The organism is Streptomyces sp. NPDC014991 (assembly GCF_043080665.1).
Classification (GTDB): Bacteria; Actinomycetota; Actinomycetes; order Streptomycetales; family Streptomycetaceae; genus Streptomyces.
The window spans coordinates 1-55,390 of the sequence record NZ_JBIBVY010000020.1 but is presented as its reverse complement, the minus strand read 5'-3'; the positions used below and the strand labels follow the sequence as shown (position 1 = coordinate 55,390).

58 protein-coding genes and 1 pseudogene (1 of these 59 cut by a window edge) are annotated in these 55,390 nt (G+C 71.5%); 36 read left to right on the top strand and 23 right to left on the bottom strand.

Annotated features, from left to right (window positions below):
• Positions 1-296 carry the 5' end (the start) of an aerial mycelium formation protein gene (locus ACF1BE_RS27145; protein ID WP_392201632.1) on the bottom strand. It extends 325 nt beyond the left edge of the window, so only the first 296 of its 621 coding nucleotides appear in the window; its start codon is at positions 294-296; its stop codon lies beyond the left edge, outside the window.
• A 169-nt stretch (positions 297-465) separates the two neighbouring features.
• On the opposite strand from ACF1BE_RS27145, the gene dtd reads away from it, so the two are divergent.
• Entirely contained in the window at positions 466-891 is a 426-nt protein-coding gene (dtd, locus tag ACF1BE_RS27140; RefSeq protein WP_392201631.1) for a D-aminoacyl-tRNA deacylase, read from the top strand.
• A 240-nt stretch (positions 892-1,131) separates the two neighbouring features.
• Entirely contained in the window at positions 1,132-2,223 is a 1,092-nt protein-coding gene (locus ACF1BE_RS27135) for a hypothetical protein (RefSeq protein ID WP_392201630.1), read from the top strand.
• A gap of 149 nt (positions 2,224-2,372) precedes the next feature.
• Here the strand turns inward: ACF1BE_RS27135 and ACF1BE_RS27130 are convergent, their stop codons facing one another.
• From ACF1BE_RS27130 to ACF1BE_RS27120, 3 genes are all read right to left on the bottom strand, one after another.
• On the bottom strand, positions 2,373-3,338 hold the full coding sequence (locus ACF1BE_RS27130) for a YgfZ/GcvT domain-containing protein (protein WP_392201629.1): 966 nt from the start codon (positions 3,336-3,338) through the stop codon (positions 2,373-2,375).
• A gap of 9 nt (positions 3,339-3,347) precedes the next feature.
• Positions 3,348-3,785 carry a Fur family transcriptional regulator gene (locus ACF1BE_RS27125; protein WP_392201628.1) on the bottom strand — a complete coding sequence of 146 codons (438 nt, stop codon included), beginning with the start codon at positions 3,783-3,785 and terminating at the stop codon, positions 3,348-3,350.
• A gap of 102 nt (positions 3,786-3,887) precedes the next feature.
• A complete protein-coding gene (locus ACF1BE_RS27120; RefSeq protein ID WP_392201627.1) occupies positions 3,888-4,463 on the bottom strand; it encodes an FABP family protein in 576 nt (191 codons plus the stop codon).
• A gap of 310 nt (positions 4,464-4,773) precedes the next feature.
• On the opposite strand from ACF1BE_RS27120, the gene ACF1BE_RS27115 reads away from it, so the two are divergent.
• Complete coding sequence (locus ACF1BE_RS27115) at positions 4,774-5,136, top strand: DsrE family protein (RefSeq protein ID WP_121788104.1); 363 nt, start codon at positions 4,774-4,776, stop codon at positions 5,134-5,136.
• Between the two features lie 19 nt (positions 5,137-5,155).
• Here ACF1BE_RS27115 and ACF1BE_RS27110 read toward each other — a convergent pair whose 3' ends face one another.
• Complete coding sequence (locus ACF1BE_RS27110) at positions 5,156-5,419, bottom strand: DUF3099 domain-containing protein (protein ID WP_392201626.1); 264 nt, start codon at positions 5,417-5,419, stop codon at positions 5,156-5,158.
• A gap of 130 nt (positions 5,420-5,549) precedes the next feature.
• On the opposite strand from ACF1BE_RS27110, the gene ACF1BE_RS27105 reads away from it, so the two are divergent.
• The 4 genes from ACF1BE_RS27105 to ACF1BE_RS27090 all read left to right on the top strand — a co-directional run bounded on the left by ACF1BE_RS27105 (position 5,550) and on the right by ACF1BE_RS27090 (position 7,887).
• Positions 5,550-6,287, top strand: a complete 738-nt coding sequence (locus ACF1BE_RS27105) for a DUF2993 domain-containing protein (protein WP_392201716.1) — start codon at positions 5,550-5,552, stop codon at positions 6,285-6,287.
• 215 nt (positions 6,288-6,502) lie between these two features.
• Entirely contained in the window at positions 6,503-6,583 is an 81-nt protein-coding gene (locus ACF1BE_RS27100; RefSeq protein WP_351055874.1) for an Ms5788A family Cys-rich leader peptide, read from the top strand.
• A gap of 125 nt (positions 6,584-6,708) precedes the next feature.
• Positions 6,709-7,554, top strand: a complete 846-nt coding sequence (locus tag ACF1BE_RS27095) for a sulfurtransferase (protein ID WP_392201625.1) — start codon at positions 6,709-6,711, stop codon at positions 7,552-7,554.
• Positions 7,555-7,599: 45 nt separating this feature from the next.
• Entirely contained in the window at positions 7,600-7,887 is a 288-nt protein-coding gene (locus tag ACF1BE_RS27090) for a DUF1416 domain-containing protein (RefSeq protein WP_030318169.1), read from the top strand.
• 96 nt (positions 7,888-7,983) lie between these two features.
• Here the strand turns inward: ACF1BE_RS27090 and ACF1BE_RS27085 are convergent, their stop codons facing one another.
• Positions 7,984-8,277 (bottom strand): hypothetical protein, encoded by a 294-nt coding sequence (locus ACF1BE_RS27085; protein ID WP_392201624.1) that lies wholly within the window; start codon positions 8,275-8,277, stop codon positions 7,984-7,986.
• A complete protein-coding gene (locus ACF1BE_RS27080; RefSeq protein ID WP_392201623.1) occupies positions 8,274-8,675 on the bottom strand; it encodes a hypothetical protein in 402 nt (133 codons plus the stop codon). The genes ACF1BE_RS27085 and ACF1BE_RS27080 overlap by 4 nt, the downstream gene beginning before the upstream one ends.
• Positions 8,676-8,841: 166 nt before the next feature.
• Here ACF1BE_RS27080 and ACF1BE_RS27075 point away from each other — a divergent pair, with 166 nt between their 5' ends.
• Both ACF1BE_RS27075 and ACF1BE_RS27070 read left to right on the top strand, forming a co-directional pair.
• Positions 8,842-9,681, top strand: a complete 840-nt coding sequence (locus ACF1BE_RS27075) for a helix-turn-helix transcriptional regulator (protein ID WP_392201622.1) — start codon at positions 8,842-8,844, stop codon at positions 9,679-9,681.
• A complete protein-coding gene (locus ACF1BE_RS27070; RefSeq protein ID WP_392201621.1) occupies positions 9,663-9,947 on the top strand; it encodes a DUF397 domain-containing protein in 285 nt (94 codons plus the stop codon). Before ACF1BE_RS27075 ends, ACF1BE_RS27070 begins: the two co-directional genes overlap by 19 nt.
• A gap of 98 nt (positions 9,948-10,045) precedes the next feature.
• Here ACF1BE_RS27070 and ACF1BE_RS27065 read toward each other — a convergent pair whose 3' ends face one another.
• The 5 genes and pseudogenes from ACF1BE_RS27065 to ACF1BE_RS27045 form a co-directional block, all read right to left on the bottom strand.
• Positions 10,046-11,296, bottom strand: a complete 1,251-nt coding sequence (locus ACF1BE_RS27065; RefSeq protein ID WP_392201620.1) for an esterase/lipase family protein — start codon at positions 11,294-11,296, stop codon at positions 10,046-10,048.
• Between the two features lie 136 nt (positions 11,297-11,432).
• Positions 11,433-11,764 (bottom strand): annotated as a pseudogene (locus tag ACF1BE_RS27060) (SgcJ/EcaC family oxidoreductase).
• A gap of 65 nt (positions 11,765-11,829) precedes the next feature.
• Positions 11,830-13,035, bottom strand: coding sequence for a hypothetical protein (locus tag ACF1BE_RS27055; RefSeq protein ID WP_392201619.1), 1,206 nt, complete (start codon positions 13,033-13,035; stop codon positions 11,830-11,832).
• Entirely contained in the window at positions 13,032-13,292 is a 261-nt protein-coding gene (locus ACF1BE_RS27050) for a MoaD/ThiS family protein (protein ID WP_392201618.1), read from the bottom strand. Before ACF1BE_RS27050 ends, ACF1BE_RS27055 begins: the two co-directional genes overlap by 4 nt.
• A 56-nt stretch (positions 13,293-13,348) precedes the next feature.
• Entirely contained in the window at positions 13,349-14,200 is an 852-nt protein-coding gene (locus tag ACF1BE_RS27045; protein ID WP_392201617.1) for an alpha/beta hydrolase family protein, read from the bottom strand.
• Positions 14,201-14,382: 182 nt separating this feature from the next.
• Here ACF1BE_RS27045 and ACF1BE_RS27040 point away from each other — a divergent pair, with 182 nt between their 5' ends.
• The 7 genes from ACF1BE_RS27040 to ACF1BE_RS27010 all read left to right on the top strand — a co-directional run bounded on the left by ACF1BE_RS27040 (position 14,383) and on the right by ACF1BE_RS27010 (position 22,213).
• Positions 14,383-15,180, top strand: a complete 798-nt coding sequence (locus ACF1BE_RS27040; protein ID WP_392201616.1) for a response regulator transcription factor — start codon at positions 14,383-14,385, stop codon at positions 15,178-15,180.
• A 94-nt stretch (positions 15,181-15,274) separates the two neighbouring features.
• Entirely contained in the window at positions 15,275-16,300 is a 1,026-nt protein-coding gene (locus ACF1BE_RS27035; RefSeq protein ID WP_392201615.1) for a LacI family DNA-binding transcriptional regulator, read from the top strand.
• Positions 16,301-16,431: 131 nt separating this feature from the next.
• Positions 16,432-17,469 carry a S1C family serine protease gene (locus tag ACF1BE_RS27030; RefSeq protein ID WP_392201614.1) on the top strand — a complete coding sequence of 346 codons (1,038 nt, stop codon included), beginning with the start codon at positions 16,432-16,434 and terminating at the stop codon, positions 17,467-17,469.
• 58 nt (positions 17,470-17,527) lie between these two features.
• On the top strand, positions 17,528-17,764 hold the full coding sequence (locus tag ACF1BE_RS27025) for a hypothetical protein (protein ID WP_392201613.1): 237 nt from the start codon (positions 17,528-17,530) through the stop codon (positions 17,762-17,764).
• 90 nt (positions 17,765-17,854) lie between these two features.
• Positions 17,855-18,589, top strand: a complete 735-nt coding sequence (locus tag ACF1BE_RS27020) for a response regulator transcription factor (protein WP_392201612.1) — start codon at positions 17,855-17,857, stop codon at positions 18,587-18,589.
• On the top strand, positions 18,586-20,037 hold the full coding sequence (locus tag ACF1BE_RS27015) for an ATP-binding protein (RefSeq protein ID WP_392201611.1): 1,452 nt from the start codon (positions 18,586-18,588) through the stop codon (positions 20,035-20,037). The genes ACF1BE_RS27020 and ACF1BE_RS27015 overlap by 4 nt, the downstream gene beginning before the upstream one ends.
• Before the next feature lie 106 nt (positions 20,038-20,143).
• Positions 20,144-22,213 carry a pectinesterase family protein gene (locus ACF1BE_RS27010; protein ID WP_392201610.1) on the top strand — a complete coding sequence of 690 codons (2,070 nt, stop codon included), beginning with the start codon at positions 20,144-20,146 and terminating at the stop codon, positions 22,211-22,213.
• A gap of 77 nt (positions 22,214-22,290) precedes the next feature.
• On the opposite strand, the gene ACF1BE_RS27005 is transcribed toward ACF1BE_RS27010, so the two are convergent.
• Positions 22,291-24,075 carry a bifunctional metallophosphatase/5'-nucleotidase gene (locus tag ACF1BE_RS27005; protein WP_392201609.1) on the bottom strand — a complete coding sequence of 595 codons (1,785 nt, stop codon included), beginning with the start codon at positions 24,073-24,075 and terminating at the stop codon, positions 22,291-22,293.
• A gap of 130 nt (positions 24,076-24,205) precedes the next feature.
• Between ACF1BE_RS27005 and mshD the strand changes: the two genes are divergently transcribed.
• From mshD to ACF1BE_RS26970, 7 genes are all read left to right on the top strand, one after another.
• Complete coding sequence (gene mshD, locus ACF1BE_RS27000) at positions 24,206-25,132, top strand: mycothiol synthase (protein ID WP_392201608.1); 927 nt, start codon at positions 24,206-24,208, stop codon at positions 25,130-25,132.
• Between the two features lie 132 nt (positions 25,133-25,264).
• Complete coding sequence (locus ACF1BE_RS26995) at positions 25,265-25,651, top strand: GntR family transcriptional regulator (RefSeq protein ID WP_392201607.1); 387 nt, start codon at positions 25,265-25,267, stop codon at positions 25,649-25,651.
• Complete coding sequence (locus ACF1BE_RS26990) at positions 25,648-26,529, top strand: ABC transporter ATP-binding protein (protein WP_392201606.1); 882 nt, start codon at positions 25,648-25,650, stop codon at positions 26,527-26,529. The genes ACF1BE_RS26995 and ACF1BE_RS26990 overlap by 4 nt, the downstream gene beginning before the upstream one ends.
• Positions 26,526-27,551: an ABC transporter permease gene (locus ACF1BE_RS26985; protein WP_392201605.1), complete on the top strand. Its 1,026-nt coding sequence runs from the start codon at positions 26,526-26,528 to the stop codon at positions 27,549-27,551. The genes ACF1BE_RS26990 and ACF1BE_RS26985 overlap by 4 nt, the downstream gene beginning before the upstream one ends.
• On the top strand, positions 27,548-28,300 hold the full coding sequence (locus tag ACF1BE_RS26980; protein WP_392201604.1) for a hypothetical protein: 753 nt from the start codon (positions 27,548-27,550) through the stop codon (positions 28,298-28,300). Before ACF1BE_RS26985 ends, ACF1BE_RS26980 begins: the two co-directional genes overlap by 4 nt.
• Positions 28,301-28,458: 158 nt before the next feature.
• Positions 28,459-30,813, top strand: coding sequence for an RNA degradosome polyphosphate kinase (locus ACF1BE_RS26975; protein WP_392201603.1), 2,355 nt, complete (start codon positions 28,459-28,461; stop codon positions 30,811-30,813).
• A complete protein-coding gene (locus ACF1BE_RS26970; protein WP_392201602.1) occupies positions 30,794-31,903 on the top strand; it encodes a CHAD domain-containing protein in 1,110 nt (369 codons plus the stop codon). Before ACF1BE_RS26975 ends, ACF1BE_RS26970 begins: the two co-directional genes overlap by 20 nt.
• Before the next feature lie 552 nt (positions 31,904-32,455).
• On the opposite strand, the gene ACF1BE_RS26965 is transcribed toward ACF1BE_RS26970, so the two are convergent.
• Complete coding sequence (locus ACF1BE_RS26965) at positions 32,456-32,641, bottom strand: hypothetical protein (protein ID WP_392201601.1); 186 nt, start codon at positions 32,639-32,641, stop codon at positions 32,456-32,458.
• A 198-nt stretch (positions 32,642-32,839) separates the two neighbouring features.
• On the opposite strand from ACF1BE_RS26965, the gene ACF1BE_RS26960 reads away from it, so the two are divergent.
• Entirely contained in the window at positions 32,840-33,718 is an 879-nt protein-coding gene (locus ACF1BE_RS26960) for a hypothetical protein (protein WP_392201600.1), read from the top strand.
• Positions 33,719-33,819: 101 nt separating this feature from the next.
• Positions 33,820-33,981, top strand: a complete 162-nt coding sequence (locus tag ACF1BE_RS26955; protein ID WP_356818184.1) for a hypothetical protein — start codon at positions 33,820-33,822, stop codon at positions 33,979-33,981.
• A gap of 26 nt (positions 33,982-34,007) precedes the next feature.
• Here ACF1BE_RS26955 and ACF1BE_RS26950 read toward each other — a convergent pair whose 3' ends face one another.
• Complete coding sequence (locus ACF1BE_RS26950) at positions 34,008-34,313, bottom strand: metal-sensitive transcriptional regulator (protein ID WP_392201599.1); 306 nt, start codon at positions 34,311-34,313, stop codon at positions 34,008-34,010.
• A gap of 215 nt (positions 34,314-34,528) precedes the next feature.
• On the opposite strand from ACF1BE_RS26950, the gene ACF1BE_RS26945 reads away from it, so the two are divergent.
• Positions 34,529-35,149, top strand: coding sequence for a DUF47 domain-containing protein (locus ACF1BE_RS26945; protein WP_121788071.1), 621 nt, complete (start codon positions 34,529-34,531; stop codon positions 35,147-35,149).
• A 7-nt stretch (positions 35,150-35,156) separates the two neighbouring features.
• Positions 35,157-36,155 carry an inorganic phosphate transporter gene (locus tag ACF1BE_RS26940; protein ID WP_121788070.1) on the top strand — a complete coding sequence of 333 codons (999 nt, stop codon included), beginning with the start codon at positions 35,157-35,159 and terminating at the stop codon, positions 36,153-36,155.
• A gap of 96 nt (positions 36,156-36,251) precedes the next feature.
• Here ACF1BE_RS26940 and pstB read toward each other — a convergent pair whose 3' ends face one another.
• From pstB to pstS, 4 genes are all read right to left on the bottom strand, one after another.
• Positions 36,252-37,028, bottom strand: coding sequence for a phosphate ABC transporter ATP-binding protein PstB (gene pstB, locus ACF1BE_RS26935; RefSeq protein WP_392201598.1), 777 nt, complete (start codon positions 37,026-37,028; stop codon positions 36,252-36,254).
• Positions 37,029-37,102: 74 nt separating this feature from the next.
• Positions 37,103-38,149: a phosphate ABC transporter permease PstA gene (gene pstA, locus ACF1BE_RS26930; RefSeq protein WP_392201597.1), complete on the bottom strand. Its 1,047-nt coding sequence runs from the start codon at positions 38,147-38,149 to the stop codon at positions 37,103-37,105.
• Positions 38,146-39,150 (bottom strand): phosphate ABC transporter permease subunit PstC, encoded by a 1,005-nt coding sequence (gene pstC, locus ACF1BE_RS26925; protein ID WP_392201596.1) that lies wholly within the window; start codon positions 39,148-39,150, stop codon positions 38,146-38,148. The genes pstA and pstC overlap by 4 nt, the downstream gene beginning before the upstream one ends.
• Positions 39,151-39,265: 115 nt before the next feature.
• Positions 39,266-40,396 carry a phosphate ABC transporter substrate-binding protein PstS gene (gene pstS, locus ACF1BE_RS26920; protein WP_392201595.1) on the bottom strand — a complete coding sequence of 377 codons (1,131 nt, stop codon included), beginning with the start codon at positions 40,394-40,396 and terminating at the stop codon, positions 39,266-39,268.
• 333 nt (positions 40,397-40,729) lie between these two features.
• Between pstS and ACF1BE_RS26915 the strand changes: the two genes are divergently transcribed.
• A complete protein-coding gene (locus tag ACF1BE_RS26915; protein ID WP_392201594.1) occupies positions 40,730-42,301 on the top strand; it encodes an FAD-binding oxidoreductase in 1,572 nt (523 codons plus the stop codon).
• Between the two features lie 336 nt (positions 42,302-42,637).
• On the opposite strand, the gene ACF1BE_RS26910 is transcribed toward ACF1BE_RS26915, so the two are convergent.
• The 3 genes from ACF1BE_RS26910 to ACF1BE_RS26900 form a co-directional block, all read right to left on the bottom strand.
• The gene (locus ACF1BE_RS26910; protein ID WP_392201593.1) at positions 42,638-43,333 is read right to left on the bottom strand and encodes a phosphatase PAP2 family protein; all 696 of its coding nucleotides are present in this window, start codon (positions 43,331-43,333) and stop codon (positions 42,638-42,640) included.
• A 230-nt stretch (positions 43,334-43,563) separates the two neighbouring features.
• A complete protein-coding gene (locus ACF1BE_RS26905) occupies positions 43,564-44,565 on the bottom strand; it encodes an NlpC/P60 family protein (RefSeq protein WP_392201592.1) in 1,002 nt (333 codons plus the stop codon).
• Positions 44,566-44,657: 92 nt separating this feature from the next.
• Positions 44,658-45,437: a trypsin-like serine peptidase gene (locus tag ACF1BE_RS26900; RefSeq protein ID WP_392201591.1), complete on the bottom strand. Its 780-nt coding sequence runs from the start codon at positions 45,435-45,437 to the stop codon at positions 44,658-44,660.
• Between the two features lie 238 nt (positions 45,438-45,675).
• Between ACF1BE_RS26900 and ACF1BE_RS26895 the strand changes: the two genes are divergently transcribed.
• From ACF1BE_RS26895 to ACF1BE_RS26865, 7 genes are all read left to right on the top strand, one after another.
• Entirely contained in the window at positions 45,676-46,485 is an 810-nt protein-coding gene (locus tag ACF1BE_RS26895; RefSeq protein WP_392201590.1) for a hypothetical protein, read from the top strand.
• Positions 46,486-46,821: 336 nt separating this feature from the next.
• On the top strand, positions 46,822-47,130 hold the full coding sequence (locus ACF1BE_RS26890) for a hypothetical protein (protein ID WP_016436843.1): 309 nt from the start codon (positions 46,822-46,824) through the stop codon (positions 47,128-47,130).
• 171 nt (positions 47,131-47,301) lie between these two features.
• A complete protein-coding gene (locus tag ACF1BE_RS26885; RefSeq protein WP_392201589.1) occupies positions 47,302-48,129 on the top strand; it encodes a hypothetical protein in 828 nt (275 codons plus the stop codon).
• Positions 48,119-49,453, top strand: coding sequence for a hypothetical protein (locus ACF1BE_RS26880; protein WP_392201588.1), 1,335 nt, complete (start codon positions 48,119-48,121; stop codon positions 49,451-49,453). The genes ACF1BE_RS26885 and ACF1BE_RS26880 overlap by 11 nt, the downstream gene beginning before the upstream one ends.
• Entirely contained in the window at positions 49,450-51,006 is a 1,557-nt protein-coding gene (locus tag ACF1BE_RS26875; RefSeq protein WP_392201587.1) for an SCO6880 family protein, read from the top strand. The genes ACF1BE_RS26880 and ACF1BE_RS26875 overlap by 4 nt, the downstream gene beginning before the upstream one ends.
• A gap of 14 nt (positions 51,007-51,020) precedes the next feature.
• On the top strand, positions 51,021-52,433 hold the full coding sequence (locus tag ACF1BE_RS26870; RefSeq protein ID WP_361987470.1) for an ATP-binding protein: 1,413 nt from the start codon (positions 51,021-51,023) through the stop codon (positions 52,431-52,433).
• Between the two features lie 12 nt (positions 52,434-52,445).
• Positions 52,446-54,041: a type VI secretion protein gene (locus ACF1BE_RS26865; RefSeq protein ID WP_392201586.1), complete on the top strand. Its 1,596-nt coding sequence runs from the start codon at positions 52,446-52,448 to the stop codon at positions 54,039-54,041.
• On the opposite strand, the gene ACF1BE_RS26860 is transcribed toward ACF1BE_RS26865, so the two are convergent.
• On the bottom strand, positions 54,038-54,652 hold the full coding sequence (locus tag ACF1BE_RS26860; protein WP_392201585.1) for a GNAT family N-acetyltransferase: 615 nt from the start codon (positions 54,650-54,652) through the stop codon (positions 54,038-54,040). The two genes, ACF1BE_RS26865 and ACF1BE_RS26860, sit on opposite strands and share 4 nt — an antisense overlap.
• A 50-nt stretch (positions 54,653-54,702) precedes the next feature.
• Between ACF1BE_RS26860 and ACF1BE_RS26855 the strand changes: the two genes are divergently transcribed.
• A complete protein-coding gene (locus tag ACF1BE_RS26855; protein ID WP_392201584.1) occupies positions 54,703-55,251 on the top strand; it encodes an isochorismatase family protein in 549 nt (182 codons plus the stop codon).
• Positions 55,252-55,390 lie beyond the last annotated feature (139 nt).

Sequence of the window (55,390 nt, the reverse complement as noted above, 5' to 3'; positions counted from 1 at the left end):
TCCACGGGCGCCGGCACCGACGTCCGGCCCCGCCGGCCCAGCTCCGCCCGCAGGATGTCGATCCGGCCCTGCAACAGCCGCCGCACGTAGCTGAGGTCCGCCTCGTCGCGCTGGGCGTCGCGGCGCAGGGTGCGCAGCTCGGGCAGGCTCAGCCGGGCCAGGTCGTGCGGCTGGGGGCACCCCGCGGCCGGGACGCCCGGGCGGGCCTCGGGGCCCGTGGTGCCGTCGGCGCGCTGTGCGGGCGGCCGGCACGCCTTCTGTGTCCCCAGCCGCCCGCTGGTACTCGGTGTGCTCATCTGGTGGTGACCGTCCCCTCGCCCGGCGTGTGACAGCATCGTGCCACCCCAACCGGCCACTTTGTGACCGAGTGCGCCCGAACAGCCCCAGATGGGCGGTAACGGAACCAAATTGGGCCCGCCGCCGCCCCCCGTGGCCGGGCGTGCGGCACCGGGCATGATGGTCCGCATGCGTGCGGTGGTGCAGAGAGTGGACGGCGCGAGCGTCGTCGTGGACGGCGAGACGGTGGGCGCGATCGAGGGCGAGGGGCTGTGCGTCCTCGTCGGGGTGACCCACGAGGACACCCCGGAGAAGGCGGCCCGGCTGGCCCGCAAGCTGTGGACGCTGCGGATGCTGCACGACGAGAGGTCGTGCAGTGACACCGCCGCCCCGCTGTTGGTGATCAGCCAGTTCACCCTCTACGGCGACGCCCGCAAGGGCCGCCGGCCCACCTGGAACGCGGCGGCCCCGGGCGAGGCCGCCGAGCCCCTGGTGGACGAGGTGGTGGCCCGGCTGCGGGCGCTGGGCGCGACGGTGGCGACGGGCCGTTTCGGCGCGCGGATGCGGGTGTCGCTGACGAACGACGGCCCGTTCACCGTGCTGCTGGAGGTCTAGGAAGCCGGGCTCTTCGACTTTGTCGTGAGATGTCACGCCCACGCCCGTGCCGGCGCACGGCACGGTGACCTGCCCCGGCAGGCCGGCGGCTTGCTCGTGCGATCATGCGGGCGGCTCCCGATGGACCGGTGCACGGTCAACTGACCGAATCCGTCGGGCGATCGAGCCATCGGGTGTCGAGCGATCGAGCGAGAACGGGAGTGCGGTGTGAGCGGGGCTGGGGGGCAGGACGGGTCGTCCGTGTCCGACGAGGAGTGGGAGCGGTTCCTCCGTGAATCGGTGACGGGCACGGCCGGGGCCCCCGTGGAGCCGTCGGCGCGCGCCCGTGAGGCGGAGCGGCGGCTGCGGGAGCGTTCCGGGCAGCCGGAGGGTTGGCGTACGTACTCACCGGCCCGGCCCCGGCGCAGGACAGGCTGTTACGTGACCGGGCTGGTGGCGGCCGCGGCCCTCCTGGCCGTGGGGCTCTTCCCGCAGCAGGTCGCCGGCTGGTTCGGTGGCGACGACGGCGGGCAGGACGGTGCGCCGTTGGCCGCCGAGTCGCGAAGGCCGCGGGAGGCGCCCGGTGCCGGGCCGGATCTGCGCCCTACCCTCGCCGAACCCTTCCGGGGCTCTCCTGCCGCCCGCTGGGCCGACGGAGCGGCGGGGATCACGGTGCCACCGGCCAAGGCGACCGGCTGGATGGACGCCGCCGAGGTCGGGCGGGCACTGCGGCGGAGCCGGGACTTCCTGGTGGCCGCGGGGCTCGACTCCCGCGTGCTGCGCGGCGAGCGGCCCACGAAGGCGATCGCGCTGCTGAACCCGCACCAGAAGGACGTCCAGGAGTATCTCCGTACCGCCCTGTCCTCGACGGCGCCCACTCACAGGACCGACCCGCTGCTGTTGTTCAGTCGCTTCCGGCCGGAGCAGGCCCGGCTGGTCGGTGACGTGGTCAAGACGCGCGGCCGGCTCACGTACCGGGAGGGGAAGCGGGGGGCGGTCGAGGTGACGGCGGACGTCACCTTCGTGTACCCGGTCACCCCGGCGGGCGACGGCGGGCGGAACGCCGGGATCGTCCGTACGATCGTGCGGCGCGAGGTGGTGATGAGCTGGGACGACCCGGCCGAGGTCATCACCGAACCGGGCACGATGTCCCTCGTCTCGTACGCGCTCGACATGACCAACGGCGGCTGCTCCGCCCCGACCGGCTACTTCGTGCCGCCCTTCGGCCGGGACGACGAGCAGCCCGCCGACGAGGCCCACCGGGTCGATCCGTACGACCGCAGCAAGCCCGTCGACACGAGCAACGGCACGACGGCTACGGGCGACGGCTGCGCCACCGCCACCCGCTCCTAGAGCCTGCCGCCGGCTGACCCGGGAACGTTCCGCGGCTCGGCGTCCGGCCCGTCGGGGGGTCCCGGGACGCACCGACGTCCCGGGACAGCACACCTAGGCCCTCTCGTTCGGATCATGCCGGGCTCGCGGGTCGATCCGAACGAAAGACCCTAGGGCGCCACGACGACTTCCTGGGCGGCGGCCGTGTTCCCGGCCAGGAGCCGCGCGTCGACCGGGACGTTCCGCTTGACCAGGGCCAGCGCCACCGGCCCCAGTTCGTGGTGGCGTACGGACGTGGTGACGAACCCGATCTTCCGGCCGTCGGGCTCGTCGTCGGCGAGCCGGATCTCCGTGCCCGCCGGCGGCAGGTGGACCTCGCTGCCGTCCAGGTGCAGGAAGACCAGCCGCCGGGGCGGCTTGCCCAGGTTGTGCACCCGGGCCACGGTCTCCTGCCCCCGGTAGCAGCCCTTCTGGAGGTGGACGGCCGTGTCGATCCAGCCCAGCTCGTGCGGGATGGTGCGGTGGTCGGTCTCGAAGCCGAGCCGGGGCCGGTGGTGCTCCACGCGCAGCGCCTCGTGGGCGAGGATCCCGGCGACCGGTCCGTGTCCGGCGGCGAACTCCTCCAGCGCGGCGCGCGGCAGGAACAGATCACGGCCGTACGCCGTCTCGCGGACGACCGCCTCCTCGGGCGGCTCGCTGATCGAACCGGCCGGCAGGTGGACCACGGCGATGTCGGCCGTCCGGTCGGCGACCTCGACCCGGTAGAAGAACTTCATCGACTCCAGGTACGCGATCAGCGCCTCCTGGGTGCCGGGTTCCACGTGCGCCCAGACGGTCGTGCCGTCGTCCACCAGGTACAGCGCGTGCTCGATGTGTCCGTGGGCGGAGAGGATCAGGGCCTCGGTGGCCTCACCCGCGGGCAGTTCGCTGACGTGCTGGGTGAGCAGCAGGTGCAGCCAGCTGAGCCGGTCCTCGCCGCTGACGGTGACGACACCGCGGTGCGAGAGGTCGACGAAGCCGGCGCCGTCGGCGAGGGCGCGCTGCTCGCGGAACAGGTCGCCGTAGTGGGCGGCGACGCCTTCGTCCACGCCCTCGGCGGGGACGGCGCCGGGCAGGGACAGCAGGGGGCTCTTCATACCGCAAGCCTACGACGAGGTAGTTGAACCCTTCAGGGAGCAGTCCTCGCACCGGCCGAAGATCGCGAAGTGCTTCAGGTCGGTGTCGAACCCGAACTGCTCGCGCAGCTTGGCCGTGAACTCCGCGGCCACCCCGGCGTCCGCCTCGATGACGTTCTCGCAGTCCCGGCACACCAGGTGCAGATGGTGGTGGCGGTCGGCGAGGTGGTAGGTGGGCGCGCCGTGGCCGAGGTGGGCGTGGCTGACCAGGCCCAGCTCCTCCAGCAGCTCCAGCGTCCGGTAGACGGTGGAGATGTTGACCCCCGACGCCGTCTTCCTCACTTCCGCGAGGATGTCGTCGGGGGTCGCGTGTTCGAGGGTGTCCACGGCTTCGAGGACAAGCTGACGCTGCGGCGTCAGCCGGTAGCCGCGCTGCCTGAGGTCGCTCTTCCAGTCGGTGCTCACCACACTGGAAGTCTAGGACCACCCGGCCGGTGGGCCGTGGGCGATCCGTGGGCCGTGTGCGACCGGTGGGCCGTGTGCGACCGGTGGGCCGTGGGCGCCGGTGGCCTACTTGAAGAAGGCGATGCCGTCGTCCGGGAGGTCGTCCGGCAGGGCCTTCGCCCAGCGCTCGACGTCCTCCGGGCTGACGACCTTCTTCAGCTGGGCCGACATGTAGGGGCGCAGCGGGACCTCGGGGGTCTGCTTCTCGCCGACCCACATCAGGTCGCCCTTCACGTACCCGTACAGCCGCTTGCCGCCGCTGTACGGCCGCGAGGCGGCCGTGCGGGCGACGGCGTCCGTCACCAGGTCGATCTGCGGCTTCTTGTCGGCCAGCTCGCCGTACCAGATCTCGATGACGCCGTCGTCGCGGGTCATCGTCACCTCGACCTTGCGCTCGGCGTCGATCCGCCAGAAGCCGTGCTCGGACTCCAGCGGGCGGACCTTGTTGCCGTCACCGTCCAGCTCCCAGGTGTGGGAGCGGTACTCGAGGAAGTCCCGGCCGTCGTGGGTGAAGGCGACCTCCTGCCCGAAGTTGCACTTCTGCGAGCCCGGGAAGTCGTGCACGCCCGCACCGGCCCACTCGCCGAGCAGGAAAACGAGCGGGACGAGGTCCTTGTGCAGGTCGGACGGGATCTCGATCATGAGCGACAGCTTTCCTTGGGGTGGGTCAGCGCTGGCCCTGGTACAGCTTCTTCACGGTCAGACCGGCGAAGGCGAGCACGCCGACGCAGACCAGGACCAGCAGAATTTCGTAGAAAGTCTCCACGGGTGCTCCTTGAGCGAAGGTGGACGGACGACAGAGCCGCAGACAAGCTTACGCGGCCCGGACCCCGCCCTCCCGACGAGGTCCGCTCAGGTGAGCAGCTCGGTCTGGAGGGTCACGGTCTGCCGGATGCACAGCAGACTCATGGCATGCGCATGCAGTTGTGGCCAAGCGGATTACGCTTCGGTCATGGCGAAGAAACTCGTGATCAAGGTGACGGCCGGGGCGGACGCCCCCGAGCGCTGCTCGCAGGCGTTCACGGTGGCCGCGGTGGCCGTGGCCAGCGGCGTCGAGGTCTCGCTGTGGCTGACCGGGGAGTCGTCCTGGTTCGCGCTGCCGGGCCGGGCCGCCGAGTTCGAACTGCCGCACGCGGCACCGCTGCCCGACCTGATCGACTCCGTCCTCGCGGCCGGGCGCGTCACGCTGTGCACGCAGTGCGCCGCCCGCCGGGAGATCACGGAGAAGGACGTCATCGAGGGCGTACGGATCGCGGGCGCGCAGGTGTTCGTGCAGGAGGCCCTGGCCGACGACACCCAGGCGCTCGTGTACTGAGCCCCGCCACAGCGGCTCCCTAGGAGCGCGGGCGCTTCCTGCCGTCCAGCTCGTCCCACCACTCGTCCGACTTCGGGTCGCCGGAGGGGTCGTCCCACCAGCGGTCCTCCGGGCCCCGGCGGTTGGCGACCATCGCCGCGACGGGTGGGATGACCATGGCCACGACGCACATGCCGACGGCCGCCGGCACCGACCACATGCGCACGACGCCCCACGCCAGGACGAAGAGGCCGATGCAGATCCCCATCATGGCGAAGTAGAGGTGTCGCCGCCTGGCGTACATGCTTCCAGGGTAGGGCCGGCGGCCCCTGTCACAACTGATCGACAAAGGCCGTCCGCCCGGCACCCACAGGGTTACCGTGGCGTAGACGTACGCATCCCGACCACCGTCACCGACCTTGGGGACCCACCACATGCGCGCCCTGCGAATACTGCTGATCCTCGTCGTGATCCTGGGCGGGCTGTTCGTGATCGCGGACCGGGTCGCCGTGCACTTCGCGGAGGGCGAGGCCGCGGACAAGCTGAAGGCGACGGAGAACCTGGCGTCCACCCCGGACGTGGACATCAACGGCTTCCCGTTCCTCACCCAGCTGGCGGGCGGCTCCCTCGACGACGTCGAGGTCGGCATCGACGACTACCAGGCGGCGACCGGCAAGGCCGGCCGGACCATCCGGGTGGACGACCTGAAGGCCCACATGAACGGCGTGAGGTTCTCCGGCGACTACAGCTCCGCCACCGCTGACACCGCGACCGGCACCGCGACGGTCTCCTACGCCGAGCTGCTGAAGACGGCCAAGTCCGAGCCGACCGAGGTGGCCCCCGGGGTCACCGCCCGGATCGTCGGGCTCTCCGACGGCGGCAACGGGAAGATCAAGGTCGCGGTGGAGGGAACCGTCTCGTCCCTCGGGCTGACGCAGACGGTGTCCGTGCTCAGTTCGGTGGCCGTGGTGAACGACAAGGTCGAGGTGCACGCGGACTCCCTGCCGAAGCTGGGCGCCGCCGCCGTCGCCGAGAGCCGCGTCCGTGAGATCACCGACTTCCAGCAGGCCATCGACCAGCTGCCCGGCGGCATCAAGCTGGACAAGGTGCAGGCCGCGCCGGACGGCGTGAAGATCAGTGTGAAGGGTTCGGACGTCAGGCTGGCGGGGTAGCCGACCCGCACCCCGGGCCGGGACCGCCGGTGGACACCGATTGTCCGACTGGCGAGACGGCCACGTACGCAGCGTGGGCACGGCGACCCGCGTGAGCGCCCGGAGGTCCCCGAAGGACTCCCGGGCGCTTTTCATATCCCGGTATTCGGACGATCGCGTCTCGCCATGTGACACGCCGGTGACATGTCGGCCCGTACGTCCCTACGATCGACCGCATGAGGCGACAGGCGGATCTCACGAAGCGGCGGGCAGTGGACCTGTGCCGCGTTGCCGCCATGCTCTGTCGCCCCTTCTGAGCGGAAGCCCGGCTCCCGCATCTCACCGCCCTGTCGTCAGGGCATCCGTGCGCCGCTCGGGCACCGAGCGCGCGCCCCTCGCTACTTCGCACGCCCCGCCGTAACTGCCCCGGAGGAGAAAGAGCATGAGCCGCAGCGACGTCCTGGTCGACGCCGACTGGCTCCAGGAGCACCTGGACGACCCGACCATCGCGATCGTCGAGGTGGACGAGGACACGTCCGCCTACGAGAAGAACCACATTCGGAACGCGATCCGCATCGACTGGACCAAGGACCTCCAGGACCCGGTCCGCCGTGACTTCATCGACCAGGAGGGCTTCGAGAAGCTCCTGTCGGAGAAGGGCATCGCCAACGACCACACGGTGGTCCTCTACGGCGGCAACAACAACTGGTTCGCGTCGTACGCCTACTGGTACTTCAAGCTGTACGGCCACGAGAACGTCAAGCTCCTCGACGGCGGCCGCAAGAAGTGGGAGCTGGACGCCCGCGAGCTGGTCGCCGGTGACGAGGTCCCCGAGCGCCCGAAGACCGACTACAGCGCCCAGCCGCAGAACAAGGCGATCCGCGCCTTCCGGGACGACGTCGTCGCCGCGATCGGCGCGCAGAACCTGGTCGACGTCCGCTCGCCCGACGAGTTCTCCGGCAAGCTGCTCGCCCCGGCCCACCTGCCGCAGGAGCAGTCGCAGCGGCCGGGTCACGTGCCGAGCGCCAAGAACATCCCGTGGTCGAAGAACGCCAACGACGACGGCACGTTCAAGTCGGACGAGGACCTCAAGGCCCTCTACGCCGCGGAGGACGTCGACCTCGCCAAGGACACGATCGCCTACTGCCGCATCGGTGAGCGCTCGGCCCTCACCTGGTTCGTGCTGCACGAGCTGCTCGGCGTGGAGAACGTCAAGAACTACGACGGCTCCTGGACCGAGTACGGCTCCCTCGTCGGCGTGCCGATCGAACTCGGCTCCGGCAAGTAACCCATCCGACCGACCTTCCCGGTCAGACCCCTCTGGAGAGACAGCATGTGTGGAGCGAAGGCCGGCGGCCCGGACGCCTCGACCATCAAGCCCGGTGAGACCACGATCCAGGGCCAGGTGACCCGCGACGGCGAGCCCGTGGTCGGTTACGTCCGACTGCTCGACTCGACCGGCGAGTTCACCGCCGAGGTTCCCACCTCCGCGACCGGCCAGTTCCGCTTCTACGCGGCCGAGGGCACGTGGACCGTGCGGGCGCTGGTCCCGGGCGGCACGGCCGACCGCACGGTCGTCGCCCAGCACGGCGGCCTGGCCGAGGTCGCCATCGCGGTCTGAGCCGCCCGCGAGCGGACTCACCGACGGCTGAGGGCCGCATCCCCCTGGGTTGGACGCCAGTGGGGGGTGCGGCCCTTCGGCTGTCCCCGGACCTCTTCAGCCACGCGTCCGGACGGTCGCGAGGACCACGGTCACGAGCAGCGCGGCGGCGCACAGGGCGGTGAGCACACCGCTCACGACCGCGCCGTCAACCAGCCGCCGCCGCACACGGCGCCGGGAACGCGGAACGGGCCGGGGCGCGGGGCGGAACGCGGGGACGGCCCGCGTGTCCCGCGCATCCGGACCGAACGGCGGCAGAGCGTAGGCCGGCCACGGGCTCACGGCGTCCCGCGGCGAGCGCTCCCCCCACCGCGCGCACTCCTCGTACGGCAGTCCGCCGGTGGCCGTCATGCCCGGTGCTCCTGTCGCTGGTGCTGGCGCAGCAGCACGTTGGCGTCCGTCTCGGCACTGCGGTCGTACGCCGTCCGCGCGTCCTCCCGCCGCCCCGCCAGCTCCGCGCAGGCGGCACAGCCGGGGACGGGACGCGGCGGCCGGCTGACGTCGTCCAACGGCGACGGCAACGAAGGCAGCGCCCCCGCACGGCGGTTGACGGCCCGGACACTCGCACCGAGCCGCTCCCGGTCCGTGGCCGGACGCAGTGTCGCCGGGTCGGCCTCCCACTCCACCCCACCGCCGACGGGGCGGAGCAACGCGTACGGGCCGGCCCGGTCGCGGTACTCGCCGACCCTGTCGGTGGCCGGGTCGTAGAGGAGACGTCCCGGCTCATGGGGCTCCGACGTCGTTGTCATCGCGGCCTGCTCCTTTCCATGAACGCCTGAACGCAGCGCATACGTAGGACTACCCTGCGTGTTCGGAATGCCTACGAGCATGGCCCACGGAAAGCGCGTTTGGGCTGCTGAGAGGCCCAAATTCAACGTTGGGCCCGCCAAATTCAACAAATTCAACAGGAGCGCGATGCCACAACGGCTGGTGATCACGGGACGGAGCCAGGAACCGAGGGCGCGGTTCACCGAGGAGCTACGGCACCTCAGGAGCGAACGCGGCCTGTCCCTGCGGGACCTCGCCAAGGAGGTGGGCTGGGACTCGTCCCAGTTCAGCAAGCTGGAGAGCGGGCAGACACTGGGCGGGCCCGAGGTCGTACAGGCACTGGACCAGTTCTACGGGACACCGGGGCTGCTGGTCACCCTGTGGGAACTGGCGGTCGCCGACCCCACGCAGTTCAGGGAGCAGTATCGGCGGTACATGGTGCTGGAGTCCGAGGCGATCAGCCTGTGGCACTACGCGGTGAGCGCACCGCCTGGCCTTCTGCAGACGGCCGGGTACGCGCGTGAGGCGCTAGCGGCGGGCGGTCTCAAGGGTTCAGAGCTGGACCAGCAGGTCGAGGCGCGTGTAGGGCGACGAATGCTGTTGGAAGGTGACGATGCTCCACCATTTCGCGTCATCCTCTCCGAAGCGGTGCTGCGGACTCCCCTGCGTGACACGAAGGCTTGGCGGGAGCAGATGGAGTACCTGGCAGAGGCGTCGCAACGGCCGAACATCACGCTTCACGTGCTGCCTTTCAGCGCCGGCCCTCACGGCCTGATGAACACCGCGGTGAAGTTCTTGCGACTGCTGGACGGTCGTACCGTTGCCTACACCGAGAACGATGTACGTGGCGAACTGATCGAGGAAAACAACGAGGTTGAGCATTTGCAGCGCACTTATGATGCGGTGCGCGACCTGTCGCTGTACCCGGCTGAGTCGCAGACGTTCATCCTGCGGATGTTGGAGGAGCCTTGCGAGTCATCGACCTGAGCGGAGCGACGTGGCGCAGGAGCAGCCGCAGCAACACTACGGGCGGCGACTGCGTCGAAGTTTCCGACGACTTCCTGAGTGCGGCCTGGCGCGCGAGCAGTTACAGCAACTCCGACGGTGGCGAGTGCCTGGAGGTCGCCGACGATTTCCCCTCCGTCGTCCCCGTCCGTGACAGCAAGGCCCCCGCCCGCGGAGCCCTCGTCTTCCAGGCCGGCACCTGGGCGGCGTTCGTGTCCGGGGTCAAGCACGGGACTCCGCTCGGCTGAGTGGTCGCCGTGGCCGACCTCCGTGCTGCCGAGCGCCGGCAGACCACGCCTGAGGGGCGCGGGGAGCCGCGTGAGCGGCCCCCCGCGCGCTCACCTGGTCATCCGGCCGTGATGCGGTCCAGGATCCACCGGCCCAGCTCCGCGGTCATGACGGTGTGCCCTTCGTTCTCACTGGCACACAGGAACTCGTGCAGTTCGCTGCTCTCCGGGTCGATCTTGCCGTACAGCGCGTGCCGGTCGTCGACGTCGCCCGCGGCGACGGCGCTGACGGTGGGGACGAACACGCTCGCGTTGTAGACCAGTTCCGCCGGCTTGCGGTCGAGCACCTCGGCCAGCATGGCGGCGGTCCCGAAGTTGGCGGGGTGGCCCGGCAGGCCGGGGGTCACGGGGAACAGACCGCCGGGGGCGCCGTCGACGTCGGGCAGGCCGTCGGTGCGGACCACGACCGGCTCCTTGTCCGCCCCGTGCAGGTGGGCGACGACGGGGTTACCGATGTCCTGGGTGAAGAGTTCGGTGCCGTTCAGGACGGGGCCGGTGCTGCTCATCGCCGACACGCCCTTGGGGATGGCGTTACCGACGCCGTTGCCCGCCCCGTTGGCGACCCCGAGGAGGCGGACGCCTGCCGGCCAGTTCCCGACCCGTTCGAGTTCCTCGAGGAAGTCGGTACGCGCCCGGTCCTGGTCCGCCGTGCCCTCCTCGGTCTCGATGTGCCAGCGCAGCAGCTGGCGCGCGGCGGGGCTGTTGACCATGGTGGAGAAGCGGCCGAGCAGCTCGCCGACGACGGGAGTCCCGCCCCAGTGCTTCTTCACGAAGTGCGCGAACGCCTGGACCCCGACGGGGAGCCACGCGCCGCGGTGCGGGGTGTCGTAGGAGAGGTAGGTGGCGGTCTCGTGGCGGAAGCCCTCGCTGTCCAGCTTGGCCAGGGCGTAGCGGGTGACCAGGCCGCCCATGCTGAAGCCGCCCACCGTCAGCCGCGCGGAGCCCTCGCGGTCGTCGATCACCTTCTTGATGCACTCGATCGCGACCTCGGCGTTGTCGGTGAGGGACGCCGACCGCTCGTCGAAACCGAGGAGTACGAGGTCGTAGCCCTGTTCGCGCAGCTCGGAGACGAACGGGAAGGCGCCGTTCTCCAGGCCGTCCCACAGGGCGTCCACGTTGCTCGCTCCGAGGGAGAAGCCGTCGGCGAGGATCACCGGCCGCCTGACGTGCGTCTGCTCCGGAGAGCTGTAGAACACCCAGGCGGTCCCGCCGTCCAGCGGCCAGCGGGCGTCCCAGGCGGCTGCGCGGGGGCGCGGGGCGGCTTCCGGAGGGCTGAGGGGGGCGAAGATGCTGACAACGGGCGTGGACATGCGTCGGACTCCTCTGCGTCATGCTCGGTGCACCGAGCGTGATCACGATCGCGTAACGCACGCGCACGTCGCCTCGGAACTCGCCGACACCCACTCTTTTGGCGGCCCCGGCCCGCCGCACCCCGGGCGGTCATGATCAACGGCTGCGGATGAGCCGGCCGATGCGCACCTCGGTGTTCTGGCCCGCGTCCACCAGCCACCTACCGTCCGTCCGGCCGCAGGAACCGTGGGTGCACCGCCTCGTAGGTGACCTCGCCGTTCCAGCTCGCGGCGGGCAGGACGGCGCGGGTGAACTCGGCGATCGCGTCGAAGCCGATGAGAACCTTGCCGTGAGCGGTGGTCCACAGGGCACGGGTGGAACAGCGCGAGGAGACCCTCCACGTCCTTGGCGCGCTGGGTGCGCTCGACGGTGGCCACGACCTGTGCGATGGCTTCGGTGTCCGCGGTTTCGGTAGGCACGCCGATCACCCTGGTACCTCAGGTGAACTCGAGGTCGAGGCCCGCGGTGGCGAAGAGCCCACCCCGGAAGGGTCCTAGTGGCCCAGCGCCCGCCCCAGCACCCACACCACCGGTGCCGCCGCCGACAGGGGCAGGGCGACGCCCGCCGTGAAGTGGACGAAGCGGGACGGGTAGTCGTAGCTCGCGACCCGGTGGCCGATCAGCGCGCACACCCCGGCGGCCCCGCCGAGCAGCGCCCCCTTCGTGCCGAAGCCGGTCATCGTGCCGACGGCGATCCCCGCGCCCGCCGCGGCCAGCACGGACACCGCGACCGACGCCGGGGTCGGCAGGGGCAGGGCGCGGGCCAGGACGGCCACCGCGACCGCCGCCGCGCCCACCGACACCGCGTGCGTGTCGGCGGCCAGGAACCCGGTCGCCAGCACCGCGAGCGCCGCCGAGGCGACCGTCGCCATCAGGCCGTACATCCGCTCGTCCGCCGAGGCGTGCGAGCGCAGCTGGAGGGCGAGGGACAGCAGGACCCACAGGCCGAGCGAGCCGAGGATGGCGACCAGGGCGTGGTCACGGCCGGCCGCCAGGACGGCCACGTCGGCGGTCAGCGCGCCCGCGAAGGCCAGCGCGATGCCCTGCCGGGCCGGCCACATGCCGTTCAGCCGGAACCAGCCCGCCGCCGTCACCGCCTGGAGCACCACGAGCGGCACGACGAGCACGTACGAGGCGACCGGCGCCGTCGCGGCCAGCAGCAGGCCCAGTACGGCGGTGAGCGCCGCCGGCTGCATGCCGGGCTCGATGACCGGAGAGCGGCCCTCCAGGCGGGCCCGCTGGGCGTCGGTGATCCGCGCGTTGCCGGCGATGGTGGCGGGACCGTACGCCGGCTCCTCCCCGGCCTCCGGTTCCGGCCGGGGTGCGGGCGTGGGGATCCGGGCCGGTGCCGGGGCCGGTTCGGGCTGCTGCGCGGGGGCGTAGGCCTCCCCGTACGCACCGTCGCCGTACGAACCTCCGTACGGGGCCTCGTACGACTGGTACTGCTCCTGCTGGTACCGCTCCTGCCCGTACGGCTGCTGGTACGCCGGCCGGGCATACGGCTGCTGCTCCTGCCGCGGCGGATACGCCGGGTCCGGCACCGGCGCGTGCGTCTGCGTCTCCCAGGTCTGGCCCTGCCACTGCTGGGTGAGTCCCGGATCGTGCCCGGGCTGCTGCCCGTGCCGCGGCTCGTGTCCGGGCCAGTGCTGCTGCTGGTCGTAGCCCTCGTAGGGGCCGCCCTGATACGGCTGGTCGGTCATGCTGCCCCTCCTGCGAACGGCGGGAGCACCTCGACCGTGCCGCCCTCGGCCAGCCGTACCGTCTCATGCGCGCGGGTCCCGGCCGGGTCGCCGTCGACGAGGAAGGAGCACCGCTTCAGCACGCGCGTCAGCTCACCGGGGTGACGCGCGCGCACGGCGGCCAGCGCGTCGGCCAGCGTGTCCGCCTCGTACGGCTCCTCGGCGACCTGGGCCGCGGCCTTGGCGGCGGCCCAGTACCGCACCGTGACCTTGGGCATCTCGATCCTCACTCGACGGCAGGAAAAGACATGGACGAAGACAGTGTGGGGTCAGGCTAGCCCGCCGCCGACACCGCCCAGTCCCCGATCCGGGCCAGCAGGGCGTCGTCCGCCGCGTTCTCCGCGTGGCCCATGCCCGCCTCCACCCAGAGTTCCGCGTGGTCACCGGCCGCCTCGGCGAGCATCCGGGGATGGTCCAGGGGAAAGTAGCCGTCCCGGTCGCCGTGCACGACCAGCAGCGGGGTCGGGGCGATCCGCGGGACCGCCTGCACCGGGGAGAGCGGTACCGGGTTCCAGTCCCGGTGATGGATGCGCGTGCGCAGGCCGTAGCGGCCGACCAGGCGGCCCGCGGGGCGGGTGACCAGCCAGTGCAGGCGGCGCATGGGGGCCGTGCCCCGGTAGTACCAGCGGGCCGGAGAACTCACCGAGACCACCGCGTCGGCCGTGCCCGGGTGCAGCGCCGCGTGCCGCAGGACGACCGAGCCGCCCATGGAGAAGCCGACGGTCACCACGCGCGCGTGCCCGAGGCCGCGGGCCCACTCCACGACTGCGGCGAGGTCCAGCACCTCCTTGTCACCTACCGTGGACCGGCCGCCGGAACGTCCGTGGCCGCGGAAGGAGAACGTGACGACCGCGCCGTGAGCGCGCAGGACGCCTGCCACCCGGCGCACGTGCGGCCGGTCCACGTCCCCGGTGAACCCGTGGGCGACCACGAACACCAGGTCACGGGCGGGTGCACGGGAGGCGTCCGGGACCGCCGAGGGCACGGCGGCGCCGGGATCGTATACGGCCTCGACCAGAATGCCGTCGGCCGTGCGCAGGAACGTCCGGATAGGGCCCCGTCTGCCTGTCTCGGCATTCGGACGAATGGTGGAACCTGCCACATGACCTGCCGGACGGATGCTCATGTGGGCTATTCTGCTGGGCAGAGGACTCGGGCAGCGTAGCCCCCGGGTCCTTTCGTGCTTTCGGAAGCGTTGTATACGAAGCGGGGAACCCCAGGGTGACCGCCGGTGTACGGGGCCTTCGGGATCGCAGAGCAGTGCCGCACCGCACACGTCCTCGCAGGGACCGAGGAGGAACCAGACGTATGAGTTCTCTGCTGCTCCTGACCAACGCCCTCCAGCCGTCGACGGAGGTGCTTCCCGCCCTCGGCCTGCTCCTGCACAACGTGCGGGTCGCCCCGGCGGAGGGCCCCGCACTGGTCGACACCCCGGGCGCCGATGTGATCCTGGTCGACGGCCGCCGCGACCTCCCCCAGGTGCGCAGCCTGTGCCAGCTGCTGCGCTCCACCGGACCCGGCTGTCCGCTGATCCTCGTGGTCACCGAGGGCGGCCTCGCCGCCGTCACCGCCGACTGGGGCATCGACGACGTGCTCCTCGACACCGCCGGTCCCGCGGAGGTCGAGGCCCGGCTGCGGCTGGCCATGGGCCGGCAGCAGATCGTCAACGACGACTCCCCGATGGAGATCCGCAACGGTGACCTCTCGGTGGACGAGGCGACCTACTCCGCGAAGCTCAAGGGCCGGGTCCTCGACCTGACCTTCAAGGAGTTCGAGCTGCTCAAGTACCTCGCCCAGCACCCGGGCCGGGTCTTCACCCGTGCCCAGCTGCTCCAGGAGGTCTGGGGCTACGACTACTTCGGCGGCACCCGGACGGTCGACGTGCACGTACGACGGCTGCGGGCCAAGCTCGGCCCGGAACACGAGTCGCTGATCGGGACCGTACGCAACGTCGGCTACCGCTTCGTCACGCCCGAGAAGCCCGAACGGTCCGCCGACAAGCCCGAACGACCCGCCGACGGGGCACAGGCCAGGACGGGCCGGGCCAGGACGGAGGACGCGCCGACCGCCGTCCTGGACGGCGTCGAGGTCCACGCCGAGGCGTGACCCGCGCGGCAGGGTCCGGGCAGGCTGCCGGGCCCGGCCGGCCGGGATGTGAAACGCCCTGCCCAGGGCGGGTCAATCCGCGTAGACTCCGCGCGTGGCCAAGGTGACTCGGGATGATGTGGCACGGCTGGCGGGGACCTCCACCGCCGTCGTCAGTTATGTCATCAACAACGGACCCCGGCCGGTCGCCCCGGCCACGCGCGAGCGTGTCCTCGCCGCGATCAAGGAGCTGGGGTACCGGCCCGACCGGGTCGCCCAGGCGATGGCGTCCCGCCGCACGGACCTCATAGGGCTGATCATCCCTGACGCCCGCCAGCCCTTCTTCGGCGAGATGGCGCACGCGGTCGAGCAGGCCGCCTCCGAGCGCGGGAAAATGGTCCTGGTCGGCAACACCGACTACATCGGCGAACGCGAGGTGCACTACCTGCGCGCCTTCCTCGGCATGCGCGTCTCCGGGCTCATCCTCGTCTCCCACGCGCTGAACGACAGCGCCGCCGCCGAGATCGACGCCTGGGACGCCCGGGTGGTGCTGATGCACGAACGCCCGGAGGCCATCGACGACGTCGCCGTGGTGACGGACGACCTCGGCGGCGCCCAGCTCGCCGTGCGCCACCTGCTGGAACACGGCTACGAATACGTCGCCTGCATGGGTGGCACGGCGCAGACACCGGCCGTCGGCGACCCCGTGTCCGACCACGTCGAGGGCTGGCGGCGGGCCATGGCCGAGGCGGGCCTGCCCACCGAGGGCCGGCTGTTCGAGGCGCCGTACAACCGCTACGACGCCTACCTCGTCGCCCTGGAGCTGCTCGCCGGCCCGCACCGGCCGCCCGCGGTGTTCTGCTCCACCGACGACCAGGCGATCGGCCTGCTGCGGGCCGCGCGCGAGCTGCGCATCGACGTGCCCGGGCAGCTCGCGGTGGCCGGTTTCGACGACATCAAGGAGGCCGCGCTCGCCGACCCGCCGCTGACCACGGTCGCCTCCGACCGCTCGGCGATGGCCCGGGCGGCGGTCGACCTGGTGCTGGACGACGGGCTGCGCGTGGCCGGGTCGCGGCGCGAGCGGCTGAAGACGTTCCCGTCCCGGCTCGTGGTGCGGACCTCCTGCGGCTGCCTGGGCTGACCGGCCCCGCCGCGTCCTGACAGCGGCCCGCCGGCGCGACAGCGGGCCTTCATATCGGGCGAGCGAGGTTCTGCCGGGCTTCTCAGGGTGCACTCAGGAAGCTCTCATGGTCGCGGGGGACTCTTCTTGGCATGACCGAGAGCATCCGCCACAGCGGCGAGTACGGGTACGACAACGCCCAGGGCGCGTACCCCCTGCAGCACAACTACTCCGCTCCCGTGAACCCCGAGTGGCCGCCCCCGCCGCCGTACGAGCCGATGACGGCGACCGCCGCCCCGGAGCCGGCGCCGCACAAGAAGCGCCCCCGCAGGCCGGTGGCCCTGCTCGCGGCGGTCGCGATCGTCGCGGCGGCCGTCGGCGGCGGCACCGCGTACGCCTTCGAGGAACTGGCCGGCACCGACACCGTCGCCGGCGCCGGCAGCAGCACCACCGTGGTGCCGGCCGCCAAGAAGGGCGACGTCGCCGCGATCGCCGCCGCGGTCAGCCCCAGCGTGGTCGAGATCAACGCGACGCTGAACAACGGCACCTCCACCGGCTCCGGTGTGGTCATCACCTCCGGCGGCGAGATCGTCACCAACAACCACGTCGTCTCCGGCGCCACCTCGGTCAAGGTGCGCACCAGCGACGGCAGGAGCTACACCGCCCGGGTCGTCGGCACCGACAGCTCCAAGGACCTCGCCCTGCTCAAGCTCCGGGGCGCCTCGGGCCTGAGGACGGCCGCGCTCGGCGACTCCGGCGACGTCAAGGTCGGTGACACGGTCGTCGCGATCGGCTCCCCCGAGGGCCTGACCGGCACCGTCACCAGCGGCATCGTCTCCGCCCTGAACCGGGACGTCACCGTACCCACCGAGGAGAGCCAGAACCAGGGCCAGGGCGGCGACGGACAGTGGCCGTTCCAGTTCGGCGGCCGGGAGTTCAACGGCGACACCGGCTCGTCCACCACCACGTACAAGGCCATCCAGACCGACGCGTCCCTGAATCCCGGCAACTCCGGTGGTGCGCTGATCGACGCGAGCGGTCACATCATCGGCATCAACTCCGCGATGTACGCGTCGAGCGCGCAGTCGTCCTCGTCCTCGGACGCGGGCAGCGTCGGCCTCGGCTTCGCCATCCCCGTCGACACCGTCAAGTCCGACCTGGCCGAGCTGCGGTCGGGTGCACAGAACTGACGCCCGCCCGGCCGGCACGCGTCCGGCCGGCGTCCGTCCAGCCAGCAAGGAGCACGTCATGATCCAGCAGGTTTCGCACCAGGAAGCGGGCCGCGGCCCGGCCGACCTGACCGTCGCCCTCTCGGTCGCGCACGAGCTGCACGCACCCACCCGGTCCGCCCGCGCCCCCGAGTTCGTCCCCGCCCCGGTCCCCGAGCTGATGGGCCTGCGCACCTCCGCCGCCCGGCCGCACCGGCGCAAGGTGCCGCTGAACCGGCTCAACACGATGCGCAGCCTCAGCGCGCTCGGCGTCTGAGGCCCGTCCTGCCCGCTGTCCGGCCCGTGTCCGTGCGAGGCTGGAAGCCCCCGACCGGGCCACCCACCACACCCCGAGGAACCGCGAGCGATGAGCCCCGCCGAAGGCGACCGTGACCCCCAGCGCATCCTGATCGTCGACGACGAACCGGCCGTACGCGAGGCACTCCAGCGCAGCCTCGCCTTCGAGGGGTACGACACCGAGGTCGCCGTCGACGGCGCGGACGCCCTGGACAAGGCCACCGCCTACCGGCCGGACCTGGTCGTCCTCGACATCCAGATGCCGCGCATGGACGGCCTGACCGCCGCCCGCCGCATCCGCGGCACCGGTGACACCACCCCCATCCTGATGCTCACGGCCCGCGACACGGTCGGCGACCGGGTCACCGGCCTGGACGCGGGCGCGGACGACTACCTGGTCAAGCCCTTCGAGCTGGACGAACTCTTCGCCCGCATCCGCGCCCTGCTGCGCCGCAGCTCCTACGCGGTCACCGTGTCCGCCGAGGCCCAGCAGGACGACGCCCTCACCTTCGCCGACCTGCGCATGGACCTGTCGACCCGGGAGGTGACGCGCGGCAGTCGGCAGGTGGAACTGACCCGCACCGAGTTCACGCTCCTGGAGATGTTCATGGCCCATCCGCGCCAGGTCCTCACCCGCGAGCAGATCCTCAAGGCCGTCTGGGGCTTCGACTTCGAGCCGTCGTCCAACTCCCTCGACGTCTACGTCATGTACCTGCGCCGCAAGACCGAGGCCGGCGGCGAGCCGCGCCTCGTGCACACCGTGCGCGGGGTGGGGTACGTCCTGCGCCAGGGCGGCGCCGAGTGAACCAGCTGGCGCGCCGGTACCGGGCGCTGCCGATGCGGGCCAGGCTGGCGATGCTGGTCGCGGCGGCGGTGGCGTTCGCGGTGGCGGCGGTCTCGGTGACGTGCTGGTTCATCGTGCAGGGCAAGCTGTACGACCAGTTGGACGAGGACCTGAAGAAGTCGCTGCGGGGCACGACGCAGACCGACCAGCTCCAGGACACCCTCGCCCGCTGCACCGACACCCCGCCGAGCGACGGCCTGTTCCGGGACCGGTACTCCCAGGTGGTCACCGAGGACGGCCGGGTCTGCCTGTTCGGCGGCGCCTCGGGCAGGATCAGGGTCACCCAGGGCGACAAGTCCGAGATCGCGGACCTGAAGCCCCGCGTCATCTACTTCCGCAACGGGACCGACAGCGAGGGCAACGAGCTGCGCGTGCTCACCCAGCCGTTCGGCCCCACCTCCACCGTCAGCGGCGGGCGCGGACCCAACATCGGCGTGCTCGTCGCCCTGCCGCTCAAGAGCACCGAGAAGACCCTCGACGACCTGGCCCTGGTCCTGCTCCTGGTGTCCGCGATCGGTGTCGTCGGCGCCGGAGCCGCAGGCCTCGCGGTCGCCCGGGCCGGGCTGCGTCCGGTCGACAAGCTCACCGAGGCCGTGGAACACGTCGCCCGCACCGAGGATCTGACGATCCGCATCCCCGTCCAGGACGACAGCGAGGACGAGGTGGCCCGGCTCTCCCGGTCGTTCAACTCGATGACCGCCTCCCTGGCCAGCTCCCGCGACCTCCAGCAGCAGCTGATCGCGGACGCCGGCCACGAACTGCGCACGCCGCTGACGTCGTTGCGGACGAACATCGAACTCCTCAGCCGCAGCGAGGAGACCGGCCGTCCGATCCCGCCGGCGGACCGCAAGGCGCTGCTCGCCTCGGTGAAGGCGCAGATGACCGAACTGGCCGCCCTCATCGGCGACCTCCAGGAGCTGTCCCGCACGGAGAACCAGCGCGGTGAGCGGGTCCAGGTCACCGCGTTCCAGGACGCGGTCGAGGCGGCCCTGCGCCGGGCACGGCTGCGCGGCCCGGAACTGAAGATCACCGCTGACCTGGAGCCCTGGTTCGTCCGGGCGGAACCCTCCGCGCTGGAGCGGGCGATCGTCAACATCCTCGACAACGCGGTGAAGTTCAGCCCCGGGGGCGGCACGGTCGACGTGCGGCTGAGCGGGGGCGTGCTGACGGTCCGCGACCACGGTCCCGGCATCCCCGAGGACGAGCTCCCCTACGTCTTCGACCGTTTCTGGCGCTCCCCCAGCGCCCGCGCCCTGCCCGGCTCGGGCCTCGGCCTGTCGATCGTCGCCCGTACGGTCCGGCAGGCGGGCGGCGAGGTCACCCTGGCCGGCGCGGAGGGCGGCGGCACGGTGGTGACCGTACGGCTGCCGGGGGCGCCGACCCCGCCGCCGGAGACACCTGCGGGCTGACCGGCCCCACCCGGTGCCGGACCGCTCGCCTCCCGCACGGCAACCTTCCCCCGGCCCGCGGCGACTCCACAGCAGCATCCGCCCGGATCACCGACTGGAGCCGCCCATGAGTCCCCGCGTCCCCCACCCCCCTCGCGCCCGGCACCGCAGAGGCCGTACGGCGCTCGCGTTCGGGCTGCCGCTCGCGCTGGCCGCCGGCGGCGCCCTCGGCTACGGCTTGCTCGGGCCCGGTGCCCAGTCACGGGCCTCCGCCGCCGCCGCGTCCGCGCCGGCCTGGACCACCGCCACCGCGGACGGCTTCGCCTCGGTGGACGCCCTGGGGCAGAACGGCACGTACGGCGGCCGGGGCGGCCCGATCGTCACCGTCAAGACCCTCGCCGACCTGGAGAAGTACGCCACGGCCGACAAGCCGTACGTCATCGTCGTCGCCGCGGCGATCACGATGGACCCGGCCGGCAAGGAGATCAAGGTCGCGTCCGACAAGACGATCATCGGTTCCGGCACCTCGGGACAGATCGTCGGCGGCGGCTTCTTCCTCGGCCAGGGCGTCCACAACGTGATCATCCGGAACCTCACCATCCGGGACGCGTACCAGGGCGTCTGGAACGACAAGGAGCACGACTACGACGGCATCCAGATGGACGGCGCCCACCACGTCTGGATCGACCACAACGACATCCGGCACATGGCCGACGGACTCATCGACAGCCGCAAGGACACCACGTACCTCACCGTGTCCTTCAACCGGCTCGGCCAGGAGAACAAGGCGTTCGGCATCGGCTGGACCGAGAACACCACCGCCGACATCACGATCCACCACAACTGGATCCGCGAGACCGAGCAGCGCAACCCGTCCACGGACAACGTCGCCCACGCGCACCTGTACAACAACTACCTGGAGGACGACCCGGGCACGGCGATCACCTCCTCGTACGGCAACTACGCCCGCGGCAGGACGAACATGCTGCTGGAGAACAGCTACTTCCAGGGCATCGCCAACCCGGTGACCAGGGACGCCACCGCCACTCTCGTCCAGCGCGGCAACGTCTTCTCCGGCACCACCGGCCGCAACGAGAGCGGAGGCACCGGCGCCGCCTGGAACCCGAGGAGCTACTACGGCTACACCCTCGACAAGGCCGCCGACGTACCGTCCGTCGTGAAGTCGGGTGCCGGTCCGCGCGCTTCGCTGGGTACGACGGCCGCCACCACGGCCAAGGCCGCCACCACCCTCACCGTCGCCAAGGACGGCTCGGGCCAGTACACGACCGTGCAGGCCGCCGTGAACGCCGTACCCGCGAACAACCCCTCCCGGGTCGTCATCGCCGTCAAGCCGGGCACCTACCGGGAGACCGTCCGGATCCCGGCGAAAAAGCCGCACGTCACCCTCCGGGGCACCGGCGCCGGCCGCAAGGACACCGTCATCGTCTACGGCAACGCCTCCGGCACGAAGAAACCCGACGGGTCGGGCACCTACGGCACCGGCGGCAGCGCCACCGTCGCCGTCGAGGCCGACGACTTCCAGGCTCGCAACCTCAGCATCACCAACGACTTCGACGAGCGCGCCCACCAGGACATCGCCCAGCAGGCGGTCGCCCTGCGCACCGCGGCCGACAAGGTGTTCCTGGACGGCGTCATCGTCAGCGGGGACCAGGACACTCTCCTCCTCGACACCGCCGCCAAGGACAGGCTCGGCCGGGTCTACCTGACCGACTCCATCGTCACCGGCAACGTCGACTTCGTCTTCGGACGGGCCACGGCCGTACTCGACAAGTCGGTCATCACCCTGAAGAAGCGCTGGAACGGCACGTCCGCCGGCTACGTCACCGCCCCCAGCACCGCGGCCGGCCGCAAGGGCATCCTGATCACCAACTCGGCCGTGACCGGCGACGTCGCCGACCGCACCTTCTACCTGGGGCGGCCCTGGCACGCCGGCGGCGACGCCACCCTCGACCCGCAGACGACCGTCCGCAACACCAGCCTGAGCGCAGCCGTCAGGACCGCGCCGTGGACCGACATGAGCGGCTTCTCCTGGAAGGACGACCGCTTCGCCGAGTACCACAACACCGGTCCCGGCGCGGGCGCGGCGAGCACCGACCGCCCCCAGCTCAGCGACGCCGGGGCGGCGGCCCAGGAGGTCGCCGACTGGCTCGGCGACTGGACGCCCACCGCGTCCTGAGTCCCGGCCGCGGAAACACCGAATGGCTCCGCACCCGCCGTCGCGGGTGCGGAGCCACCAGGGGTTCTGCCCGGGTCTCACCGCACGACGGTGATCCGGTCGGCCTTCGGCGGAGCGATCGGGCCGGTGGCCGACGAGTGCGCCGTCAGGTAGTCCGCCAGGGCGGTCAGGTCGTCGCCGCCCACCAGGTCGCCCGTGCCCCGGCCCAGGGTCGGGAAGCCGTCGCCGCCGCCCGCGAGGAAGCTGTTGGTGGCGACGCGGTAGGTGGCCGCCGGGTCGACCGGCGTGCCGTTCAGCCGGATCGAGTCCGTCACCACGCGGTCCGCGCCCGACTTCGTCAGGTCCAGCGTGTACGTCAGCCCCGCAGACGGCTGGAGGATCTTCGGGGCCGCCTCGTTGACGCCGCTCACCTGCTCCTTCAGCACCTGGATCAGCTGGGCGCCGGTGAAGTCCTGGAGGTTGACGGTGTTGGCGAACGGCTGGACCGTGAAGCCCTCGGCGTAGGTGACCACACCGTCGCCCTCGGCGCCCTTGGCCGCGTAGGTCAGGCCGGCCCGCACCCCGCCGGGGTTCATCAGGGCCAGGCTGGTCCTCGGGTCGAGTGCGCGGCCGTGGGCGAGCTGCGCGTCGGCGATCAGGTCGCCCATCGGGGACTCGGTGCCGGTGCTGTCGATGTCGGCGGAGACGTAACCGATGGGGCGGTTGCCGATGGGGGCCGCCAGGGTGTTCCAGCGGGAGATCAGGTCGGTCATGTCCGGCGCCCTGGGGACGTCCCGGGTGACCACGTGGTTCGCCGACTTCACCGCCGTACGCGCGATGTCGCCGGTGCGGCGGTCGTAGGTCAGGGTGGTGTCCGTGTAGAGCCGGCCGAAGGAGGCGGCGGAGGTCACCATGCGGGGCCGGCCGGACGGGTCGGGGACCGTGCAGACGTACGCCTGGTGGGTGTGGCCCGTGACCAGGGCGTCCACCGCCGGGGTGACGCTCCTGGCGATGTCCACGATCGGGCCGGACAGGCCGGCGCCGGCGCCCGGGGAGTCGCAGTCGTAGTTGTAGCTGCCGGAGGCCGGGTAGCCGCCCTCGTGGATGAGGGCCACGATCGACCGCACGCCCTGGCGCTGGAGCACCTTGGCGTACTTGTTGATGGTCTCGGCCTCGTCCTTGAAGGTCAGTCCCTTGACGCCGTCCGCCGAGACGATGCCCGGGGTGCCCTCCAGGGTGACGCCGATGAAGCCGATGCGGACGTCCTTCTTCTTCCAGATCCAGTACGGCTTCATGATCGGCTTGCCGGTCCTGTCGTCCAGGACGTTCGCGGCCAGGTACGGGAAGTCCGCGCCCCGGAACCTCTTGCCGGTGTAGCAGCCGTCCGTCGGGTGGCAGCCGCCGTTCTGGAGGCGGGCCAGCTCCCGGGCACCCTCGTCGAACTCGTGGTTGCCGACCGAGGTGACGTCCAGGTCCAGCTTGTCCAGCGCCTCGATGGTCGGCTCGTCGTGGAACAGGCCCGACAGCAGCGGGGAGGCGCCGACCATGTCACCGCCGGCCGCGGTGATCGAGTACGGGTGGCCCTCGCGGGCCTGGCGGAGATGGGTGGCGAGGTACTCGACACCGCCCGCGTCGACCGTCCTCGTCGTACCGTCCGGCTGGAGTTCGGTGACCCGGCCGGAGGAACCGGCCGGCGGCTCCAGGTTGCCGTGCAGGTCGTTGAAGGACAGCAGCTGCACGTCCTGGTAGCGGCCGTGACGGCTCCCGCTCTCGTGCGCGTCCGCCGGGAGTGCGGCGGTGAGCGCGGCCATCGTGGCGAGACCTGCGGCGGTGGCGAGAAGACCGTACGTGCGACGTCCGGTGCGCCGGGGCGCGGCTGGCATGGGGACCCCCCTGTGGGTCGGCTGTGCTGGCTCGGCGCAGCCTAGGGTCAACGCGCGTAGCGCGACAGGGGGTTCAGGGTTACATCCTGGTTTCGGCACTTCCCGCCGCCCGCCCCGTACCCTCATACGCATGAGCAGCGACGACACCGTACGGGCCTTTCCCGCCCGCTCCATCGAGACCCACTCCGCGCTCACCCCGGACCGGGCCCAGGCCGTGCTGCACCTGCTCGGCGAGGCCGCCCGGGTGGACGGCCAGCAGCCGGTGTCCGAGCAGGGCCGGCTCCAGCTGCGCGGAGGTGCCCGCCCGGGCGTCTCCCATCTGCTGCTGACCGTCGACGGGGAAACCGCCGGCTACGCCCAGCTCGAGGACACCGACCCGGTGGAGGCGCCGGCAGCCGAACTCGTCGTGCACCCGGCGCACCGCGGACACGGGCACGGCCGGGCGCTCGGCTCGGCCCTGCTCGCCGCCTCCGGCAAGCGACTGCGGGTGTGGGCGCACGGCGGGCATCCGGCCGCCCGGCACCTCGCCCAGGTCCTCGGACTGACCCTGTTCCGCGAACTGCGCCAGATGCGGCGGTCGTTGACCGACCTGGAGCTGCCCGCCCCGACGCTGCCGGAGGGCGTGACCGTACGCGCCTTCGTGCCCGGCAAGGACGACGCGGCCTGGCTCGCGGTGAACGCCGCCGCCTTCGCCCACCACCCGGAGCAGGGCTCGCTGACCCAGCGGGACCTGGACGCCCGCAAGGCCGAGCCGTGGTTCGACCCGGCCGGGTTCTTCCTCGCCGAACGGGACGGGGAGCTGGTCGGCTTCCACTGGACCAAGACGCACGCCGAGGAGGGGCTGGGCGAGGTGTACGTCGTCGGCGTGCGCCCCGGCGCGCAGGGCGGCGGCCTCGGCAAGGCCCTCACCACGATCGGCCTGCGCCACCTGGCCGCCCAGCAGCTGCCGGCCGTGATGCTCTACGTCGACGCCGACAACAAGGCGGCGGTGTCGGTCTACGAACGCCTGGGCTTCCAGGTCCACGAGACGGACCTGATGTACCGCACGGAGACGTGAGCCCCGCCGGCCGCGCGCGCACCTGAGGGCCCCCGGCCGCACCCGGAGCCGGGGCCCGGCGGATCGAGGTTGACTTTCGCACATCCCTGCACCACCATTTCACTACTTGATTAGTGAAAGGGTGGTGCAGGGATGGTCGAATACCGCATCGACCGGCACAGCGGCGTGGCCACCTACGTACAGATCGTCCAGCAGACCAAACAGGCCCTCCGCATGGGCCTGCTGCAACCAGGAGACCGGCTGCCCACGGCACGCGAGGTGGTGGAGGCCACGGCCATCAACCCCAACACCGTCCTGAAGGCCTACCGCGAGCTGGAACGCGAAGGCCTGGTCGAGGCGCGGCGCGGACTCGGCACCTTCGTACGCCGGACCCTCGGCACCACCCCCGCCGACTCCCCGCTGCGCACCGAACTGGAGCAGTGGGCGCGGAACGCCCGCGCCGCCGGACTGGAGCGGGACGACGTGGCCGCACTCTTCACAGCCGTACTCGACAAGCACTTCCAGGGAGAACCGTCATGAGCAGCGACACGGCGTTGAGGGCCGAGGCTCTCGGGAAACGGTTCGGCCGCCGCGGGGCCTGGGCCCTGCGGGACTGCTCGTTCCGGCTGCCCACCGGGCGCGTGTGCGCGGTCGTCGGCCCCAACGGCGCCGGCAAGTCCACCCTGCTGGCCCTGGCCGCCGGCCTCACCGTCCCCACCGAGGGCACCGTGAGCGTCCTCGGCACCACACCCGCGACGGCCCGCCCCCAGGTCGGCTTCGTCGCCCAGGACAAGCCGCTCTACCCGCAGCTCACCATCGCCGAGACGCTGCGCATGGGCGCCGACCTCAACCCCGGACACTGGGACGCGACCGTCGCCGAGCACGTCGTCGCCGGCGGCGACCTGGACCCGAAGGCCCGCGTCCGCACCCTGTCCGGCGGCCAGCGCACCCGCGTCGCGCTCGCCCTCGCCCTCGGCAAGCGGCCCCGCCTGCTGCTCCTCGACGAGCCCATGGCCGACCTGGACCCGCTGGCCCGGCACGAGCTGATGGGCACGCTGATGGCGGAGGCCGCCCAGTACGGCACCACCATCGTGATGTCGTCGCACGTCGTCGCCGAACTGGAGGACTCCTGCGACCACCTGCTGCTGGTCGGCGGCGGCCGGATCCGGCTGGCCGGTGAGATCGACGACCTGCTCGCCGCCCACCTGCGGGTGACCGGCGCCGCCGACGCCACCGCCCTCGACGGGCACACCGTGGTGGAGTCCCGGGTCACCGGCCGCCAGCTCACCGCGCTGATCCGCCCGGCGGCACCGCTCTCCGGCGACTGGCGCACCTCCGCCCCCTCGCTGGAGGACCTGGTCCTCGCCCACCTGCGCAACCCCGCCGCGCCGGTCCTGACCGAGGAGAGTGCCGCATGACCGCCGCCCTGACCGGCACCGCCCCGGCACCGGCCGCCACAAACCCGCGCCTGGCCCGCTGGGTGCTGCGCCTGCACCGGCCCGCGCTGTACGGATGGACCGGGCTGGTGCTCGTCCTGGCGGCCCTGCTGCTCGCCCTGCGCGGCCCGCTCGCCGACGCCGCCGCCGAGGCCTGGCGGCAGTACAACGCCTGCGACGGTACGCGGTGCGACTACGACCAGGCCGCGCTCCTGCGCTACAAGGACTACTACGACTACGCCACCCTCGCGCTGAACGCGCTGCCCCTGCTGGTGGCCGCCTGGGCCGGCGCCGCCCTCACCGGCCGGGAACTGGAGTCCGGCACGGCCCTGCTGTCCTGGACACAGGGTTCCTCACCGGCGCGCTGGCTGGCGGCCCGGCTGGCCGTGCCCGCGGCCGCCGTCACCGCCGGGACCGCCCTGCTGTTCTGGCTGCACCGCCTCGCCTGGAGCGCGGGCCAGGGCCGCATCCACACCGCCAAGCCGTGGTCCGACCGCTGGACCTTCCACGCCAACGGCCCCAGCACCGTCGCCCTCGCCCTCGCCGGGCTCGCGGCCGGCACCCTCGCCGGCCTGCTGCTCCGCCGTACCCTGCCCGCACTCCTGCTCGGCACGGCCGTCGCCGCCGGCATCCGGGGCCTGGCCGAGACCGCGCTGCCGCACCTGTGGCCCGCCGTCACCCGCGTCTCCACGACGGACCAGGGTTTCCCGGGCTCCGGCCTCACCGTCGACCAGGGCGTGGTCACCCGCACCGGCGCCCACGTGCCCGTCCCCAGCTGCGACTCCGTCGAGGCGTGCCGGAGCGCGTACACCGGTCTCGTCGGGCACTGGAACACCTACCACCCCCTCTCCCACTACTGGCCGCTCCAGCTCACCACCAGCGCGCTGGTCCTCGCCGTGGCCGGGCTGCTCGTCCTCGGCTGCTTCCTGGCCCTGCGCCGGCTGACCGGACCGGCCACGGACACCACCGCCGGCAGGGCCACCACCGGAGGAACCACCGCATGACCACCGTCCCCGCCACCGCCCGCCCGGCCGTCCGACGCACCCTGCTGCGGCTGCACCGCCCGGCCCTGCTCGTGTGGACCGCGTTCGCGCTCCTCGCGGCCGGCGAACTGCTCTGGGTGCACTTCTCGGCGGCGCCCCGGGACCGGTCCTGCCGGTCCGGAGGCTGGTGCGTGTACACCGCGTTCACCGACACCGGCAACGTCGTGAACCTCCTCGGCGAGGCCCTCTCCTACGCCCCCTGCGCGGTGGCCGCCTGGGCCGGCGCCGCCCTGATCGGCCGCGAACTGGAGTCCGGCACGGCCACGCTGGCCTGGACCCAGGGCACCACCCCGGTCCGCTGGCTGACCGCGAAACTGACCACGGCCGCGCTCCCCCTGCTCGCCGGCACCGCCCTGCTCGCCCTGGCGTACAACAAGGTGTGGTCCGCCGACCAGGACGTCCTGGTCACCCACTGGTCCTGGGACCGCGTCTTCCTCCCGCGCGGCCCGCTGCTGCCCGCGCTCACACTGTGCGCGCTGGCCACGGGAGCCCTCGCCGCCCTGACCCTGCGCCGTACGCTCCCCGCCCTCGCCGTCGCCTGCGCCGGCACCCTCGCCGTACGGCTGTACCTGCGCGAGCTGTGGTGGCCGCTGCGCGGCTCCCTGCACGGCTTCTGGCCGCTGCACCTGGCCGCCACCGCCATGGTCCTCGCCCTGACCGCGCTCCTCACCACCGCCGCGTACACGGTCCTGCGCCGCCGGTCCGCCTGAGCCCGTGACCCGTGCCCGCTCCGGTACGCCACCCCACGGCGGGCACGTACCGGACCGGGCCTCTTCCGCGACCGGGAACCCCTTCGGGCCGCCCCCCGCTATCCCGCACGTCATGTCTCCGTAACCACTGATTCAGACGGGCTTGCGACGCTCGGCCAATGAAGCCCGCCGTGCCAGAACCTTCGCCGCCCCCCGAGGGGCCCGCGGGGAACGGGGCCGTGACGCTCCCGCCCGCACGTTCCGACGCGCCTGTCTCCCCCGCCGCGCGGAAGAATGGGTTCATGAGCCAGTCAGACACCCAGGCGGAAGTCCAGCACCCGCAGCCCTCCGTGGGCTCCCTCGCCGCGCACCGCCCGCACACCGTGGCGGCCGCGGTCTCCGATCTGGAACCCGACATCGACGCGGACCTCGACGCGTACGAGGAGTCACAGGCCGGCGGCAGCCCCCTGCCCCAGGGCCGCTTCCTCGACCGGGAACGCAGCTGGCTGGCCTTCAACGAACGCGTCCTGGAACTCGCCGAGGACCCGGCCACCCCCCTGCTGGAGCGCGCCAACTTCCTCGCGATCTTCGCCAGCAACCTCGACGAGTTCTTCATGGTCCGGGTGGCCGGCCTCAAGCGCCGAATCGCCACCGGCGTCGCCACCCGCTCCGCCTCCGGCCTCCAGCCACGCGAGGTCCTGGAGATGATCTGGGCCCGCTCCCGCGAGCTGATGGCCCGGCACGCCGCCTGCTACCACGAGGACATCGCCCCCGCACTCGCGGAGGAGGGCATCCACCTGGTCCGCTGGAACGAACTGGCCGAGAAGGAGCAGGCACGGCTCTTCACCCTCTTCCGGCACCAGATCTTCCCCGTCCTCACCCCGCTGGCCGTGGACCCCGCGCACCCCTTCCCGTACATCTCCGGCCTCTCCCTGAACCTGGCCGTCGTCGTACGCAACCCGGTCAGCGGCCACCGGCACTTCGCGCGTGTGAAGGTGCCGCCGCTGCTGTCCCGCTTCCTGGAGAGCAGCCCCGGCCGCTACGTCCCCATCGAGGACGTCATCGCCGCCCACCTGGAAGAGCTGTTCCCGGGCATGGAGGTACTGGAGCACCACACCTTCCGCCTCACCCGCAACGAGGACCTCGAGGTCGAGGAGGACGACACCGAGAACCTCCTCCAGGCCCTGGAGAAGGAACTCATGCGGCGCCGCTTCGGCCCGCCCGTGCGCCTGGAGGTCGAGGAGTCCATCGACCGCGAGGTGCTCGACCTCCTCGTGCGCGAGCTGAAGATCTCCGAGGCCGAGGTGTACCCGCTGCCCGGCCCCCTCGACCTCACCGGCCTCTTCCGCATCCACTCCCTGGACCGGCCGGAGCTGAAGTACCGGAAGTTCGTCGCCGGCACCCACCGCGACCTCGCCGAGGTCGAGTCCGCGTCCGCGCCCGACATCTTCGCGGCCCTGCGCGCCCGCGACGTCCTCCTGCACCACCCCTACGACAGCTTCTCCACCTCCGTACAGGCCTTCCTGGAGCAGGCGGCGGGCGACCCGGACGTCCTCGCCATCAAGCAGACCCTGTACCGCACCTCCGGCGACTCCCCCATAGTCGACGCGCTCATCGACGCCGCCGAGTCCGGCAAACAGGTCCTCGTCCTGGTCGAGATCAAGGCCCGCTTCGACGAGCACGCCAACATCAAGTGGGCGCGCAAACTGGAGGAGGCCGGCTGCCATGTCGTCTACGGCCTGGTCGGCCTGAAGACCCACTGCAAGCTGTCCCTCGTGGTCCGCCAGGAGGGCGACACCCTGCGCCGGTACAGCCACGTCGGCACGGGCAATTACCACCCGAAGACGGCCCGCCTCTACGAGGACCTCGGCCTGCTCACGGCCGACCCCCAGGTCGGCGCCGACCTCTCCGACCTGTTCAACCGCCTGTCCGGCTACTCGCGCCGCGAGACCTACCGCCGGCTCCTCGTCGCCCCCAAGTCCCTGCGGGACGGCCTGGTCGCGCGGATCGACAAGGAGGCGCAGCACCACCGTGCCGGCCGGCACGCGTTCGTCCGCATCAAGGTCAACTCGATGGTGGACGAGGCGATCATCGACGCGCTGTACCGGGCGTCCCAGGCAGGCGTACCCGTCGACATCTGGGTCCGCGGCATCTGCGCCCTCCGCCCGGGCGTCGCGGGCCTGTCGGAGAACATCCGGGTCCGCTCCATCCTCGGCCGCTTCCTCGAACACTCCCGGGTGTTCGCCTTCGGCAACGGCGGCGAACCGGAGGTGTGGTTCGGCAGCGCCGACATGATGCACCGCAACCTCGACCGCCGGATAGAAGCCCTGGTCCGGGTCGTCGACCCCGGCCACCGCGCCGCCATCGACCGGCTGCTGGACACCGGCATGTCCGACACCACGGCCTCCTGGCACCTCGGCCCCGACGGCGAATGGACCCGGCACGCGACCGACACGGACGGCCAGCCCCTGCGCAACGTCCAGGAGATGCTCATAGACGCCCGGAGGCGCCGGCGTGGCACAGCGACACCCTGACCCGACGGACACCCCGGCCATGACCGTCACCGGGGACGCCCTCGCGGGCTACCTGCGCGCCCAGGCCACGGAGTTCCTCCGCGCCCTGCGCCTGCACCGGGAGACCGGGGGCCAGAGCGGAGGCGCCCCCGCCCGGGCACGCGCCGGCACGGGCGGGGGCGTGGGCGGCACGGAGGAGTCCGTCGACGCCGCCCGCGCCCTGCGCCGCTCGGCCCGCCGCATCAGCGGCAGCCTGCACACCTTCCGCCCCCTGCTCGACCCCGACTGGTCCGAGGAGATGCGCCCCGAACTGGCCTGGCTGTCGGGCACGCTGGGCCTGGAGCACGCCTACGAGGCCCGGCTGGAGCGGCTGCTGCTGGCATTGCAGCGGCTGTCGGGAGCTTCGGTGTTCCCCGGGCGTACGGTGACCCCGGCCGCCGTCGGCCCCGGTGGCCCCGCCCGGCCGGCGGCGACAGCGGAACGCAGCGCCCTCACGGTCGGCGCGGCGAAAGCGGGCGCACTGCTCGAACGCCAGCTGACCCTGGCCCGGACGCGGGCCCACTCCACGGCGCTCCAGGCCCTCGGCTCCTCCCGCTTCCACGCCGTCGCGGACAAGGTCGCCCTGCTCGCCAGCGAGGTGCCCCTCGCCCCCGCCGCCCCCGGCACCGCCCTGCACACCCTCGCCGCGGCGGCCGAGGAACGCCTCACGGACGCCGTCACCGCCCTCCCCCTGGTCACCGCCGGCCACCCCTACAACGCGGAGGCCCTGGTCCACGGCCTCTCCCCGGACCCGGCACCGCACCCCCAGGACGGCCCCTGGCACCAGGTCCGCCTCCTGCTGCGCCTGCACCGGTACGCCCACGAGGTCCTGCACGGCACCGGCACCGCCCCCGTGGACGTACGCCTGCTGACGGCGGGCCAGGCCCTCGACCGCCACCGGGACGCCTCGGAGGCGGCGGCCGCGGCGGCCCAGGCGGCCCGCACCCCCCGCATCACCCCGGCCACGGCCTACGCGCTGGGTGTCCTCCACGCCGACCAACGCCACGAGGTGGAAGCGTCCCGCTTCACCTTCCAACGAACCTGGCAGAAACACACCGCCAACGCCCCCTGAGCGGCACGGACGGGGCCCGGACACCCCGGCGACCCGGACCACCGGCCACCCGCCGTGACACCGGGCACCGGCCAGCGGCAACCGGGAGGCCTGCCAGGCACACCGGCCGCGCGGAGCGGCGAGGCTCAGTCCCGTCACCGGGCCGGGCCACGGTTCCCCCGTGGGCCGGGCGGCCCACCACGTGCCATGGCACAGGGCACCGGCCGGAGACAGCGGGGGCTTGCCAGGCACCGGCCGCGCGGAGCGGCGGGGTCGAGACCCGTCACCGGGCCGGGACGCGGGCGATGCCGTGCCCCGGGCGGCCGGCTGCGCGCCGTCGCACCGGGCGCCGGCCACCGGCCGCGCGAAGCGGCGCGGTCGAGCCCGTCACCGGACCGCCGTACGGACGACCTCTCGGCCACCGGCGGCCGGGGCCTGCCATGTCCACCGGCCACGGAGCGGCGGAGTCAGCCCTCACCAGCCCGCGCCACCCGGCGACCCCCCGGCCACCGGTGGCCGGGGGCCGGGGGCTGTCGGGTGGGGCGGCCGCCCGGGGCGACGGGGCCGGCCCCGTCACTGGACCGTCGTGTGGCCCTCGGCGTCCGTGCGGGCCTGGCTGCGGGCTCGGCGGGCGGGGCCGCGCCAGCCGCAGCTGCATCTGGCCACGCAGAAACGGCCCTGCTCGGCCGTCGTCGTGAGGTGTTCCTGCCCGGGCCGGGCACGCTCCTGCCCGTCCTGCTGCGCCGCGGTGACTGCCACGCCGACAACGGTACCCATCCGCGGCCGGAGCCACCCCCGAGCGTCTCCCGGGCTTCCCCGGGGTTTCCGCGCCTCCGCCCGCCCCCGGACCCCCCGCCCGGCCAGGTGCCACGGCGGCGCGTGACGGCGTTCCCCAGCCGTCGTTATCCGGACGACAGGGCGACCCGTGACGGACACTCCGGCTGGGGGCAGGCAGGCATGGATCGGCGGCAGGACAGACGCGCGGCCAGGACGGTCGTCGCGGTGGGCATCCTCCTCGGCCTCGGGACGGGCACCACCGGCTGTGCCGGCAGCGGGGCCGCCGCCGAGGACGTCAAGGGCGGCGGCGATCCGGTCGCCGTGCTGCACCGGGCGGCCGACGCGCTGCGCGCCGCGGGCAGTTCCAAGGCCGGCACCTCGATGGAGATGGCGACGGGCGGCACCCGGGTCACCATCCGCGGCCGGGGTGTCTACGACTACCGGCGCCGCCTGGGCAGGCTCACCGTCATGCTGCCCGAGGACCCCGCGGGCGCCTCCGAGCACCGGCCCATCACCGAACTCCTCGCCCCCGGCGCGCTGTTCATGAAGAACCGGGGCGCGGGCGTGCCCGCCGACAAGTGGGTGCGGGTGGACAGCGCCACACTGTCCGACGGCAACCTGGTCACGGGCGGCGCGACCGACCCGTACGCGGCGGCCGAGGTGCTGCGCGGGACGCGGCAGGCGGTCTTCCTCGGCCGGACCAGGGTCGGCGGGACGGAGGTGCGGCACTACCGGGGCACCGCCGACCTGGCCCGTGCGGCCCGGTCCGCCTCCGCCGGCAACAGGGCGTCCCTGGCCGCGGCGGCGAAGGGCTTCGCCACGGCCGCGGTACCGTTCGACGCCTACCTGGACGACCAGGGCCGCATCCGCAAGCTCCGGCAGCGCTTCAGCTTCGTCAACGGCCGCCGGAAGGCCACCGTGGCGGTCGCCTCGACCCTGCTGCTGTACGACTTCGGCGTCCCCGCCGAGGTGCGGCTGCCGGCGCCGGCGGGCATCTACGCCGGCCGGGTCGCCGAGCGCGCCACCGGCGGCGGCGTCGGAAACCGGCCAGTGCACTAGTCCGTGATGCCACCCCGTAAGTAGCCCGTCCGTGCCATGCGCGGTGTGTGGGCCGCTGCCTACCCTAGGAAGTCGGTGACGGCGGGGAAGAGGTGAGACGGGTGGCTCCGGTCGGTGGTACGGCGGTACAGGACCACGTGGCTCTCGCCGAGATCGAGCTGTGCGGAGAGCTGATCATCGCGGCCTCGGCGGCCGAGGACCGGCTCAGCCTGGAGAGCATCGACGAGGTGCTGCGGGTGGCGAAGGAGCGGGATCCGGCCTGACGGCCGCCCCGGCCGGGCCGGGCGGCTCACGTGCGCAGCAGGCGGCCGATCGCCTTCGTCGCCTCGTCCACCTTCGCGTCGATCTCGTCACCGCCCTTGACGGCCGCGTCGGCGACGCAGTGCCGCAGGTGCTCCTCCAGCAGTTGCAGCGCGAAGGACTGCAGCGCCTTGGTCGAGGCGGAGACCTGGGTGAGTATGTCGATGCAGTAGGTGTCCTCGTCCACCATCCGCTGGAGCCCGCGGATCTGGCCCTCGATGCGGCGCAGCCGCTTGAGGTGCTCGTCCTTCTGGTGGTGGTAGCCGTGCGTGGCGCCGGCCTCGGTCGTCGTCATCGCTGGCCTCCGTCGGGGAACGAGCTGCGGACAAAAGGGATACATACCCCCTGTGGGTATATGGTAACGAACTTTGCGGGGTAGAGGGCCCTTGGTACGCCCCCGTGCTGATCACCGTGGTTCATGGGCGACACTGGGGGACGGCCCATTAGCCGTGGCCGGATGATGCGCCTAGCATCAGCCTGACCGAAACCGAAGCACCCCGAGGACCCCACGTGCGCTTTCGTCTGACCCCCAGGGAGACGAGCTTCTACGACATGTTCGCCGCGTCCGCGGACAACATCGTCACCGGCTCGAAGCTCCTGATGGAACTGCTCGGGGCGGACTCCTCCGCCCGGGCCGAGATCGCAGAGCGTATGCGGGCCGCGGAGCACGCAGGTGACGACGCCACGCACGCGATCTTCCACCAGCTGAACTCCTCCTTCATCACGCCCTTCGACCGCGAGGACATCTACAACCTCGCGTCGTCCCTCGACGACATCATGGACTTCATGGAGGAGGCGGTCGACCTGGTCGTCCTCTACAACGTGGAGGAACTGCCCAAGGGCGTCGAGCAGCAGATCGAGGTCCTGGCCCGGGCGGCCGAGCTGACGGCCGAGGCCATGCCGAACCTGCGGACCATGGACAACCTCACCGAGTACTGGATCGAGGTCAACCGGCTGGAGAACCAGGCGGACCAGATCCACCGCAAGCTGCTCGCCCAGCTCTTCAACGGCAAGTACGACGCGATCGAGGTGCTGAAGCTCAAGCAGATCGTGGACGTCCTGGAAGAGGCGGCGGACGCGTTCGAACACGTGGCGAACACGGTGGAGACCATCGCCGTCAAGGAGTCCTGAGGCGTCGATGGACACCTTCGCCCTGATCGTGACCGTCGCGGTCGCGCTCTTCTTCACGTACACCAACGGCTTTCACGACTCCGCGAACGCGATCGCCACCTCGGTGTCGACGCGGGCGCTGACCCCGCGGGCGGCCCTCGCCATGGCGGCCGTGATGAACCTCGCCGGCGCCTTCCTCGGTTCCGGGGTCGCCAAGACGGTCAGCGAGGGCCTGATCGAGACACCCCAGGGCTCGAAGGGGATGGGCATCCTCTTCGCCGCGCTGGTCGGCGCGATCGTCTGGAACCTGGTCACCTGGTACTTCGGGCTGCCCTCCTCCTCGTCCCACGCGCTGTTCGGCGGCATGGTGGGCGCGGCGCTGGCGGGTGGCACGGACGTGCTCTGGAGCGGCGTCCTCGACAAGGTCATCATCCCGATGTTCGTGTCGCCGTTCGTCGGTCTGATCGTCGGCTACCTGATGATGACCGCGATCATGTGGCTGTTCCGGCGGTCGAACCCGCACAAGGCAAAGCGGGGTTTCCGCATCGCGCAGACCGTCTCGGCTGCCGGCATGGCGCTCGGCCACGGCCTCCAGGACGCCCAGAAGACCATGGGTGTCGTGGTGCTGGCCCTGGTGATCTCCGGCAACGCGACGTTCGACGACCCGATCCCGGTGTGGGTGAAGCTCGTCTGCGCGCTGATGCTGTCCCTCGGCACCTACGCGGGCGGCTGGCGGATCATGCGCACGCTGGGCCGCAAGATCATCGAGCTCGACCCGCCGCAGGGGTTCGCCGCGGAGACGACGGGCGCGTCGATCATGTTCACGACCGCCTTCCTCTTCAAGGCGCCGATCTCCACCACCCACGTCATCACCTCGGCGATCATGGGCGTGGGCGCGACCAAGCGGGTCAACGCCGTCCGCTGGGGTGTGGCGAAGAACATCGTCCTCGGCTGGTTCATCACGATGCCGGCCGCCGCGCTGGTCGCCGCCGCCGCCTTCGGGATCGTCAACCTCGTGGCGCTCTGACGGACAACGAGTCGGGCCCGCCCCCGGGATCCGGGGGCGGGCCCTTCCGCGTCCTCGCGATGGCACCGCCATGCAGCACCGCGAGGGGTCAGGGGGTCAGCCGAAGCGGCCCGAGATGTAGTCCTCGGTGGCCTGGACGGACGGGTTGGAGAAGATCCGCTCGGTGTCGTCGATCTCGATCAGCCGGCCGGGCTGCCCGACCGCCGACAGGTTGAAGAACGCCGTGCGGTCCGAGACCCGCGCCGCCTGCTGCATGTTGTGCGTCACGATGACGATCGTGAAGCGCTCCTTCAGCTCGCAGATCAGGTCCTCGATGGCGAGCGTGGATATCGGGTCCAGCGCCGAGCAGGGCTCGTCCATCAGCAGGACGTCCGGCTCGACCGCGATCGCACGGGCGATGCACAGGCGCTGCTGCTGGCCGCCGGACAGGCCGGAGCCCGGCTTGTTGAGACGGTCCTTGACCTCGTTCCAGAGGTTCGCGCCCTTGAGCGACTTCTCGACGACGTCGGTCAGCTCGCTCTTCTTGTAGCTGCCGTTCAGGCGCAGGCCCGCCGCCACGTTGTCGAAGATCGACATGGTGGGGAACGGGTTCGGGCGCTGGAAGACCATGCCCACCTCGCGGCGGACGGACACCGGGTCGATCCCCGTGCCGTACAGGTCGTCGTCGTCGAGCAGCACCTTGCCCTCGACCCGGCCACCCGGGGTGACCTCGTGCATCCGGTTCAGCGTGCGCAGGAACGTCGACTTGCCGCAGCCGGAGGGGCCGATGAACGCCGTCACCGAGCGCGGCTCGACGGTCATCGAGATGTCTTCGATCGCCTTGTGGGAGCCGTAGTAGGCGGTGAGTCCGCTCACGTCGATTCGCTTGGCCATTACTACTTCACTTCCAGTCAGTCGCCTGGCGGGCCCCGGTCGGCGCCCGGCCGCGCGGCGGTAGCCGCGGATTGTCAGCGCGGGGCCTTCCAGCGGGCGATGCCGCGGGCCACCAGGTTGAGGATCATCACGAAGGCGATCAGAGTGAGGGACGCCGCCCACGCGCGGTCGTACGACGCGTCGGCGCCCGCGCTGTACTGCTGGTAGATGTACAGCGGCAACGACGCCTGGGCGCCCTCGAACGGGTTGTTGTTGATGAACGGGTTGCCGAAGACGAGCAGCAGCACCGGCGCGGTCTCGCCCGCGATACGGGCGATGGCGAGCATGATGCCGGTGGTGATGCCGCCGATGGACGTCGGCAGGACCACCTTCAGGATGGTCCGCCACTTCGGCACGCCGAGCGCCAGGGAGGCCTCCCGCAGCTCGTTCGGGACGAGCTTGAGCATCTCCTCGGTGGAGCGGACGACGACCGGCATCATCAGGATGGCCAGGGCCAGCGAACCGGCGAAGCCGAACGGCTGCATCTCGAAGATGAGCATCAGGCTGAGGATGAACAGACCCGCGACGATCGACGGGATGCCCGTCATGACGTCGACGAAGAAGGTCACCGCCTGCGACAGGCGGCCCCTCCCGTACTCCACCAGGTAGATCGCGGTCAGCACACCGACCGGGGCACCGATGACGGTGGCGAGGCCGACCTGCTCCAGGCTGCCGATGATGGCGTGGTTGATGCCGCCGCCCGTCTCGGAGTCGGCGACGACACCCATGGAGTGGGTGAGGAAGTAGACGTCGAGGACCTTCACGCCGCGCGAGACGGTCGTCCAGGCCAGGGAGACCAGCGGGACGACGGCGAGCAGGAAGGCGACCCAGACCAGGGAGGTGGCGACCCGGTCCTTGGCCTGCCGGCGGCCCTCGACCCGGGTGGCGATGCCGTAGGTGCCGAGGACGAAGAGGATCGCGGCGATCAGGCCCCACTGGATCCTGCTGTGCAGGCCGCCGGCCAGGCCGATGAGGACCGCGAGGGCGACCGAACCGGCGGCGATGACCCACGGGGACCACTTCGGCAGGCGGGCGCCGTGCAGCGAGCCGGCGCGCTTGTCGGTGACGGCTGCGGTGCTCATGCGTTGGCCCCCGAGTACTCCTTGCGGCGGGCGATGATCGCGCGGGCCGCGCCGTTGACCGCCAGGGTGATGACGAACAGCACCAGACCGGAGGCGATCAGCGCGTCGCGGCCCTGCTCGGTGGCCTCACCGAACTTGCTCGCGATGTTCTGGGCGAAGGTGCCGCCGCCCGGGTCGAGCAGGCTGAAGTGGATGTCGTAGTCCGGGGAGAGCACGGTGGCGACGGCCATCGTCTCGCCGAGGGCGCGGCCGAGGCCGAGCATCGACGCGGAGATCACACCGGAGCGGCCGAAGGGCAGGACGGCCATCCGGACGACCTCCCAGCGGGTGGCGCCGAGGGCCAGCGCGGCCTCCTCGTGCATCCGCGGGACCTGCCGGAAGACCTCACGGCTGACGTTGGTGATGATCGGCAGAATCATGATCGCCAGCAGGATGCCGACGGTGAGCATCGCGCGGGGGGCGCCGCCGTTCCAGGCGAACACGCCGGTCCAGCCGAGGTAGGTGTCCAGCCAGCCGTACAGACCCTGCATGTGCGGGACGAGGATGAGGGCGCCCCACAGGCCGTAGACGATGGACGGCACGGCGGCGAGCAGGTCGATCACGTAGGCGATGAGACCGCTCAGCCGGCGCGGGGCGTAGTGCGTGAGGAACAGCGCGATCGCGACGGCGATCGGAACCGCGATGACCATGGCGACGATCGAGGAGACGACCGTGCCGAAGGCCAGCACCGCGATGCCGAACACCGGCGGGGTGAGGTTGGTGTTCCACTCGAAGGTGGTGAGGAAGTTCCCGTCGTCCTTGCTGATCGCGAGGGAGGCGCGGTAGGTGAGGAACACCGCGATCGCGCCCATCACCGCCAGCAGCAGGATGCCGGAGCCGCGGGACAGGCCCAGGAAGATCCGGTCACCGGGGCGGGCCGCGCCACGGGACGTGCGCTGCCGCCCGGTCACCGTGGGCTGGGGGCTGGAAGGGGGAACGTCGGTCGTCGTCGATATGTCCATCGGGTTCTCCGGTCTGCGGAGCCGCGCCCCCACCTGGGGCCGCGGCTCGTGGCGGCGGTGCACCGGACGGTGCGGCCCGGACCTGAGTGGTACCGGGCCACACTCTCGGATCAGGTCAGCTCAGGCCCTCGATGGTGGTGCGGACCTTCGCGATGATCTCGTCGGGGATCGGGGCGTAGTCGTTCTGCGCCAGCACCTTCTGGCCGTCCTCACCGGCGATGTAGCGCAGGAACGCCTTGGTGGCGGGCAGGGTGTCGGCCTTGTTGCCCTTGTCGCAGACGATCTCGTACGTGACCAGGGTGATCGGGTAGGCGCCGTCGGCCTTGGTCCTGTAGTCGAGCTGGAGCGCCAGGTCCTTGCCGGTGCCGACGACCTTGGCGGCCGCGATGTCGGCGGTGGCGGAGGCGGTCGACGGCTTCACCGGGGACTTGGCGCCGGTGTCGATGGAGACCGTGGTGATGTCCTTGGCGTAGGACAGCTCGAAGTAGCCGATGGCGCCGGAGTTCTGCTTGACGCCCTGGGCCACACCGGCGGAACCGGACGCCGCCTGGCCGCCCTTGGCCTGCCAGGCCTTGCCGCCGGAGTACTTCCAGTTGTCCGGGGTGGTGGCGATCAGGTACTTGGTGAAGTTGTCCGTGGTGCCGGAGTCCTCGGAGCGGTGGAACGCCTGGATCTTCAGGTCGGGCAGCTTCGCGCCGGGGTTCAGCTGCTTGATCGCCGCGTCGTTCCACTTGGTGATCTTGCTGTCGAAGATCTTGGCGATGGTCGGGGCGTCCAGGACCAGGTTGTCGACACCCGGGACGTTGTAGCCGAGGGCGATCGGGCCGCCGACCATCGGCAGGTCGATGCCCTGACCGCCGGAGCAGACCTTCTTGGAGGCGGTGACCTCTTCGGGCTTCAGCGCGGAGTCCGAACCGGCGAACGCGATCTGCCCCTGGGTGAAGGAGGTGACACCGGCACCCGATCCGGCGCCCTTGTAGTTGATCTGCACGTGGCAGGCCTGGGAGAACGCCTTGACCCAGGCGTCGATCGCGTTCTTCTGCGCGGAGGAGCCGTCCGCGAGGAGCTGACCCTTGGCGTCGTCGCACTTGACCGAGCCCGCGCCGGCCGACGCGGAGGTGTTGCCCGACGCCTTGCCGCCGTCGCCGTTGTCGTCGGAGCCGCACGCCGTCAGGGCCAGGGCGCCGGAGACGGCGACAGCACCGAGGGAGAGGGCGCGCAGCCGGTTCTTGCGCTGAAGCTTCACTTCTGGTGGTTCCTTCCAGAGGCCGCCGCTGTCGGCGGCGCGCGAGGGTCGAAAAGGTGCATGAATGCGTTGAGCGCGTTCATGCCCGCACTCAGCACCCGGTACGGCCGAAACTAGGCAGAACAGGTGAAGCCACCGATGGCCGGAAGTGAACGAGGAGTGAACCCCTGCCGTCGGCCCGGTGAGGTCACGGAATGCTCACGGGGAGGGCACGCGGAGGTTCCGACGGCCGAGCCGCCCGGACTTGTATTCGATGTTCTTCATACGGTCAGGGGGAACCCCGCGGTGCGGGGCGTCGTCTCGTTCCCCGAGAGCCGAGGAAAGGCGACGGACATGGAACGGCGTACGTTCATCTCGGGCGGCACGGCCGCCCTGGCCACGACCGCACTGACCGCGTGCGGTGCGGGCGGAGGCGGTCCCGCCCCGGCCGCGGCGCACCCGGGCACATCGTCGGGTTCCACCTCGCTCACGGCCCTGAGGACCACCAGCGCGAGCGCCGCCGCGAACTGGGCGGCCCTCGCCCGCGACCTCGACGGCACCCTGGTGCGGCCCGGTGACGCCTCCTGGAAGACGGCCCACCAGCTGTACAACACCCGCTTCGACGGCCTCAAACCGGCCGCGGTGGCCTACGTGGCGCACCCCGCCGACATCCGTACGGCCCTGGCGTACGCCCACGCGCACCACATCAAGGTGTCGATACGCAACGGCGGCCACTCCTACGCCGGCTACTCCTCCGGCGACAACCGGCTCGTCCTCGACGTCTCCCGGCTGAACCGGGTCCGGGTCAGCGGCGGCCAGGCCGTCGTGGGCGCCGGCGCCAAACTGATCGACGTCTACCGCGCACTCGCCGCGAAGGGCGTGACCCTGCCCGCCGGCTCCTGCCCCACCGTCGGCATCTCCGGCCTGGTGCTCGGCGGCGGCCACGGCGTCGCCTCCCGCGCCTACGGCCTGACCTGCGACAGCCTCACCCAGGCCACCCTGATCACCGCGAACGGCACCCAGGTCACCGCGGACGCCACCCACCACTCCGACCTGTTCTGGGCCCTGCGCGGCGCCGGCAACGGCAACTTCGGCGTCGTCACCGAGCTGCACTTCCGGACGCACCCGGCACCGCAGGCCGTCACCGCCTACCTGACCTGGCCCTGGGCCAAGGCCGCCAAGGTGCTCAAGGCCTGGCAGGAGTGGGGCCCGAGCCAGCCCGACGAGATCTGGTCCTCCCTGCACCTGGCGTGCTCCCCCGGCCGCACCCCGACCGTCTCCGTCTCCTGCTTCTCCCTCGGCACCTACGGCGAACTCCAGAACGCCGTGGACCGCCTGGCCCACCGGGCCGGCGCCGACGCCGCCTCCGTCACCCTGCGCCGCCGCGGCTACGAGGAGGCGATGGAGATCTACGCCGGCTGCTCGTCCTTCTCCGCCGACGCCCAGTGCCACCTGCCCGGCTCCACCCCGGGCCGCTCCCCGCAGGGCAAGCTGGGCCGGGAGACGTACGCGGCCCGCTCGGACTTCTTCGACCGCTCGCTGTCCGCGGCCGGCATCCAGACCGTGCTCAAGCAGACCGCCGCCGTGCGGGGCGGCGCGGGCAGCATCGCGTTCACCGCGCTCGGCGGCGCGGTCAACCGGGTCTCACCGACCGCCACCGCGTTCGTCCACCGCCGCTCCCGGATGCTGGCCCAGTACCTCGTCTCCTGGGGCGCGGGAGCCTCCGGCAGCACCGCCCAGACCTGGCTGACCTCCGCCCACACCGCGATGAAGCCGTACGCCTCGGGCGCCGCCTACCAGAACTACACCGACCCGACGCTGAAGAACTGGAAGCAGGCGTACTACGGGGACGCGGCCACCCGGCTGGGCAAGGTCAAGAAGCAGTACGACCCCCAGCGCTTCTTCTCCTACACCCAGGGCCTGTAGAGCCCACCGTGGTTCGTCCCCCGGCCGGGGCACCGGCTACGGCCCGGCTGCCGGGCCGCCGTGGCTGGGCGCGGGGGACGCACGCGCGCACCCGCCGCGGCTCGGCCCAGCGGGGAACACACCGGCTGCCACCGGGAGCCGGACCGGCGAGGACACCCGCTGCCGGGCCGGCGGGCGGCCGGCGGGCCCGTGGTGGCCGGACCGGCAGGGGCACCGGCTGCCGGGCCGCCGTGGCCGTCCGTGCGGCTCCACGCGCCCCGTACGGGGCTCAGCCGCCGTCCGCCGCGCCGGCGGCGTACCCGGCCGTCCCGCGCGGGCACCGACACCGGCAGCGGCTCACGCGGCCAGGTCCCGTTCCTCGGACTCCGCCGGGCGGTGGGCACCGGCGAGGACCGGGACGCCCGGCGCCGAGCGCCGCCGTACCAGCCCGCCCACCCTCGGCGAGCGCTCCACGGCCCGCATCAGCGGGGTCAGCAGGGCCGTGGCCGGCGGGGACAGGAGCAGGACGACCGCCGTACCGAGCGCGAAACCGCCGACGACGTCCGTCGGGTAGTGCACGCCCATGTAGACCCGGCAAAAACCCTCCAGCAGGGCCAGGCCGATACCCACGAGGCCGAAGCGGCGGTGGGCGACGAAGAGGCCGACCCCGAGCGCCATCGTGATCGTCGCGTGGTCGCTGACGAAGGAGAAGTCGTTCTTGCCGGAGACGAGGACGTCCAGGCCCTCGTGGTCCAGGAAGGGGCGGGGACGCCGCACGAAGCCCCGTATCGGCACGTTCACCAGCACCGCCAGGCCGGCCGCCAGCGGCGCCCACACCAGCGCGGCCACCGAGGGCGCCGCCTCCTCACCGCCCCGCCGCCGCACCGACCACCAGCACCACAGGATCAGCAGCACCATGGCGAGCAGCAGGCCGTACTCGCCGACGAACTCCATGACCCGGTCCCACCAGTGCGGTGCGTCCTTGGCCAGGCCGTTGATGTCGTAGAGCAGGTCGACGTCGGGGTTCGATCCGGAATCGGCGAGTACAGCCATGGTGCTGCGGCCCCTTCGTCGTTCGTCCGGACGCACCGGGTGTGCGTCGCTCCTGCCCCCCGTGGTTCGTAGATCCGCTTCCGCTGCACTGCCGCACTGACGTCCGCTCGGCTACGTCAACAGGAACGCACAGCCACCATTCATACGTTCCACTCTCCACCGAATGATCACGCAGACGTTATCGAAGAGAGACTCATCGCCGCAGCTCAGGGGGTGGGTTCACGCGCGGTTCACACCCTTGTGGGGAGTGCTTTTGCGCCATCTTCGGTGACCCGGGTCGCCCCGAAGTAGTCCGGGGTGTCGACGGGGTCGAACCGGATCACGGCACCCGTCCGGGGCGCGTCGATCATGTATCCCCCGCCGACGTAGATACCCACGTGCCGGATGGCCCGGGAGTCGGTGAGATTGTCCGAGAAGAACACGAGGTCGCCGGGGAGCAGCTGGTCCCGCGAGGGGTGCGGGCCGGCGTTGTACTGGTCGTTGGCGACCCGGGGCAGGGTGATGCCCACCTTCTCGTACGCGGCCTTGGTCAGACCCGAGCAGTCGAAGCGTCCGCCCTGGTCGGCGGTGCCGTTGCCGCCCCACAGATAGGGCGTGCCGAGCCTGCTCTGCGCGAAGGCGATGGCACCCGCCGCCGCCCGGGTGGGGTCCAGCCGGCTGACCGGCGCGGCGAAGCTCTCCTCCAGGCTGCGGATGCGCCGGACGTAGTTCCGCGTCTCGCTGATGGCCGGAACCCCGCCCGCCCTTATGACGCGGTAGGCGCCCGCGTTGTAGGCGGCGAGCATGTTGTCGGAGACGTTGCCGGGGACGTGCCTGACGTACTTCGCGAGTTCGCAGTCGTACGACGCGGCCGACGGGATCGCGTCATTCGGGTCCCAGATGTCGCGCCTGCCGTCGCCGTTGCCGTCGATGCCGTGGGTCGCCCACGTACTCGGGATGAACTGGGCGATGCCGCGGGCGTCGGCCGGGCTGACCACCGTCGGGTTCCACCCGCTCTCCTGGTACAGCTGGGCGGCGAGCAGCGCCGGACTGAGCGCCGGGCACAGATTGCCCCACTGCTGCACGAGCGACTTGTACGCGGCCGGTACGGCGCCCTTGGCGAGCCCCCGGGCGCCCGAGGTCGCGCCGTTGACCAGGTTCCCGGCCACGATGTACACCCCGACGACGAGCAGCATGACGAAGCCCATGCCGAGCGCGACGGCCGCCCCACCGAACACCCATACCTTCCGCACGGTTCAACTTTCCCCCATGCGGACCCCGTTCAAGGCCATTTGGACGCGAAGTGGCGTCATTTCACAGCTGCGCCGCCCTGACTGACGCCTCCTCAGGAAGCGGAAGCCGCATCCCGGTACAGCTCGGCCGCCTCGCCGCCCAGCACCACGCTGTAGGAGACGTCGGCCGTGGCCCCGCCCTGCTCATGGCCGCCGATGACACCGACGACCTGGCCGTCCCCGTTGACCCAGGGGCTGCCGCTGGTGCCGCCGGTGAAGTCCGGGCACTCGACGCGCTGCTGGGTGGCGCCGTACGAGGCCGGCTTGGCGGTGCAGCCGATGGGCGCCTCGCGGGAGTCCGGGTAGCCGGTGACGGTCACCGCGGTGGCACCCGTGGCCGTCCCGGCCGTGAACCGGTTGGCCCCGACGACGTCCTCGAGCCGCTCGCCGTCACGCTCGGCGACGGAGGCGAAGGCGACGTCACTGTCCTCGTCCTGGCCGCTGGTCCACCCGTCGGGCAGGAACCGCCGCGTCACCTTCCACACCCCGAACGGCGCCTGTCCGTCCCGGTAGCCCGGCGCGAACACCAGATCGCCGTCGGTGCCGTCCACGCAGTGCGCGGCGGTGACGAGGAGGTCGCCGCGCGGACTGTGCACCACGGACGCGGTGCAGAAATGGCCACCGGACGGCCTGCCCGCCCCGTCCACGCCGAACAGCGCCCCGACCCGCGCGTTCTGCCGGGTCGCGACCGCGTCGGCCGTGACCCCGAGAGGCCCCGGCCCGTCGTCGGCGGCGGCCACCGACGCCGAGGTCAGCGCGAGCAGCACCACCGCACCGAGCAGCGCGGGCCGGGAGGTGACCGAGATGCGTGAGATGCGTGAGATGCGCTTCATCGAGCCCCACTCTGTCCCACGAAGCTGAGAAACCCGCTCCGACATCACTGAGATTCTCCTGTGACCCCGGATGCCCCGCCACCGCAGACCCGAAAACTCAAGGGACAGCAGAGTGTCCCGTGCCTCTGAGTGATCACTGTCCGGCCGCGCACGACCCGGGTCTCCTTGTCCGGCCGATCACCGATGGAAGAGACTGGTGCCCTTCGCATCGCACGGAGAACGGCGGGGGACACCAGCGATGACCACGACGAGAGCCGGCACCGTCCAGGGGGCGGCCGCACCGCCCCCGCCGCGGGCCGGCCGGAACCGGCTGGTGGGTGCCGCGCTGATCACCGCATCCCTTGCCGCCGCACTGACCTGCTCGTTCGTCTTCACCACCTGGCTGCCCACCGATCGCACCCTGTACCGGGAGTACAAGGCGGCCAAGGCGTGCCCCGCCCGCACGGTGGTACTGAGGTCGGAGGACTGCCTGCGGAAGGTCCCCTTCACCGTCGAGGGCACCCGGAAGACCCCCAAGAACCTGCGGGCGACCCTGCTCGGCCGGGAGCCCTTCCCGAGGACGGTCGTGCCGTTCGGTGACTCGGGACCGGTGCTGAGCGGGCTACAGCGGGGAGACCGGGTCACCGGTACCGTCTGGCGCGGCGTCGTCGTGGTGGTCGCCGCGGGGGACGTCCGGCAGGATTCCGCCGACGCTCCGCGCGACGAACCCCAGATGACGGCCGCCTTCGGTACGTTCGCGGGGCTGCTGGCGGCACTGGCACTGGTGTTCGGTGTCATGCGTCTGGCCAGGCCGCGCGACCCCGGACTCTTCACCTGGCGCCCGTACGGCAAGTGGCTGCTCATCGTCACGGGGGCCACCTGCGCCGTCGTGGGCCTGTCCACCGTGTGGACGGGCCTCCCGTGGCTGCTCGTGCCCACGGTCTGCGGGACGGTCGTGGCAGGTACGGCGTGGCTCCTCCACCGAGACCTGCGGCTCGGACGGGGCACACCACAGAACGGGCCTGACATCGCGAACGAACGCTGTCCCACCACCAGGCCCCTGCCGTGACACCCCAGGCCGGGTCCGCCAAGTCGCCCGGCCCGCCGCCCGTGAGACCATCGACACGAGGTCTCACCCGACCGGTCGTCAGAAACCACGCCGGAGACCGCGACCGGTCGTGAAGGAGGTCAACGGCCGCACCACGCGCCGGGTTCCGCTCCGACCTCATTGCCCGGCGTGACCTGCCGTGATACACAGAGTGACCGTGCGGACCATTCGCACGAAATCCGCCAGTCAATGACGTCAAGTCGACATACGTAGGCGACGTTGTCGGCGACAATGAGGCCTGACCTCTGCACACCGCAGAGGCACACGCGGAACTACCCACCAGGGGCGGTGACTTACATGCTCTTTGCGGCCGACAAGGGAGACATCAACACCATCATCGGCGGAATCGCTCCGGACTGGGGCCCCTTCGGCAGCCTGGGCAACGAGGCCAAGGTGATGATCGAGGTGGTCATGGCCGTGGCCATCCTCCTCTGCCTCGGCCTCGCGGTATGGGGCGCGGCGAAGCAGCGCATCGGCGCCACGGCCCTGCGGGACACCTTCAGCGCGGAACAGGGCAAGGGCCTGATCATCGCCGGCCTCACCGGGGTCTTCATCATCGGCTCCCTGGGCACCCTGTTCACCATCGTGTACGGCATGGCGGTGTAACCCCTCCCCTCCCGGGCACGCCCGGCCACGGCTGTCCCCTCCACCCCACCCACCCGTCGTGCCCACCGGCTGAGGTTGCGTCTCCCTGATGTCGAGTCACCACACCGCGCCCGCGCGGGAACCAGCACGGCTACCGTCGTATGTCTACGAGGTGGAGGGGGCGTACGCGGCATGAATCCCGGAGATGAACAGAGCTACACCGACTACGGCGACACGGGCCACACCCGAACCCGTCTACCGGAGAACGACCCCTACGGCGGCGCCCCCCGCCGCCCCCACCGCTCCTCCTCCAAGAGCCTGGTCACGGTGGTCGGCGTGGTGGTCCTCCTCATCGCCGCCATCGCCTTCGCAAACAGGGGCGACGACACGGCGACGGATGCCGCCACCACCAAGGGCTCCCGCCCCCAGACCTCGTCGACAGCCCCCTCAGGCACCCACCCCGTCGGCACCAAAACCACAGGCATCCCCTCAGGCTTCCCCCGCACGGAGCAGGGGGCACAGAGCGCGGCGGCGAACTACTCAGTCGTGCTCGTCTCTGCCGACATCCTCAAGCCGATGCGACGAAGCGAGATCGTCAGTCAGGTGTTTGCAGCGGACCAGCAGGACGCACTGGCCAGCAAGTTCAACAAGGCGTACGGCAAGGAGTTCCTGGCCAACCTGGGCCTTGATGCCAACGGCAATGCGCCCGCCGGGCACACCTATGTCTCACGTACCGCACCGATCGGCACAAAAACGACCACCTACTCCGGCACCACTGCCACCATCGAGGTGTGGTGCACAGGTGTGTTCGGTACCGCCGGGGATGATTCGACCAACCCCGTCATCAGCGACTGGTTCACCATGACCCTTGAGCTGAGTTGGTCGGGTGATGACTGGAAGGTCAGTCGCTTCTCCCAGAAGGACGGCCCAGCGCCGGTCCCTGGTGACGACAAAGCTTCCAGCGCCGATCAGATGGCCAAGGCAGTCGAGGAGTACGGAGGCTTCACTTATGCCCGGTAGCCCGCGCCGCGTACTCAAAGTCGCCGCCGCCGTCACTGTCGTCCAGGGCGCTCTCTTTCTGGTGGCCGGACGAGCTGTAGCCGCCCCTACGCCCACGCCCACACCGTCCTACTCGTCCTCCGACAAGTGCGACCTCATCGTCGGCCCCGCCAAGCAGTACTGCGAAAAGGGCGGCGGCAGCTCCAAAGGTGGGAGTCTGGGCACCAACAACCCCCTGACCGACACCCTCGACCCCCTTTCCTCTCTCGCGAAAGGCTGTGCCGACGCCGCCGCGTGGACCATCGGCAAGCTCAGTACCGCCGTGAAGGAAACCGCCAACGTAGACTTCACCAACGCGAAGTTCCTTCAGCAGTACGCCGTCGTCTTCGCCGCCTCCACGATCCTCACCCTCCTCCTGTGGCTCCTGGCCGTGGCCAAGCGAGCCGTCCGCGGTGTGCCGCTGACCACCGCCATCTCGGAGGCCATCGGCTTCCTGTGGCTGACGGTGCTCGCCTCCGCCTTCACGCCCCTGATCCTGTACACGGTCGTGTCGGCGACGGACGGCGTCACGGAGGTCCTCGCCAAGGCCACCGGCGACCAGACCGACACGTTCTTCGGCACTTTCTCCGGCGCCCTGAACAAGGGCACCGACATCGGCGGCGGCCCCATCATGCTGATCGTGGTCTCCCTGGTCAGCATCCTCGCCGCCGGCATCCTCTGGCTGGAGCTGGTCATCCGCGCCGCTCTGCTCTACGTCGGCGCCCTCCTCGGCACCGTCGTCTACGCCGGACTGGTCGACAAGAACCTGTGGGGGCACGTACGCCGCTGGGCCGGCATCATGATCGCCGTCATCCTCGTGAAGCCGGTCATCGTCATCGTGCTCGGCCTCGCCGGAGCCCTCTCCGGCGCCGACGGCCCCGACGCCTTCTCCGCGGTCGTCTCCGGCCTGTCCATCATCCTGCTCGCCATCTTCGCCAGCGCGATGATCTACCGTTTCGTCCCCGGCTTCGGCGACGAGATCGCCGGCTCCCGCAGCAACCGCATCATGCAGGGCGCCGAGGGCAAGGCCGCCGCCGTCATCAGCTCGCCCGCCACTCTCGTCGCCCAGGGGATCAAGACGCACAGCACCCGCGCCGACAACAACGGCGGCGGAGGCCAGTCCGGCAGCGCCCCGCGCCCGGCCAACCCCGTCACCGGCGGTGTCGCCGCCCACAGCAGCCGTACCCCCACCGGGAACGCCGGCGGATCCGTCCCCGCCGCCCCCGCGCCCCGCGCGGCCAGCCCGGTCAACACCCCGCACGCCAGCAACGCCCGCAACAACCGCACGGGAGGTGAAGGGCGTTGACGACCGAGTCCCACCTGTCCCATCCGGTCACGCCCCGCCGTACGTATCTGATCGGCCGCGCCCGGCCCAACGCCATCGTCGGCCGGAACCGCGAGTCCGGCGAGATCGCGCTGATCGTCATCGGCGCGTTCCTCGGCATGATGTGCGGCCTCCTCGTCCCGGTGCTGCCCCTGCGCATCGTGCTGCTGACCGGCTTTCCGCTGCTCGCGCTCGCCGCAGTCTACGTGCCGTACAAGCGCCGCACCTTCTACAAGTGGTTCGAGATCAACCGCAGCTACAAACGGACCGTCAAGCGGGGCGCCCACTACCGCTCGACCGTCATGGAGGCCGGCACCGGCCTCGACGGGCGCGAGGTCGAGATCGGACCTCCTCCCGGCATCGGGCGCATCAACTGGCTCGCCGCCCCCTTCGGGCCCGACGAGATCGCCGTACTGCTGCACGCCGACCGCAAGACGGTCACGGCCGCCATCGAGATCGAGGGCCCGGGCGTCGGCCTGCGCGACTCCGAGGACCAGGAGGCCCTCGTCGACCGCTTCGGCACGCTGCTCAAGCACGTCGCCAACGGCGACGGCTTCGTCACCCGGATCCAGATGCTCGCCCGGACCCTGCCCGCCGACCCGGACGCGCACGCCAAGGACGTCTCCCTGCGCGGCGACGTCCGCTCCCCGGACTGGCTCCAGCGCTCCTACGACCAGTTGCAGTCCATGGTGTCCACCAGCAGCGAGCAGCACCGCGCCTACCTCGTCGCCTGCATGCACTACACCCGCGACCTGGCCGCCGAGGCGAACGCCATGGCCCGCGCCGTCCGCGCCCACGGCGCCAAGGTCGACCGGGACGCCGGGCTCGCCGTCGTCATGGCCCGCGAGCTGACCGACATCTGCTCGCGGCTCCAGGAGGCCGACATCCGCGTACGGCAGCCCCTGGGCCAGGGGCGGCTGGCCTCTCTCATCCACTCCATGTACGACCCCGACCACCCCATCGACCACATCCAGGCGATGACCAAGCGCAACGCCTGGCCGGCCGAGCTGGACGCCATGGAGCCCACCTTCCTCCAGGCCAAGACCCGCGAGTCCAGCACCCGCGCCCCCTGGTGCCACGCCACCGCCTGGGTGAAGGAGTGGCCGATGACCCCCGTCGGCGTGAACTTCCTCGCCCCGCTCCTCGTCCACACCCCGGACGTCATCCGGACGGTCGCCGTGACGATGGATCTCGAGCCCACCGAGGTCGCCATCGAGCGGATGCTGACCGAGAAGACCAACGACGACGCCGAGGCGTCCCGCGCCGCCAAGATGAACCGCACCGTGGACCCCCGGGACATCGCCGCCCACAACCGCCTCGACCAGCGCGGCGAGGACCTCGCGAGCGGCGCCGCGGGCGTCAACCTCGTCGGCTACATCACCGTCTCCTCCCGGTCCCCCGAGGCCCTCGCCCGCGACAAGCGCACGATAAGAGCCTCCGCCGGCAAGTCGTACCTCAAGCTGGAATGGTGCGACCGAGAGCACCACCGCGCCTTCGTGAACACACTTCCGTTCGCCACCGGCATCCGAAGGTAGGGGCTGAATCGCCGATGCGGGATCCGCTGTCCGTCCTCACCGAAGCCTTCACCTCCTTCCTCTTCGGGAAGGTCGAGACGACCCGGCTGCCGGTGCGCACCTCCACGGGCCAGGCCCAGGCCGTCTACCTGCCCACGGCCGCGCCCGGCCTCGGGGACTCCGGCGTCATCATCGGCCGCGAGGTCTACTCCGGGAAGGGGTACATCTACGACCCCTTCCAGCTGTACGGCCAGCAGCTCCCGGCCCCCCACTGGCTCGTCCTCGGCGAGTCCGGCAACGGCAAGTCGGCGCTGGAGAAGACGTACGTCCTGCGCCAGCTGCGCTTCAAGGACCGCCAGGTCGTCGTCCTGGACGCCCAGGGCGAGGACGGGGTCGGCGAGTGGAACCTGATCGCCGAGGAGCTGGGGATAACCCCCATCCGGCTCGACCCGACGGCCGCCCTGAACCACGGGATCCGGCTCAACCCCCTGGATCCGGCGATCACCACCACCGGCCAGCTCGCGCTGCTCCGGACGATCATCGAGGTGGCGATGGGCCACGGCCTGGACGAACGCTCCGGCTTCGCCCTGAAGGTCGCCCACTCCTACGTCAACGAGACCATTCTCGACCGCCAGCCGGTCCTCACCGACATCGTCGAGCAGCTACGGCACCCCGAGCCGGAGTCGGCGGAGGCGATGAACGTCGCCATAGACGACGTTCGCGCCTGGGGTCTCGACGTCGCCCTGGTCCTGGACCGGCTGGTCGACGGCGACCTGCGCGGCATGTTCGACGGCCCGACCACGGTCGGCATCGACCTCGACGCCCCGCTGATCGTCTTCGACCTGTCCCACATCGACCGCAACTCCATCGCCATGCCCATCCTCATGGCGATCGTCGGCGTGTGGCTGGAGCACACCTGGATCCGCCCCGACCGGAAGAAGCGCATCTTCCTGGTCGAGGAGGCCTGGCACATCATCAACAGCCCCTTCGTGGCCCAGCTGTTCCAGCGCCTGCTGAAGTTCGGCCGACGGCTCGGCCTGTCCTTCGTCGCCGTCGTCCACCACCTGTCCGACGTGGTCGACGGCGCCGCCGCGAAGGAGGCGGCAGCCATCCTGAAGATGGCGTCGACCCGGACGATCTACGCCCAGAAGGCCGACGAGGCACGTGCCACGGGCCGGGTGCTGGGCCTGCCCAGATGGGCGGTCGAGATCATCCCGACGCTCACCCCCGGCATCGCGGTCTGGGACGTCAACGGCAACGTCCAGGTGGTCAAACACCTGATCACGGAGACGGAACGCCCACTGGTCTTCACCGACCGGGCGATGACCCAGTCCTCCAGCGACCTGGCGGCCGACGAGGCCCTGCGCGCGGCCGAGCTGGAGGCCGAGCAGCGGGCGGCGGCCTTCGTGGAGCAGCATCTGGGCGACTCCGAGTCGACGGTGGCGTAGGGGAGGGGCAGGGTGAGACCGGACGACCGCCGCGACGCCCGCAGGGAGGGCCAGGGCGGCATCCCCGACGGACTGTTGGTCGGCATGCTCGCGTTCCTCCTCGGCATGACCCTGCTGGTGTGGACGGCCACGGGGCTGGCGGCCCGGCTCGCCCAGGGCGCCTGGCCCCACGGCGTCACCTTCACCCGGACGCCCCTGGCCATGCGCCACCTCATCTCCCGGCCCCACGACATCACCGGCGCCTGGCCGGACACCTCACCGGCCCAGCTGTCCGGCTGGGGCCTGTTCTGGGGTCTGTTCATCGGCCAGCTGATGATCCTCTTCGTCCTCACGCTGTTCGTGCTCGGCACGGTGACCCGGTGGCGCGCGCGCCGCGCGACGACCAGACACGGTGGGCTGCCGAACGCCGGAGCCGGGGTCAGCGAACCGGACGTCAATGGGCTTGCGACAAAGGGGCCGTTCGCCTCCGCGCCCACGACCGCGACTTCGGCGCTCGAGGTCCCGGCACCGGCCCCCGCACCGCCCTCACCGGCCCCCACGCCCTCACCGGCGCCACAGCCCACACCCACGCCACCCACGCCCACGCACGAGATCCCGGCGCCTCGCAGCGAGCCCGAACCGCAGGGGGCCGGCGCCCTCCTGGCCGGCACTGCACGGACGGGCGGATGGGAAGCCCCCCGCACCGACGGCCCGGTGCTCTACGGCACCCCGGCGAACCGGCAGCCGGCCGCGGTCCGGGCCATCCGGGACGCCGCCGGACCCGCCCTCGTCGTCACGTCGGACCCCGCCCTCTGGGCGGAGACGAAGGACGCGAAGGCCAAACTGGGCCCCACCCTCCTCTACGACCCGACACACCTCTGCGACACCCCGGCCCGTCTCCACTGGTCCCCGACGGCGGGCTGCGCGGACAGACAGACCGCGCTGCACCGGGCGACAGCCCTCCTCGCCCCCGTACGGCCCACCGCCAGGATCGACCAGGCCGTGGCCGACACGGCGACCACCCTCCTGCGCAGCTACCTCCACGCCGCCGCCCTGGAGAACCGCACGATCCGCCACGTCCACCGCTGGGCCCAGGGAACCCAGGTCCAGGAGGCCGTACGGACCCTGCGCACCCATTCCAAGGCCGCCCCCGGTGCCGCGGGCGAACTCGAGGCGGCCCTCACCGCACACCCCGAACGCCGGGACATCGCACAGGAACTGACCAGCAGGGCCCTGTCCGCCCTCTTCACGGTCAACATCCGCGAGGCCTGCATCCCGAACCGAGCCGATGCCCTCGCCCTGGATTCCTTCGTCCACGAGGGGGGCACACTTTACGTGGTCGGTGAATCCATCGAGGACCCCAGAAGCGACCCGGGCGCAATGCCGCTCCTGACGGCCCTCGTCTCCAGCGTGGTCGAGCACGGCCGGCGCATGGCCGAACGGTCATCCTCCGGTCGGCTCGACCCACCACTCACCCTGGTCCTGGACGACATCGCGGCCGTGGCACCGTTCCCCGAGCTGCCGGCCCTGCTCGCCACCGGAATCGACCAGGGCCTGCCGACGCTGGCCCTGCTGCGCTCCCGTGAACAGGCCCGCTCCCGCTGGCCGCACCAGGAGCTGCCGGTCTAGACCCGGCCGGTGCAAGCGGGCGGGTTCCCTGCCTGCCGGTCCAGGACGAACTCCAGCTCGTTCTCGGACTCGTCGTGGGTGAACGCGACGACGAGTCCGCTCGGCACGAACCCCACCTTGCGGTACGCGCCCTGGGCCCGCACGTTGTCCTCGTGCACGATCAGCCGCACCCGCTCCGCCCGCTGCTGCCACGCCCAGTCCAGAGCGGCGTCGAACAGCGCCTCGACCAGCCCGTTACCGCGGTGCCCCGGCCGGACGTACACGCCCACGACATGTCCCTGCCGCCGCTCGACCGGATACCCGGCCCAGTCCTTCGTCCCCGCCTCCTCGATGAGCACGGTGACGGTGCCGGCCCACGTCCCGTCCGGCGCCTCGGCGATGAGCTGCCTGGACGTCGTGGATCCCTCACCGGACCGGACGGCCCGGTCCTGCCAGAAGTCGTCGGGCCTGGCCGCTGCGTCCTCGTAGGTCTCCAGGAAGGCGATACGCGCGAGCGGGTCCCGCAGGGAGTCGAGCCGCAGCTGCCGCACGGCGGCCCACTCGTCGGGACGTATGGCACGGACGGTGTAGTCATCCCTGGTCAGGCCAGGTGCACCGGTAAGGCTGGTCATGTGGTCACCGTAGACCACCCGTTGTCGGTGGTACCCCGTATTTTGGCAGCATGACCACACTCAACGACCGGCCCAACACCGCGGTGCTCGTCATCGACGTCCAGAACGACGTGGTGGCCGGCGCCCACCGGCGGGACGATGTCATCGCGAACATAAACTCTCTCATCGGCAGGGCCCGGGCGGCCGACGTACCGGTGATCTGGGTACAGCACTCGGACGACGAACTGAAGAAGGGCAGCGACAGTTGGCAGTACGTCCCGGAGCTGGTCCGGGAGGCCGACGAGCCGCTGGTCCACAAGAGCTACCCGGACTCCTTCGAGGAGACCGAGCTGGAGAGCGTCCTCGCCCGGCACAGGGTGGGCGGGCTGGTCGTGGCGGGCGCCCAGACGGACGCGTGCATCCGTTCCACGCTGCATGGCGCGATCGTCCGCGGCTACGACGCGACGCTGGTGGCCGACGCGCACACCACGGAAAACCGCACCGCGTACGGCGCGCCCACCCCGGAGCAGGTGATCGCCCACACCAATCTCTACTGGAAGTGGCACGCGGCACCCGGCCGCAGGGGCGGAACGGTGAACACGGAAGAAGTCACTTTCTAGTGGCCCTCTTCCGTTCTTCCGTTGGTCTTCGACCGCGACCCGGATGAACGCAGAAAACCCCCGCATCGAAGATGCGGGGGTTTTCCCAAAAATTGTTCGGCGGTGTCCTACTCTCCCACAGGGTCCCCCCTGCAGTACC

Bases quoted from the DNA above. Each gene is read 5' to 3' on its own strand.
- dtd (WP_392201631.1), top strand. From the start codon at position 466: ATGCGTGCGGTGGTGCAGAGAGTGGACGGCGCGAGCGTCGTCGTGGAC.
- ACF1BE_RS27130 (WP_392201629.1), bottom strand. From the start codon at position 3,338: ATGAAGAGCCCCCTGCTGTCCCTGCCCGGCGCCGTCCCCGCCGAGGGC.
- ACF1BE_RS27120 (WP_392201627.1), bottom strand. From the start codon at position 4,463: ATGATCGAGATCCCGTCCGACCTGCACAAGGACCTCGTCCCGCTCGTT.
- ACF1BE_RS27115 (WP_121788104.1), top strand. From the start codon at position 4,774: ATGGCGAAGAAACTCGTGATCAAGGTGACGGCCGGGGCGGACGCCCCC.
- ACF1BE_RS27110 (WP_392201626.1), bottom strand. From the start codon at position 5,419: ATGTACGCCAGGCGGCGACACCTCTACTTCGCCATGATGGGGATCTGC.
- ACF1BE_RS27105 (WP_392201716.1), top strand. From the start codon at position 5,550: ATGCGCGCCCTGCGAATACTGCTGATCCTCGTCGTGATCCTGGGCGGG.
- ACF1BE_RS27100 (WP_351055874.1), top strand. From the start codon at position 6,503: ATGAGGCGACAGGCGGATCTCACGAAGCGGCGGGCAGTGGACCTGTGC.
- ACF1BE_RS27095 (WP_392201625.1), top strand. From the start codon at position 6,709: ATGAGCCGCAGCGACGTCCTGGTCGACGCCGACTGGCTCCAGGAGCAC.
- ACF1BE_RS27090 (WP_030318169.1), top strand. From the start codon at position 7,600: ATGTGTGGAGCGAAGGCCGGCGGCCCGGACGCCTCGACCATCAAGCCC.
- ACF1BE_RS27085 (WP_392201624.1), bottom strand. From the start codon at position 8,277: ATGACGGCCACCGGCGGACTGCCGTACGAGGAGTGCGCGCGGTGGGGG.
- ACF1BE_RS27080 (WP_392201623.1), bottom strand. From the start codon at position 8,675: ATGACAACGACGTCGGAGCCCCATGAGCCGGGACGTCTCCTCTACGAC.
- ACF1BE_RS27075 (WP_392201622.1), top strand. From the start codon at position 8,842: ATGCCACAACGGCTGGTGATCACGGGACGGAGCCAGGAACCGAGGGCG.
- ACF1BE_RS27065 (WP_392201620.1), bottom strand. From the start codon at position 11,296: ATGTCCACGCCCGTTGTCAGCATCTTCGCCCCCCTCAGCCCTCCGGAA.
- ACF1BE_RS27055 (WP_392201619.1), bottom strand. From the start codon at position 13,035: ATGACCGACCAGCCGTATCAGGGCGGCCCCTACGAGGGCTACGACCAG.
- ACF1BE_RS27050 (WP_392201618.1), bottom strand. From the start codon at position 13,292: ATGCCCAAGGTCACGGTGCGGTACTGGGCCGCCGCCAAGGCCGCGGCC.
- ACF1BE_RS27045 (WP_392201617.1), bottom strand. From the start codon at position 14,200: ATGAGCATCCGTCCGGCAGGTCATGTGGCAGGTTCCACCATTCGTCCG.
- ACF1BE_RS27040 (WP_392201616.1), top strand. From the start codon at position 14,383: ATGAGTTCTCTGCTGCTCCTGACCAACGCCCTCCAGCCGTCGACGGAG.
- ACF1BE_RS27030 (WP_392201614.1), top strand. From the start codon at position 16,432: ATGACCGAGAGCATCCGCCACAGCGGCGAGTACGGGTACGACAACGCC.
- ACF1BE_RS27025 (WP_392201613.1), top strand. From the start codon at position 17,528: ATGATCCAGCAGGTTTCGCACCAGGAAGCGGGCCGCGGCCCGGCCGAC.
- ACF1BE_RS27020 (WP_392201612.1), top strand. From the start codon at position 17,855: ATGAGCCCCGCCGAAGGCGACCGTGACCCCCAGCGCATCCTGATCGTC.
- ACF1BE_RS27010 (WP_392201610.1), top strand. From the start codon at position 20,144: ATGAGTCCCCGCGTCCCCCACCCCCCTCGCGCCCGGCACCGCAGAGGC.
- ACF1BE_RS27005 (WP_392201609.1), bottom strand. From the start codon at position 24,075: ATGCCAGCCGCGCCCCGGCGCACCGGACGTCGCACGTACGGTCTTCTC.
- mshD (WP_392201608.1), top strand. From the start codon at position 24,206: ATGAGCAGCGACGACACCGTACGGGCCTTTCCCGCCCGCTCCATCGAG.
- ACF1BE_RS26995 (WP_392201607.1), top strand. From the start codon at position 25,265: ATGGTCGAATACCGCATCGACCGGCACAGCGGCGTGGCCACCTACGTA.
- ACF1BE_RS26990 (WP_392201606.1), top strand. From the start codon at position 25,648: ATGAGCAGCGACACGGCGTTGAGGGCCGAGGCTCTCGGGAAACGGTTC.
- ACF1BE_RS26985 (WP_392201605.1), top strand. From the start codon at position 26,526: ATGACCGCCGCCCTGACCGGCACCGCCCCGGCACCGGCCGCCACAAAC.
- ACF1BE_RS26980 (WP_392201604.1), top strand. From the start codon at position 27,548: ATGACCACCGTCCCCGCCACCGCCCGCCCGGCCGTCCGACGCACCCTG.
- ACF1BE_RS26975 (WP_392201603.1), top strand. From the start codon at position 28,459: ATGAAGCCCGCCGTGCCAGAACCTTCGCCGCCCCCCGAGGGGCCCGCG.
- ACF1BE_RS26960 (WP_392201600.1), top strand. From the start codon at position 32,840: ATGGATCGGCGGCAGGACAGACGCGCGGCCAGGACGGTCGTCGCGGTG.
- ACF1BE_RS26950 (WP_392201599.1), bottom strand. From the start codon at position 34,313: ATGACGACGACCGAGGCCGGCGCCACGCACGGCTACCACCACCAGAAG.
- ACF1BE_RS26940 (WP_121788070.1), top strand. From the start codon at position 35,157: ATGGACACCTTCGCCCTGATCGTGACCGTCGCGGTCGCGCTCTTCTTC.
- pstB (WP_392201598.1), bottom strand. From the start codon at position 37,028: ATGGCCAAGCGAATCGACGTGAGCGGACTCACCGCCTACTACGGCTCC.
- pstA (WP_392201597.1), bottom strand. From the start codon at position 38,149: ATGAGCACCGCAGCCGTCACCGACAAGCGCGCCGGCTCGCTGCACGGC.
- pstC (WP_392201596.1), bottom strand. From the start codon at position 39,150: ATGGACATATCGACGACGACCGACGTTCCCCCTTCCAGCCCCCAGCCC.
- ACF1BE_RS26915 (WP_392201594.1), top strand. From the start codon at position 40,730: ATGGAACGGCGTACGTTCATCTCGGGCGGCACGGCCGCCCTGGCCACG.
- ACF1BE_RS26910 (WP_392201593.1), bottom strand. From the start codon at position 43,333: ATGGCTGTACTCGCCGATTCCGGATCGAACCCCGACGTCGACCTGCTC.
- ACF1BE_RS26900 (WP_392201591.1), bottom strand. From the start codon at position 45,437: ATGAAGCGCATCTCACGCATCTCACGCATCTCGGTCACCTCCCGGCCC.
- ACF1BE_RS26895 (WP_392201590.1), top strand. From the start codon at position 45,676: ATGACCACGACGAGAGCCGGCACCGTCCAGGGGGCGGCCGCACCGCCC.
- ACF1BE_RS26890 (WP_016436843.1), top strand. From the start codon at position 46,822: ATGCTCTTTGCGGCCGACAAGGGAGACATCAACACCATCATCGGCGGA.
- ACF1BE_RS26885 (WP_392201589.1), top strand. From the start codon at position 47,302: ATGAATCCCGGAGATGAACAGAGCTACACCGACTACGGCGACACGGGC.
- ACF1BE_RS26880 (WP_392201588.1), top strand. From the start codon at position 48,119: ATGCCCGGTAGCCCGCGCCGCGTACTCAAAGTCGCCGCCGCCGTCACT.
- ACF1BE_RS26870 (WP_361987470.1), top strand. From the start codon at position 51,021: ATGCGGGATCCGCTGTCCGTCCTCACCGAAGCCTTCACCTCCTTCCTC.
- ACF1BE_RS26860 (WP_392201585.1), bottom strand. From the start codon at position 54,652: ATGACCAGCCTTACCGGTGCACCTGGCCTGACCAGGGATGACTACACC.
- ACF1BE_RS26855 (WP_392201584.1), top strand. From the start codon at position 54,703: ATGACCACACTCAACGACCGGCCCAACACCGCGGTGCTCGTCATCGAC.